We start from the raw sequence: 51,970 nt of genomic DNA on the forward strand, positions 1-51,970 counted from the left end.
GATCACCACGTCCGCGGCGGCCCGGCGGGCCTCATCGGTGGCCTGCCTCGACATGCGGGCGCGGGCATCGTCCTCCGGCATCCCCCGGAACTCCACCAACCGCTGCAACCGGATCTCCGCCGGGGTGTCGACGACGATCACCAGGTGGTAGCCGGGTGTCATCCCGCCCTCCACGAGGAGCGGCATGTCGTGCACGACGATCGCGTCCTCCGGCGCCGAGCCGAACAGCTCGGCGGTCCGCTCCCCGATCAGCGGATGGGTGATGGCGTTGAGGGCCGCGGTCCGCTCCGCGTCGACGAAGGCGCGGGCGGCGAGGGCGGCGCGGTCGAGTGCACCGTCCGGCCCCAGGATGTCCTCGCCGAATTCGGCGACGAGCATCGCCAACCCGGGGGAACCCGGTTCGACGACCTCGCGGGCGATGAGGTCCGCGTCCACGATCACCGCCCCCGCCTCCGCGAGCACCGCCGTCACCGTCGACTTGCCGGCACCGATCCCACCGGTCAGACCCACCATCAGCATGACGTGGAGTCTAGGTGACCGAAAGGCGTGCCGGTCCGAGCGACGTAGGTAAGGTCTCACGTGTGAACCGGATTAACTCTGTGCCACGTCTGCTCTCTGCGTTGCCTCTCGTTGTAGCACTGGCGATCACGGTGGCTCCCGCCCACGCAGCCGCCCAGTCCGCAGACTCCACGGGTTCCACCAGTTCCACCGGTTCCTCCGGGTCGACCGGATCGACCGGGTCCTCGGGCTCGACAGGCTCACTGCTCGGCGAGAGCGGTCCGTGCAACAGCTTCTTCGGGAACATCCCCCCGGGTTCCCTCGGCCCCTTCCCCGTCACCGGATCGCTCGCGAACGCGACCAACTCGGTGCTCGACGCCACCGCATCCTCGGTTCGCCGATTCCCCCGATGGGTCACCGGGGCCGACGGCACCATCCCGGTCCTCAAGGGCGCCACGTCCGTACGCCAGCTGGTTACCGGGCCGACCAGCCCCGCGAAGACCGACGAGCTGTACGACATCCACGGCACAGACCTCGGGATCACCTTCACCCACGATGGCGAGACCATGGCCCTGTTCGGCGACACCTTCGGAGACTGCACTCCCACAGGCAACCAGTGGCGCTCCAACGTCATGCTCGCCACCGCCGGCGGGAGCCCCGAGAACGGGATGGACGTCCTCAGGGCGGTCCCCTCCGATCCACAAGGGAAGGCCACGGCGCTCGTCCAGGGTGCGCACCAGTCCAACGGGACCGGCGAGGTCACCGTCATCCCGACCGCCGCGATCAGCACCGGTGATGACATGTACATGCGGGTCATGTCCGTGCGGGACTGGAACGCGCCTGGCGGCTGGAACACCAACTACTCCGCACTGGTGAAGTCCACGGACGACGGCGAATCGTGGACGGTGCTCACCGAGACGATGCGGCGCGTCACGGATTTCACCGGATGGAACCCGACAGTCCAGTTCGAACCCGCTCCGGACAGCGAGACCCTGCCGCCGGTGGACGGAGACCGCTGGTACGGGGCGCAGATGAGTGCGTTCCTCCTCGACGCTGGTCATCTCTATGAGTACGTGACCCCGTCCGGTCGTCAGGGTCCTGCGATGCTCACTCGGGTTCCGATCGGGCAGATCGAGGACCCCGCCGCGTACGAGTGGTACGCGGGTCCGGGCGCGGGCTGGACCGACGAGCCGACCGGGTACGACGTCATCCCGGCACGCGTCGAGGAACTCTCGGTGCAGTACAACGAGCACCTGGACAAGTACATCGCCATGACGCCCTCGCCGACGGGCGTCGTCTCCATGCGGGTGTCGGAGAGCCCCTGGGGACCGTGGTCCGAGCCACAGACCATCGTCGATCGAAGCATGTTCCCGAACGGCTACGCACCGATGATCCATCCCTTCACCACGGACAACGACAGCCGGTACCTGTACTACACGCTCTCCACCTGGGACGCGTACAACGTCTTCCTACTTCGAACCGACCTCGACGAGTTCGACTTCGCCGCTCCGGACGCGGACCCCCGGACCACCGTGGAGTCCCGTGTCACGGTCAGTACCGCGGCGGAGTCCGGAGCCATCGACGACCGCGGTGTGATCGACGAGGAACGCCTCGAGGAGATCGCGGAGGCCGAGCCCGCCGTCGCCGAGCCGATCGTCGAACCGCCCGGTCGTTGATCGATCGCTGCGCGCCACTCCCGCGCGTCGGGCACACCCCCGCCGACGGCCGTGAGTCCTCGGGGATGCGAGGCAGGGTGGTCACCGCCCCGATCTCACCCGCTCCGACATCCACCGCAATGACCCCGGGAGCGGGACGGTCGGTGCGGGCGGCCTCCTCGCCCCCGGCATGACGCGCCACCAGCCAAACCCGGGAGCTCGCATCGCCAAGGGTGCTCACCCGTCCGGCGCGCAAGGCGGCACTTCCGCACTGCGCACGTCACAGACCGGCCACCGCCACCGGAGCGCACCGGGGATAGACGGAGCGGCCCCGCACCGGATACCGGTGCGGGGCCGCTCTCAGATGCCTACTGTGCGATCACTCGCCTCCGGCGAGCTTCGCGCGCAGGGCGGCCAGCTGCTCGTCCGAGGCCAGCGAACCGCCGGTGGACTCGGCCGGAGCGGCCTCCGCCGCAGCCGGACGCGACGACGGGGTGGACTCCGACGAGTAGTTGGTCGGGGCGGCCTCGGCGGCCTCCGCAGCAGCGGCCCGACCCTTCTCGATCTGGGCCGTGTGCATCTTGTGGCGACGCTCGGCCTCCGCGTAGCGGTTCTCCCACTCCTCGCGCTGCTTCTCGAAGCCCTCGAGCCACTCGTTGGTCTCGGGATCGAAGCCCTCGGGGAAGATGTAGTTTCCGGCCTCGTCGTAGCTGTCGGCCATGCCGTACTTCGACGGGTCGAACTCCTCGGCATAGTCCTCGTCCGCCTGCTTGAGCGAGAGCGAGATACGACGACGGTCGAGGTCGATGTCGATGACCTTGACCATGGCGTCGTCGTTGACCGTGACGACCTGGTCCGGGACCTCGACGTGGCGCTCGGCCAGCTCCGAGATGTGGACCAGGCCCTCGATGCCCTCGTCGACACGCACGAAGGCGCCGAACGGCACGAGCTTGGTGACCTTGCCCGGGACGATCTGACCGATCGCGTGGGTCCGGGCGAAGTGCCGCCACGGATCCTCCTGCGTGGCCTTGAGCGACAGCGAGACGCGCTCGCGGTCCAGGTCGACGTCGAGGACCTCGACGGTGACCTCCTGGCCCACCTCGACGACCTCGGACGGGTGATCGATGTGCTTCCAGGACAGCTCGGAGACGTGGACGAGACCGTCGACCCCGCCGAGGTCCACGAAGGCACCGAAGTTGACGATCGAGGACACGACGCCCTTGCGGACCTGGCCCTTCTGCAGCTGGTGCAGGAACTCGGAGCGCACGGCCGACTGGGTCTGCTCGAGCCATGCACGGCGCGAGAGCACCACGTTGTTGCGGTTCTTGTCCAGCTCGATGATCTTGGCCTCGAGCTCCTGACCCACATAGGGCAGGAGGTCACGGACGCGGCGCATCTCCACCAGCGAGGCGGGGAGGAAGCCACGGAGACCGATGTCGAGGATGAGGCCACCCTTGACGACCTCGATGACGGTGCCCTTGACGGCCTCGTCCTTCTCCTTGAGCTCCTCGATCGTGCCCCAGGCGCGCTCGTACTGTGCGCGCTTCTTGGACAGGATCAGACGGCCGTCCTTGTCCTCCTTGGTCAGGACCAGGGCCTCGACCTCATCGCCCACCTCGACGACCTCACCCGGGTCGACATCGTGCTTGATGGAGAGCTCGCGCGAGGGGATGACGCCCTCGGTCTTGTAGCCGATGTCGAGCAGGACCTCGTCACGATCGACCTTGACGATCGTGCCCTCGACGATGTCACCATCGTTGAAGTACTTGATCGTGGCGTCGATGGCGGCGAGGAAGTCCTCAGCGGAGCCGATGTCGTTGACGGCTACCTGCGGGGACGTGGTGTTGGTGGTCATATGGTGGGGTGCTCCGGAGTGGATAGGAATCGTAGCGGACGGGAAGAAAGCGAGCGCGTACGCACGCGACCGTCAACTGTACGCTTCACACGTGACGTCCACAAACCCCCCAGGACATGGAGAGTCGGTCCGAGCCTCACGCATGTGGTGGGACTCGGAGGCGACGGATTACCACCATCACCACGGCGAGTTCCTCGGCGCCCACTCCGCCGACGGCGAGTTCGTCTGGTGCCCCGAGGGCCTGCACGAAGGTGACTGGCACCTGCTCGGTGACGTGGAGGGCCGCGACGTGCTCGAGATCGGGTCGGGGTCGGCTCCGTGCTCCCGGTGGATCGCCGGCCGGGGCGCCCGTGCCGTGGCCGTGGACCTCTCGGCCGGGATGCTCCGTGTGGGGGCTGAGGCTGCGAGCCGGGCGACGGGCCCGGCGGCGACCGTACCCCTGATCCAGGCCGACGCCGGCCGGCTGCCGTTCGCGGACGGCAGTTTCGATGTCGCGTTCTCGGCGTTCGGAGCCATCCCGTTCGTGGCGGACTCCGCGGGCGTGATGGCGGAGGCGGCGCGCGTCCTGCGACCGGGCGGCCGGTTCGTCTTCTCGGTCAACCACCCCATGCGGTGGATCTTCCGCGACGATCCGGGCCCGGAGGGTCTGTTGGCCGTGTTCCCCTACTTCGACCGCTCGCCGTACACCGAGTACGACGACGGCGAGCTGACCTATGTCGAGCACCACAGGACGGTGGGCGACCGGATCCGCGAACTGGTCGCCGCCGGGTTCGTGGTGCAGGACCTCATCGAGCCGGAGTGGCCGGAGTGGCTGGACCGGGAGTGGGGGCAGTGGAGCCCGCTGCGTGGCGGGATCTTCCCCGGCACGGCGATCTTCGTGGCCACGCTCTCCTGACCCACCCTCGCGCCGGACCCGCCCGGCGTCACAGGATCTTGGACAGGAAGTCCTTGGTCCGTTGGTGGGACGGCGAGGTGAGAACGTCCGCGGGTGTGCCGGACTCCACCACGACACCGTCGTCCATGAACGCCACCGTGTCGGCGACCTCCCGGGCGAACCCCATCTCGTGGGTGACCACGACCATGGTCATCCCCGCGTCCGCGAGATCGCGCATCACGCCGAGGACCTCCCCGACCAGCTCGGGGTCGAGGGCCGAGGTCGGCTCGTCGAACAGCATCAGCTTGGGGTCCATGGCCAGGGCCCGGGCGATCGCCACGCGCTGCTGCTGCCCGCCGGACAGCTGGGCCGGGTAGGCATCGGCCTTGGCGGCGAGACCCACCTTCGCGAGCAGGTCGCGGGCCCGCTCGGTGGCCTCCCCACGCGACTGGCCTTTGACCAACATCGGCGCCTCGATGACGTTCTCGAGGGCGGTGCGGTGGAGGAACAGATTGAAGTGCTGGAACACCATGCCGATGTCCCGTCGCTGGCGGGCTGCCTGCTTCGGGGAGATCTCGAAGAGCTTGTCACCCTTCTCCCGGTAGCCCACCAGCTCGCCGTCGACGTAGAGCCTGCCGGCGTCGACCCGCTCCAGGTGGTTGATACACCGGAGGAAGGTGGACTTGCCCGATCCGGAGGGCCCCACCAGGCACAGCACCTCACCGGCGGCGACCTCGAGGTCGATGCCCTTGAGGACGCGCAGCGACCCGAAGTTCTTGCAGACCTGCTCGGCCCTGACCATCGTCGTCATGCCATCCCTCCCGACTGATCGGTGCCCTTGACGGCGGCGAGGGCGGACGGGGTGAGCCCGTCCGCATCGGCGAGTGCGCGCAGTTGCCGGCCGGTGAGCTTCCGGGTGGCGCCGCGGGAGAAGCGCTTCTCGAGGTAGTGCTGACCCACCATGAGCACGCTGGTGATGACCAGGTACCAGGTGGCGGCGACCAGAAGGAGCGGGATGGGCTGGAAGTTGACGCCCGAGATGTCGCGCGCCTGCCCGTAGAGCTCACCGGAGAACGGGATCGCCACGACGAGTGAGGTGGTCTTGAGCATCGAGATGAACTCGTTGCCCGTCGGCGGGATGATGACCCGCATCGCCTGCGGCAGGATGGTCCGCCGCATCGTCTGGCCCCACGTCATCCCCAGTGCGGTCGAGGCCTCGGCCTGCCCCTCGGGAACCGACGAGATGCCCGCGCGGACGATCTCCGCCATGTACGCGGCCTCGTTCATGGCCAGGCCCACCACGGCCAGCCAGAACGCCGAGTACAGGACCATCGTGTCGTCGAACCGGACGAACTGAAGGTCGGTGAACGGGATCCCGAACTGGACCTGGCGGTACAGGGTGAAGATCAGGCCCCAGAACAGCAGCTGCACGTAGATCGGCGTTCCGCGGAAGATCCACAGGTACACCCAGGCGACTGCTTTGAGCACGGGGTTGCTGCTCATCCGCATCACCGAGAGGATGACGCCGAGGACCACGGCGAGGATCATCGACAGCAGCGTCAGCGCGATCGTGTAGAACACGGCCATGCCGAACCTGGTGTCGAACAGGTAGCGGGCGTAGGTGTCCCACCCGTAGGCCGGGTTGGTCGCCGCGCCCCAGATGAACAGGAACACCAGGACCAGTACGACGGTCGCCGACACCCAACGCCACGGGTGCCGGAGAGGCACCGCCCGGATCGGTTCCGGGGCCTCCGCCGCGGGGGCGTCCGCCCCCTTCTGCGCGGTACTCACCTACCGGTCACTCAGCCCTTCCGGATCTCGGCGTCATCGATGAGCCCGGCCTCGAGGCCCCAGTTCTGGGCGATCGTCTCGAAGTCGCCGGTCTCGATGAGCTTGTCGGCGGCAGCCTCGAGGGCGGCGGCGAGTTCCGAGTCCTTGCGGACGGGCCAGCCGTAGGGGGCGGAGTCGAACACGTCGCCGACGAGCTGCATCTTGCCCTCGGACTGCTTGACCGCGTAGGCGGAGATGGGCGAGTCGGCGGACATCGCGTCGACCTTCCCGAGCGCCACGGCGGTCGAGGCCTCGTCCTGGGAATCGAATTGGACCTTCTCGATCGCGGGCTTCCCGGCCGCGACGCAGGCCTCGCTGCGGGCGGGCACGTCCTCCTGGTCGGAGACCGTGGTCCGCTGGACGGCGACGTTCAGGCCGCAGGCGTCATCGGGGTCGACGTCGTTGCCGGCGGCGGCTGCCCACTGGATGCCGGCTTCGAAGTAGGTGACGAAGTCGACGGTCTGGAGCCGCTCGTCGTTGACCGTGAACGACGAGGCTCCCATGTCCATGGTGCCGCCCTCGATCGCCGGGATGATCTTCTCGAAGTCGGACTCGCGGAACTCCGCGCGAAGCCCCATCAGCTGTGCGGCGGCGGTCATCACGTCGATGTCGAAGCCGACGATCTCGCCGCTCTCGTTCTTGAACTCGTTGGGCGCGTACGGCGGATTGGTGCCGATCACGATGACGCCCTTGTCCCGGATCTCGGCCGGGACGAGCGCGGCGATCTCCTCATCGGTCTCGAGAGACACCTCGTCACGAGGCTCCCCGGAGTCCTGCGGCCCCTCGGTGTTGGTGGTGCAACCGGTCAGCGCGAGGGCCGCGGTGGCGGTCAGGACCATGGCGGCGCGCAGTCCGCGCCGGGAGGTGAGCGTCATGGGGTGCCCTTTCAGGCGTCGTGGAGCCGAATCTGAAATGAACTTAGGGTACAGGTCGGCTGCCGCCCGGGAGGTCAACGGGACGCTCAGTGCGCCGCCGAGTCCCAGTCCGGACCGGTTCCGGTCGAGACGTCCAGCGGGACGTCGAGCTCGATGGCCGAGTACATGCGGTCCACGACCAGGTCCCGGACCTCGTCGAGTTCGCCCTCCGCCACCTCGAGCACGAGTTCGTCGTGGACCTGGAGCAGAAGGCGGCTCTTCAGCCGCCGTTCGGTGAGGTCCGCGTCGACCTTGAGCATGGCCGCCTTGATGATGTCGGCGGCCGTGCCCTGGATGGGTGCGTTGAGCGCGGCACGCTCGGCGTTCTCCCGCTTGAGCCGGTTGTCCGAGTTGAGCTCGGGCAGGTAGCGACGCCGCCCGAACAGTGTCTCCGTGTAGCCGTCACGGCGGGCCTGTTCGACCACTGCGCGCAGGTAGTCGCGCACACCGCCGAAGCGGGAGAAGTAGGCCTCCATCTGATCCTTGGCCTCACCCTGGCTGATCCCGAGCTGGGCGGCGAGGCCGAACGCGCTGAGCCCGTAGGCCAGTCCGTAGCTCATGGCCTTGACCCGGCGACGGAGCTCCGGGGTGACCTCGTCGATCGGCACGCCGAACGCGCGCGAGCCCACGAACGAGTGCAGGTCCTCCCCTGTCCGGAACGCCTCGATGAGCCCGGCGTCGCCGGACAGGTGTGCCATCACCCGCATCTCGATCTGGCTGTAGTCGGCGGTGAGAAGACAGTCGTAACCCTCACCCACGACGAACGACTCGCGGATGCGTCGACCGTCCTCGGTGCGCACGGGGATGTTCTGCAGATTGGGGTCCGTCGAGGAAAGTCGGCCGGTCGCGGCCACGGTCTGGTTGAACGTGGTGTGGATACGCCCGTCGTCACCGATGGTCTTGATGAGCCCCTCGACCGTGGTCCGCATCTTGGTGGTCTCGCGGTGCAGCAGTAGTGCCTCGAGGAACGCCCGTCCCGGGGTGTCGCCCGTCTCCTTGGTGAGCAGTTCTTCCAGCGCCTTGGCGTCTGTGGTGTACCCGGTCTTGGTCTTCTTGGTCTTGGGCATGCCGAGGGTCTCGAACAGCACGACCTGCAACTGCTTGGGCGAGCCGAGGTTGATCTGTTCGCCGCCGATCGCGGCGTAGGCGGCGTCGGCCGCCTGTCGCCCGCGGTCGGCGAAGTCGTCCCTTAACCCGTCCAGGGCGTTGCCGTCCACCGCGATCCCGATCGATTCCATCCGCGCCAGCACCGGCACGAGCGGCAGTTCCATCTCCGCCATCAGGCGCGCCCCGTGCACCTGCTCCAGTTCCACGTCCAGCCGCTCCGCGAGATCGACCACCGCGCGGGCGCGGGTCGCGGCGGCGTCGGCGTTCTTCTGCTCAGTCTCGGCGTCATCGACATCGTCGAGCAGGGACAGTTGCTTGTCCCCCGCCTCAGCCTCGGGCAGTTCGCGCTGTAGGTGACGTTGGAACAGCTCCGCCAGTCCGTAGCTGCGTTGTCCGGGTCGCACCAGGTAGGCGGCCAGGGCCACGTCCATGGTCACCCCGCCCAACCGGAGCCCGCGTCCCGTCAGTGCGTGCGTGGCGGCCTTGGCGTCGTGGACCGCCTTGGATACCGCGTCGTCGGCCAGCCAGGCGCGCAGCGCCTGCTCGTCGTCCGGCCCGATGTTCGCGAGGTCGAGGTGTCCGGAGGCTCCGCCGGCGGCGGCGATGGTGATGGTCTGCGCGTCGCCCGCGCCGGGTCGGGAGGGCCCGACGACGACGAGGCCGTGCCGCTGCCCGGCCGGCGCGTGGGCGGCGAGCCAGTCGGAGACCTCGCCGGCGTGCAGCACCGCGGCCTGCTCGAGCTCCACCTCGGCGGCGGGCTGGGGGGCGCCCTCCGGCAGGAAGGCGGAGAGGAATCGGTCGCGCGCCTGGGGGCCGAATTCCAACCGGTCGAACAGTGCGTTGACGTCGGCACGCTCCGGGGTGGCGCGGACGAGGTCCCTGATCTCGACGCCCAGGTCCAGGTCACGCGTGAGCTCGGTGATCCGCCGGTTGAGCTGCACCTGGGGCAGGTGCTCGCGGAAGCTCTCACCGACCTTGCCCTTGACCTCGTCCGCGTGCGCGATGAGCTCCGAGAGGGTGCCGTACTGGGTGATCCACTTGGCTGCGGTCTTGTCGCCGACCTTGGGCACGCCCGGGAGGTTGTCGGAGGTGTCACCGCGCAGCGCGGCGACGTCCGGGTACTGGGCCGGTGTCACCCCGTACTTCGCCTCGACGGCGCTGGGTGTGAAGCGGGCGAGCTCGGATACCCCCTTGACCGGATAGAGGACGGTGACCTCGTCGGACACCAACTGCAGAGCGTCGCGGTCCCCGGTGCAGATCAGCGTCTCGGCACCGCCCGAGTGGGTGGCGAGGGTGGCGATGATGTCGTCGGCCTCGTGGCCCTCCAGCGACAGCGTCCGCACCCCCAGCGCCACCAGCGCCTCCTGGATGAGTTCGACCTGCCCCTTGAACTCCTCGGGCGCGGCCGACCGGGTGGATTTGTACTCGGGGTACTCCGCCGTGCGGTGCAGCGTCGCACGGGAGACGTCGAACGCCACGGCCAGGTGCGTGGGCTCCTCCTCGGTCACCAGGTTGGCGACCATCGACAGGAATCCGTACACGGCGTTCGTGTGCTGCCCGGACGCCGTGGAGAAGTTCTCGGCCGGCAGCGCGTAGAACGCACGGAACGCGAGTGAGTGCCCGTCCAGGAGCAGCAGGCGGGTGGGCCCCTCCCCCGCTGTGGCGCCGGAGGTGGCGCCCGAACCGGGGGCGGTGTTGGCTTCTGCGGTCTGACTCGTGGTGCTCACACGGCCACTCTAGGGCGGGCGTCGGACAGACGCTCATCGGTCGTCGGTTAGACTTCCGGACCAGCGGTTCACCGCGTTCGCCCCCGTAGCCCAATTGGCAGAGGCAACGGATTCAAAACCCGTCCAGTGTCGGTTCGAGTCCGACCGGGGGCACCACCGCTCGAGCGAGGTCAGACCCGCTCGTATTCCTCTCATCACCTCATCACCTCATCACCGCCTCCGCCCTCTCCACCCGCGCGCCAGCCGGTGGCGCGGTGGTCCGCGACGCGCGTAATGTTTGCTTGTTGCAAGCAATCGGTTCGAGGAGTCAAGATGGCGATAGACGCGGAACGCGGTGGCCGGTTGGTGGTGGACCTCTCGCGGGTGGTCTAACTCCTGCGTGCGGTCAACCTCTCGGTGCCCCGCTACGACGAGGCCGTCGAGCCGTCCGCGCATCCGCTGCTGTTCGCCATCCATGACGGCCCGGCCCGGGTCACCGATCTGGCCGCCCGGGTCCACACCGACGTCTCGGTGGTGAGTCGCCAGGTCCGCCAACTCGAGACCCGCGGGCTCATCGCGAAGGTCCCCGATCCCGATGACGGACGTGCCAGCCTCGTCACACTCACCGCCGAGGGCACCGATCTCGTCAGCCAGGTGTTCGAGCGCAGTGGTGACTGGATGGCCGGCCTCCTCGAGGACTGGACGCCGGACCGGGCGGACGCCTTCATCGCGGACCTCGCCCGATTGGCCGACTCCCTCCACGCCGAACTCTGCTCTCTCACCTCCGCCGAGGAGAACCGATGACCACTCCCAAGACATCCTCGGTCCACGCAAGCGAGGACGGCGAGTTCACGCACCGCCAGATCCTCGTCATCCTGGCCGGCCTCATGTCCGCCATGTTCCTGGCCAGCCTCGACCAGACCATCGTGAGCACGGCGATCCGCACCATCGCCGACGACCTGCAGGGCCTTGACGCCCAGGCGTGGGTCACCACCGCGTATCTCATGACGTCCACCATCTCGACGCCCCTGTACGGCAAGCTCTCCGACATCTACGGGCGCAAGCCGTTCTTCGTGATCGGCATCGTCATCTTCGTGTTCGGCTCATTGCTCTGCACGCTCGCCACCTCGATGTACATGCTCGCCGTCTTCCGCGGCATCCAGGGACTGGGCGCCGGCGCACTGATGTCCCTGGCGCTCGCGATCATCGGCGACATCATCCCGCCGCGTGACCGCGCCAAGTACCAGGGCTACATGCTGGCGGTCTTCGCGTCGTCGTCGGTACTCGGGCCGGTGATCGGCGGGTTCTTCGCCGGCGCCGACACGATCTTCGGCATCGACGGGTGGCGCTGGATCTTCCTCATCAACGTCCCCATCGGCGCGGCGGCCCTGACCCTCGTGATGATCACGCTCAACGTCAAGAACGTCCGGGTCGACCATCGCGTCGACTGGGCGGGCGCCGCCGCGATCGTCGTCGGACTCGTGCCGCTCCTGCTGGTGGCCGAGCAGGGCAACACCTGGGGGTGGGGATCCCCTGCCGCCCTCGGTTGCTACATCGTCGGGCTGGCCGGCATCGGGCTCTTCCTCATCGTGGAGGCCCGCGCGGGCGACCAGGCCCTCATCCCGCTCCGCCTGTTCCGCGACCGCACCTTCGCGATCGTCACGGTCGGAGGCGTGATCGTGGGTATGGCCATGTTCGGCGGCATGATGACGCTGCCGCTGTACATGCAGATCGTGCACGGCGCCGATCCCATGGAGTCGGGACTCATGATGCTCCCGCTGGTCGCGGGGATGATGGGTGCCTCGATCGTGTCGGGCCAGCTCATCTCCAGGACCGGTCGTGTCCGCGAGTTCCCGATCTTCGGCACGGCGGTGGCCGCTGTCGGCCTGTTCCTGCTGTGGACGATCGATGCCGACACGTCGCTGACGCTGGTGATGGTCTACATGCTGGTGTTGGGCATCGGGCTCGGCAACTGCATGCAGCCGCTCACCCTTATCGTCCAGAACGCCGTGAGTCCGCGGGAGATCGGTGTGGCCACCGCGTCGGCCACCTTCTTCCGTCAGCTCGGTGGCACCGCCGGCGTCGCGGTGTTCCTGTCAATTCTCTTCAGCCGCGTCGGTGGCTCCATCTCGGGCGAACTCAAGCAGGCCGCCGCCGACGGTAGACTCGCCCGCGGTGTTCAGGAGGGCCTCGCCGACCCCGCCCTGCGGCAGGATCCCGACGCGTACGGGATCGTCCGGGCCCTCGCCGACCCGACCACCGGCGCGGGGGCACTGGAGACGGTCACCAAGGACTCCTCGGTGATCAACCGGCTTCCCGAGCTGGTCGCCCACCCCTTCGAGCAGGGTTACGCACTGAGCATGTCCGAGATCTATCTGGTGGCCGGCATCCTCGCCGTGGCCGCCTCGGTGATCCTGGCGTTCATGCCGCAGATCGTGCTCCGGACCGGCTCGGCACAGGCCGAGGCCGCGCGTGAGGCGGCCGCGGCGGCCGCGCCCACGGGGACGGATGTCGAGGCGGCCGAGTCCGCCACCACGACTACGACGAGTCCCTCGGCGGACCGCTCCCGCTCGGCGGACCGGCCGGACTGAGCCCGGCCGGACTGAGCCCGGTCGGAGCCCGGTCGGCTACCCCTCGAGGTCGTCCTTGAGATTGGACAGCAGGGCGTGTTGGATGCGCTTGAGCCCGGCCGGCGCGAAGGTCCGCTCGAAGAATCCACCCACTCCCCCGGCGCCGTCCCACGAGGTGGTCATCTCGACGAGCGCGCCCCCCGTCGCCTCGCGCACCGTGTAGGTGGTGGCCATGGACGAGTTCTCGTCCTTCTCCACGAGTGACCAGTGCGCGGCGGCGTCGTCGACAGTGACGTTGGCCTTGACGTCCCGGCTTCGCTTCTTGGTGGCCTGGAGGTTCCACGCCGCGACGGTGCCGTCCCCCTGTCCACCCTCGATCAGGCGGTAGGCGCTGAACTGCTCGGGCTGGATGCGGGGCCGGACCTGCGCGTAGTCGGCGATCGCCGCGCTCACGGCCTCGACGGGCGCCTCGATGACGATGGTGTTGCTGGCGGTGACCCTGGCCATGATGATGACTCCTCCTCGTCGGTCCGACCGTGTCGCGCCCGCTACCTGACGCGGTGGTGGCGGCGCCCTCGGGTGGGCGCGTCAGACCACGTCCATCCTGCCCGACGCACCGGCCCGTCGCGTACGCCATCTCGCGCCGGCCTTGCGCAGCTCCTCCAGCCAGAGGATCGACGACGCCACCGCGGTGGCCAGCAGCCATTCGTCGGCGCGGAGCGAGGTGGTGTCGAAAACGCCCTGCAGGAACGGCACCTGGACCACCGCGATCAGCAGCAGCGGCACCGCGCCCAGCGCGACCCAGATCGGGGCGTTGTGCGCCATGTCGCGGGAGAACACCGAGCCGTGGTCGGATCGGACATTCATCAGGTTGAACACCTGGAAGAAGACGAACGTCGCGTACGCCAACGTGGTGGCGAACAGCGGTTCCCCTGCTCGATCGGGGAACACCGCCTCGGCGGACGCCAGCACGAGCAGGGTACCCCCGGCCATCACCACACCCAGCCAGAGGATCCGCACCAATCGCGCCGGAGTGAGGATCTGTTCGCCGGCCGGCCGCGGAGGCCTGCGCATGGCGTCCTTCTCCACAGGCTCGACGCCCAGGGCCATCGCCGGCGGGCCGTCCATGACGATGTTGACCAACAAAACCTGCAGCGCGGTGAACGGCACCGTCGCCAGCCCCAACAGACCACTCGCCAGGAAGACGATCACGAACGCCCACGCGGTGGTGAGCTGGAACTTCACGAACTTGACGATGTTGTCGTAGATCCCCCGCCCCTGGCGCACCGCGGAGACGATCGTCGAGAAGTTGTCGTCGGTGAGCACCATGTCCGCCGCGCCCTTGGACACGTCGGTACCGGTGATCCCCATGGCGATCCCGATGTCGGCCTGGCGCAGGGCGGGCGCATCGTTCACACCGTCTCCCGTCATCGCCACCACGTCCCCGTCAGCCTGGAGGGCCCGCACCATCCGGATCTTGTGCTCGGGGGTCACGCGGGCCAGCACTCCGAGGCGAGCGGCCCGGGCGGACAGCTCCTCGGCGTCGATGCGGTCCAGATCGACACCGCTCACCGCCTCCCCGCCGATACCGAGGTCGCGGGCGATGGCCGAGGCCGTGACCAGATGGTCACCGGTGATCATGTGCACCGAGATGCCCGCCTGGTGTGCGATGCGTATCGACTCGGCCGCACGTGGCCGCGGTGGGTCGACGATCCCCAGCACCGCGAGCACGGTCAGGTCGCGGACCTCGCCGAGCAGAGAGTCCTCGTCGGGTTGTCCGTCACCGTCGCCGAAAGGCCGGGCGGCCACGAGCAGCGTGCGCAGGCCGGACGCGGCGAGCCCCTCCGTGTCCGCGCGCAACGCTCCACGCCGCTCGTCGTCGAGCTCCACCGCCGTCGCCCCGTCCCAGACGTGCGTGGCGCGAGGCAGAACGGCACCGGTGGCACCCTTGACGTGGAGGACGAGGTCTCCACCCGGTGCGCGGTTGACCGTCGCCATGAACTTGTACGCCGAGTCGAACGGGACCTGGGCCACCCGCGGACGGGCGGCGCGCAGCCCCTCGACGTCGATCCCGCACTTGGTCGCCGCCACCAACAGTGCGCCCTCGGTCGGATCTCCGACCAGTCGCCCGTCGGCGACGATCGCGTCGTTGCACAACGCCATGGCCACCGCGGCCCGTCTCAGGTCCGGTACGACGTCCGGGTCGGACGACAGGACGGTCCCGGCCCCGTCGTATCCGGTCCCGGTCACGGAGTACGACCCGCCGCCCGCGACGATCCGCGTGACGGTCATCTCGTTGAGAGTGAGGGTCCCGGTCTTGTCCGTCGCGATGTGGCTCGTCGAACCGAGTGTCTCGACGGCGGCGAGGTTCTTGATGATCGCGCCCTCGCGGGCCAGGCGCGAGGCACCCATCGCGAGCGTGAACGCCACGACCGCCGTGAGCCCCTCCGGGATCGTGGCCACCGCCAGGGAGACCGCGGACAGGAGCATGTCCTCCCAGGACTGACCGCGCACGAGCCCGATCACGAGGACCAGTCCCACCACGGTCAGCGCGATCCCGGTGAGGACGCGGGCGAGCGTACCGATCCGTTTCTGCAGCGGCGTCGGACCGGCGCCCGCACCGCCCAGCAGGTCCGCGATCGCGCCCATCTCGGTGTGTTCACCGGTACCGGTCACCACGATGCGCGCCCGGCCCCGGGTGACCTCCGTGTTCATGAAGACCATGCCAGCGCGGTCTCCGAGAGGCGCGTCGACGTCCTGTACCGCTCCCGCGGCCTTGTCCACCGGGGCCGACTCCCCGGTCAACGTCGCCTCGGCCACCTGCAACCGGGATCCGGAGAGCACCCGGCCGTCGGCGGGGACCCTGTCTCCGGACTCCACCACCACGATGTCGCCCGGGACGAGCCCACTGCTGTCGATCTCGGCCTCCACGCCGTCCCGCACCACCCGGCTGTGCGGGACCGACATATCGCGTAGGGCTGCGAGACCGGCCTCGGCACGGGTCTCCTGGACGTAGTTGAGGATCGTGTTCAGTGCGACCACCAGCAGGATGACCACGGGGGTCTCCCATTCCCGGGACACCCCCGCGCTCACCGCAGCCGCGACCGCGAGCACGAGGATCATCGGATCCGCCAACAGCCTCGCCACCCGCCGCCACGCGGGCACCCGCTCGGCCTCGGGCAAGGTGTTGGGCCCGTGCCGGACGAGACGGGCGCCCGCCTCGGCGCTGGTGAGCCCGTCCGGGCCCGCACCGAGGCGGGACAACACCTCCGCGGGCGCGAGGGTGTGCCACGGAGTGGGAGGACCGGACTCTGCGGGCGTCCTCGTCGTCGTCATCTCCCCGGCCCCTCCCCCGCGTCAGTCCTCCCCGCGCCCACGGCGGCGGTCTCAGTGCCCTCGGGCGATCCATTCCTCGAGGTGCGGGGATTCGTCCCCGACCTTCGTCCCGTCACCGTGACCGGTGTGCACCAGCGTCTCCGCGGGCAGCGTGAGGATGCGCTCGCGGATGGAGGTGATGATGGTCGGGAAATCCGAGTACGAGCGGCCCGTGGCCCCCGGTCCGCCGGAGAACAGGGTGTCGCCGGAGAACAACACGCCCGCCTCGGGAACGTGGAACACACACGATCCCGGTGAGTGCCCGGGCGTGTTCATCACGTCGATGCGGGTACCCGCGATCTCCAGACGCTGCCCGTCGGAGAGCTCGCCGTGGGAGACGGTGGGATGGGTCTCGTCCCACAGCATCTGGTCACCCGGGTGCACCAGGATCGGCGCATCCAGCTTCTCCGACAGTTCCGGCGCCACGGTGATGTGGTCATTGTGGGCGTGCGAACACAGGATGCCCTTGACCCGGCGGCCCGCCACCGCGTCGATGATCGGCTGGGCAGTGTGCGCGGCGTCGATCACGTACACCTCGGAGTCGTCCCCGAGGATCCAGATGTTGTTGTCGACCTCCCACTCGCCGCCGTCGAGCGCGAAGATGCCGCTCGTGACGACCTTCTCGATACGCAGACCGCCGGCGTGCCCGGCGCTGGTGTGGATCTCGCTCACATCGTCACCACCGATCGGAGGACTGAACCGGACTTCATCGCGTCGAACGCCGCCTCGACGGCCCCGATGCCGATCCGCTCGGAGACGAACTTCTCGAGCGGGAGCCGACCCTGCAGATGCAGATCCACGAGCATCGGGAAATCGCGCTCGGGCAGACAGTCGCCGTACCAGGACGACTTGAGCGAGCCACCACGGCCGAAGAAGTCCAGCAGCGGCAACTCCAACCGCATCTCCGGCGTGGGCACGCCCACCAGGACCACGGTCCCGGCGAGATCACGCGCGTAGAAGGCCTGCTCGTACGTCTCCGGCCGACCGACGGCGTCGATCACGACGTCGGCGCCGAAGCCGTCCGTGAGCTCCTGGATAGCGGCCACCGGATCGGTCGAGGTCGAATTGACCGCGTGGGTCGCACCGAAGTCCTTGGCCCACTCGAGCTTGGTGTCGTCGATATCGACCGCGATGATCGTCGAGGCGCCCGCAAGTCGGGCGCCCACGACCGCGGCGACACCGACTCCACCGCACCCGATGACGGCGACGGACTGGCCACGGCTGACCTGGCCGGTGTTGACGGCCGCGCCGATGCCGGCCATGACACCGCATCCGAGCAGTCCGGCGACCGCCGGGTCCGCCGCCGGGTCGACCTTGGTGCACTGCCCCTCGTGGACGAGGGTCTTGTCGATGAACGCGCCGATGCCGAGCGCGGGGGTGAGCTCGGTGCCGTCGCTCAGCGTCATCTTCTGCGAGGCGTTGTGGGTGGCGAAGCAGTACTGCTGCTGGCCCCTCTTGCAGGCCCGGCACTCACCGCACACCGCGCGCCAGTTGAGGACGACGTAGTCGCCCTCGGCGACATGGGTGACCCGGTCACCGACGGTCTCGACGATGCCCGCGGCCTCGTGGCCCAACAGGAACGGGTACTCGTCGTTGATCCCGCCGTCCCGGTACGCCAGGTCCGTGTGGCAGACGCCGCACGCCTGCACCCGCACGATGACATCGTTCGGTCCGGGATCGGGGACGACGACGTCGACCAACTCGACCTCGGCCCCCTTGCTACGGGCAATGACGCCCTTGACGGTCTGCGACATGGATCGCCTCTCGACTGGTGGTGGACTCTCTCGCCCCACTGTGTCAGAAAGGCCCGACACGTGGCCCGTCAACGCGGTCGCGCCCCGCCTCCTCGAGGGGAGACGGGGCGCGACGGGTGCGTGTCGGGGGCGTCGATCGATCAGACGGCGACGCCGTTGGCGCGGAGCCACGGCACCGGGTCGATCCACTGGCCGGCCGGGTTGCGCACGCCGAAGTGCAGGTGCGGCCCGGTGGAGTAGCCGCGGTTTCCGACCGTTCCGATGACCTGCCCGGCGTTGACCCGCTGGCCGACCGAGACGTGGTTCTGGTCGTTGTGTCCGTACTCGAGCAGGTGGCCGTCGTCGGTCTGGATCCGGATCCACAGTCCGTACCCCGAGGCCGGGCCGGCAGCCACGACGGTGCCGGACTTGGCGGCGAACATCGGGGTCCCGATCGGTGCACCGAAGTCCGTGCCGTTGTGGAACGTTCCCCAACGGGGGCCGAAGCCGGAGGTGATCGGACCGTAGGTCGGGGCGTGGGCGCCACCGACCGAGGGGACACCGAGCGAGCCGAACACAGCCGGGTCGATCGCGTACTCCCGAAGCTGGTCCTCGGTGAGGCCGATGCCCTGGATGACGCCCTGCGCCATCTCGGTCAGCTGGTCGGCGTTGATCTCGGCGGACTGGGCGGAGGCTGCGGGGGCGGCGGCCATGGCCATGCCGCCGGAGAGGGCGGCGCCGGCGACGGTGCCGGCAACGAGGCGGCCCATGTTGGACGAGCGGGCGGCGCGGTGGCGCCCGGCGGTCGCGCCGGTGCCCTCGACGCCGAGTCGATCGGCGAGCTCGGCGTAGGAAATGCGAGTGGCGTCGGACATCAGGGAAGCTCGGAGACTGGAGCGGGTGAAGCAGGGACGTGACCGGCTTCCCGGTCGACTCCAAGAAGGTAACAGAAGTGTCTCGACTCTGTCACGTCAAAGGCACGAACACAGACGAAAGTGCCGGTGAGCGGCTTGCTCACCGGCGCCTGTCGGTTGTTATCCGATGGTGATCAGTGGTCGACCTCGCCCATCCGGTGGACGAGGATGAAGTTGGTTGACCCCTCGACGCCCGGCACGTTCCCCGCGACGAGCACGATCAGGTCGTCCTCGTTGTACCCGTCGAGCGGGAGCAGCATCTCGTCGGTGACCTTGACGATCTCCGCCGTGTCGTTGACGCGGTCGGTGAGGAAGGTCTCGGTCCCCCACGTCAGCGCCAGCTGGCTGCGGATGCGGGGGTCGCTGGTGATGGCGATGAGCGGCAGGTGGCTGTGCAGACGGGCGAGCCGCCGCACCGTATCCCCCGTCGAGGTGACCGCGACGAGCGCCTTCGCCCCCAGCCGCTCACCGATCTCGCGGGCGGAGTAGGAGATGACACCGCGCTTGGTCCGTGGGATGTGCACCAGATCCGGCGCGGCCGTGGAGTCCGACTCCACCGCGAGTGCGATGGACGACATCGTGCGTACGGTCTCGATCGGGTACTTGCCGACGGAGGTCTCCCCCGAGAGCATCACCGCGTCCGCCCCGTCGAGGACGGCGTTCGCCACGTCGGACGCCTCGGCCCGGGTGGGCCGGGAGTTCGTGATCATCGACTCGAGCATCTGGGTGGCCACGATGACGGGCTTGGCGTTCTCGCGCGCGATCTGGATGGCACGCTTCTGGACCAGCGGCACCTCCTGCAGCGGCAACTCCACGCCGAGGTCGCCCCGGGCCACCATGATGGCGTCGAATGCCAGGACGATGGACTCGAGATTCTTGACGGCTTCCGGCTTCTCCAGCTTGGCGATGATGGGAACGTGGATGCCCACCTCGTCCATCACCTCGTGCACGAGGTCGACGTCCGCCGGCGACCGCACGAACGACAGGGCGATGAAGTCCGCCCCCAGGCCGAGGGCGAACCGGAGGTCGGCGATGTCCTTCTCGCTCAACGCGGGGACCGAGACGTTCATGCCCGGCAGGGACACGCCCTTGTTGTTGGAGACGGTACCGCCCTCGGTCACGACGCACTGGACGTCGTCACCGTCGACGTTTTCGACGGTCAGTCCGATGTTGCCGTCGTCGACGAGGAGGCGGTCTCCCGGGCGGGCGTCGTTCGCCAGCCCCTTGTAGGTGGTCGAGACGCGATCCTTGGTGCCCTCCACCTCGGCGACGGTGATGACGACACGGTCGCCCTCCTCCCACTCGTGCCGGCCCTCGAGGAAGCGGCCGAGTCGGATCTTGGGGCCCTGCAGGTCCGCGAGGACACCGACGGCCCGGCCGGACTCGTCGGAGGCCTTGCGGACCCATCGGTAGTTGGCCTCGTGGTCGGAGTGCTCTCCGTGGCTGAAGTTGAGGCGGGCGACATCCATGCCCGCGTCGACCAGCTCTCGGATTCCTTCCTCCGACGCGACGGCGGGACCCAGGGTGCAGACGATCTTGGTACGACGATTCACTCGTACCAATCTAGTCCCCTCGACCGGCCACCCGGTTAACCCGAGGTCAACGACCGGCCAACGGGGGTGCGTCGCCCGCGGGACCACCCTCCGCCGGGTCGTCCCCGACGTCGTCCGGCGCCCGCAGGTCGGAGGCCTCCTCCCGGCCGCGGCGGGCCCGCCAGAGATACACCAGCGCGGCGAGCATCACCACGAGGGAGACGATGGTGTTGATGCGCAGTCCGAACACCTCCGTGGCGGCGTCCGCGCGCAGCAGTTCCACCCAGAAGCGACCGAAGCAGTACAACGCCACATAGAGGGCGAAGAGCCGACCGTGGCCCAGGCGGAACCGCCGGTCGATCAGCACCAGGGCGATCGCCACGAGAACGTTCCACAGCAGTTCGTAGAGGAATGTCGGGTGAACGGTCGCCAGCACCTGTCCGGTCGACCGCCCGATCGTCTCCGAGTACCCGTAGGACTCGTCGTAGCGCTGGTAGATCTCCAGCGCCCAGGGCACATCGGTCTCGCGGCCGTAGAGCTCCTGGTTGAAGTAGTTGCCCAGTCGGCCGATCCCCTGTGCCAACACGATGCCGGGGGCGATCGAATCGCCCAGCGCCCCCAGCGCCCGGATGCCCTGTTGGCGCAGACCGATGTAGGCGCCGAGAGCGCCGAACGCGACCGCCCCCCAGATGCCCAGGCCGCCATCCCAGATCTTCAACGCGTCGACGGGATCGCGGCCCTCTCCGAAGTAGCGGTACCAATCGGTGGCCACGTGGTAGATCCGTCCGCCGATCAGGCCGAAGGGGATCGCCCACAGCGCCGTGTCGATCACGACCCCGGCCCGGCCGCCACGGGCGACCCAGCGCTTCTCGCCCCACCAGATGGCGACGACGATGCCGAGGATGATCCACAGGGCATACGCACGCAGGGGGAACGGACCGATCTCCCAGACGCCCTGGGGAGGGCTGGGGATCACGACGCTGCTCCGGTTCGACGGACGCCCTCGGCCAACTCGGCGGTCAGCCTCCCGAGGGCGTCGAGCCCCTCGGTCGCCGCCGTGATGAGTGCCGACCCGACGATCACGCCGTCGGCGTACGAGGCGATCTCGGCCGCCTGCTCACCGTTGCGCACCCCCAGCCCGACCCCACAGGCGAGGCCGGAGATCTCACGGACCCGCGCGGTGAGGGTCCGGGGCGCGTCCGAGACGACGTCCCGGGCGCCGGTGACACCCATGACGGCCTGGACGTAGACGAAACCGCCCGTGTGGGAGAGCGTCATCGCGAGTCGCTCGGGGGTCGACGACGGCGCGACGAGGAACACCCGGTCGATTCCGTGGGCGTCCGACGCGGCGATCCAGTCGTCGGCCTCGTCGGGGATGAGGTCGGGCGTGATGACGCCGGTACCGCCGGCGGCGGCGAGGTCGGCAGCGAAACGGTCGACACCGTACTGGAGCACCGGGTTCCAATAGGTCATGACCACGGGGACCGCACCGGCCGCGGCGACCGCGCGGACCACCTCGAAGGTGTCCGCCACGCGGAACCCGGCCTCGATCGCGGTGTCGGCGGCGGCCTGGATGGTCGGCCCGTCCATCATGGGATCGGAGTACGGGATGCCGACCTCGACGATGTCGCATCCGCCCTCGACCATCGTGCGCACGGCGTCGATCGACCCCTCGAGAGTCGGGTAACCCGCCGGGTAGTAGCCGATGAGCGCGGCCCGGTCCTCGCTCCGGCACCGCTCGAACACGTCACTGAGAACGCTCATCCCTCGACTCCTCCGTCCGCGAACTCGCCCGCGCCGTCGTCGGCGCCCTGGCTCGAATCCACCCCGGCCTCGGGCGGGGTCCCCCCGTCCAACAGGCCGAACCACCGGGCGGCGGTGTCGACGTCCTTGTCGCCGCGACCGGAGACGTTGACCAGGATGAGGTCCACGCCCTCCGCGGCGAGCTGCGCGGCACCGGCGATCGCGTGCGCCGACTCGATGGCGGGGATGATGCCCTCGGTGCGGCACAACTGAGCGAACGCGTCCATGGCCTGGGTATCCGTGATCGGGCGGTACTCGGCCCGCCCGATCTCCGCCAGGCGCGAATGCTCGGGCCCGACACCCGGGTAGTCCAGGCCCGCCGAGATCGAATGGGACTCGATCGTCTGCCCGTCGGAGTCCTGCATGAGATGGGCGTACGAACCCTGGAAGACCCCGGGCGTCCCCGCGTTGACGGTCGCCGCGGTGCGTCCGGACCCCACGCCGTCACCCCCGGCCTCGCACCCGACCAGACGAACCGATTCGTCGTCGATGAACGAATGGAACAACCCGATCGCGTTGGAACCACCGCCGACGCACGCCACGGCGGCGTCCGGCAGCCGACCGGCCTGATCGAGGATCTGCACCCGGGCCTCGGCGCCGACGACGCGCTGGAAGTCGCGGACCATCGTCGGGAAGGGGTGCGGCCCGGCCGCGGTACCGAACGCGTAATAGGTGTCGTCCGCGTGGGCGACCCAGTCCCGCATCGCCTCGTTGATCGCGTCCTTCAACGTGGCCGAACCGATCTCCACGGCCTCGACCTCGGCACCGAGCAACCGCATCCGCGCCACGTTGAGCGCCTGCCTGCGCACGTCCACCGCGCCCATGTAGACCTTGCACTCGAGGCCGAGGAGGGCACACGCCGTCGCCGTGGCCACCCCGTGCTGACCGGCGCCGGTCTCCGCGATCACCCGCTTCTTGCCCATCCGCTGCGCGAGCAGCGCCTGGCCGAGGACGTTGTTGATCTTGTGGGAGCCCGTGTGGTTGAGGTCCTCGCGCTTGAGGAACACCCGCGCACCGATCTCCGCACCGAACCGCGTCGCTTCGTACAACGGCGACGGCCTACCCGAGTAGTGGAGCTGCAACCGGTCGAGCTCGTCGAGGTACTCGTCGTCCGCCCGGGCCTTGGCGTAGGCGTCGGTCACCTCGTCGACCACCGCCATCAGCGCCTCGGGGACGTAACGGCCGCCGAACGGCCCCCAGTGGCCCCGCTGGTCGGGCTCATGTCCGGTGGTGGACCGGAGCACCTCTCCCATGGTGGGCAGTGACGGAAAATCCTTGGAGTTCACGTCCCCAGTCTGCCTGAAGCCGGCGGCACCGGACTAGCGGGGTCCCTGCGGGCAGGACGGGTGGGCACCGGCCGTGGCCAGGGCGTTGCAGGCCGCCCGCGGGTCGCCCTGCGTCACCAGTCCCTCGCCCACGAGCACGGCGTCCGCCCCGACGCTGGCGTACGCCAGGAGGTCCGAGGCGTCCCGGACCCCGGACTCGGCGATCTTGACGACGTCGGACGGGAGCCCGGGCGCGATCCTGGAGAACACGTCCCTGTCGACCTCGAGTGTCTTGAGGTTGCGGGCGTTGACACCGATGACCGTGGCTCCGGCCTCCAGCGCGCGGTCGGCCTCCTCCTCGGTGTGGACCTCCACCAACGCCGTCATACCCAGCGACTCGGTGCGATCGAGGAGCGACACCAGGGCGTCCTGCTCGAGCGCGGCCACGATGAGCAGGATCAGATCCGCGCCGTGCGCCCGCGCCTCGTGGATCTGGTACGGCCCCACCACGAAGTCCTTCCGCAGAACCGGGATGTCGACCGCGCGGCGGACCGCGTCGAGATCGGCCAGGCTGCCGTTGAAACGGCGCTCCTCGGTGAGGCAGGAGATGACGCGCGCCCCGCCCTCCTCGTACATCCGGGCCAGGACGGCGGGGTCGGGGATCTCGGCCAGGGCGCCCTTGGACGGGCTGGCTCGCTTGACCTCGGCGATGACGCCCACCCCGGGATCGCGCAACGCCTTGAGCGCGTCGAGCGGGTCCGGCGCCGACTGGGCCGCCTTCTTCACGGCCGCCATATCGATGACGGCCTCACGGGCCGCGACGTCCTCACGGACCCCGTCGAGAATCGAGTCGAGCACGGTACCCACCGTGACCTCCCTCTGCAGTCGTAGGGCGGAAAGTGTGATCGAGATCAACAATAGAGGTCCCGGCCGGGGTTCCCGAATCGGGACCACCCTGACCCGGTCAGCCGGTCGGATCCCGTCCGTCGTCCAACTCCTGCCACAGATCCCGCCCGGCGTCGTCCTCCGTGTCCGGTCCGGTCGCCGCACCCTCCCGCCGGGCCGCCGGGGTCACGTACCGGTCGTCACGGCGCACCGGGCGGGCCGGACTGGCCAGGACGACGATCCCCGCCGCCAACAGGGCGACGGCGCCCGCGCCGGTGATCACGGGTCCCGCGGGCCGGGTCGACAACTCGGTGATCTCCGACCACTGCGGGATCGCCTCCGCGCCCTCGGAACCCGGCCCGGCATCGGTCCGGGCCAGGCCCTCGTCACTCGTGATCACCGAGTGGACCCGGTCGGCGTCGACCTCCCCCACCGACATCGCCATGAGGCCCCCGGCGGCCACGCCGAGCAGCGCGATGACGGCGCCCACCGCTCGCGCGGCAGTACCTCGGACCAGGGCCACAGCGGCGATCGCCGCCAGCGCGCCCAGTGCGAGCGGGACGAGGGCGGGTTGCCAGTCCGCTCCGGTCAGGGCCCGTCGGCCCTCTCCCGACTGGTCGTTGAAGGCCACCACGTCGAGCCACACCATCCGCGAGGCGACCCACAGCAGCGCCGCCCCCACCACCAACAGCACGACGGGGACCAGCAGACGGGCGCGGTGGGTCACCGGCCCTCCCCGGCGTCGCGCAGTGTCTCCGCGGCTGCGACGGCCCGCAGGACCGCCATCGCCTTGTTGCGGCACTCCGCATCCTCCGAGGCGGCAACCGAATCGGCGACGATGCCGGCACCCGCCTGGACGTAGGCCGTGCCGTCCTTGATCACGGCCGACCGGATCGCGATGGCCTGATCGGTGTTGCCGGCGAAATCGACGTAGCCGACCACGCCCCCGTACACACCGCGTCGCGTGTCCTCGAGGTCCTCGATGATCTGCAGTGCGCGGGGCTTGGGCGAACCGGACAGCGTGCCGGCCGGGAAACAGGCGGTCACGGCGTCGATGCCCGTCTGCCCGTCGGCCAGGCGCCCGGTCACCGTGGACACGAGGTGCATCACATGGCTGTAGCGCTCGACCTGGCGGAACTCGGTCACCTCCACCGTGCCCGGCACGCAGACCCGGCCGAGGTCGTTGCGACCGAGATCGACCAACATCAGGTGTTCGGCGTTCTCCTTGGCGTCATCCACCAGGTCCTTGGCGAGCAGGACGTCGTGCTCCTCGTCGTCGCCCCTCGGTCTGGTCCCCGCGATCGGATGGGTCGTCGCCGCCCCGTCCTGGACGGTCACCAACGCCTCCGGGCTCGATCCCACGATGGTGAAGGCGGTATCGCCGAACCCGTCCTCCCCGCTACCGTCCGGGATCGTCATGAGGAACATGTAGGGGCTCGGGTTGGTGGTGCGCAGAATCCGGTAGACGTCGCGCGGCGAGGCGGCGGTGTCGACCTCGAACCGCTGACTGAGCACCACCTGGAAGGCCTCGCCCGAGTAGATCTGCTCGATGATGTCGGCGACCCGCGCGTGGTACGTCGACTCGTCGGTGCAGCGACGCACATCGGGGGCGGGAGTGTCGAACACGCTCACGCCGCCCGTCCCCGGGTCGGCGAGCCGCGCCGTCATCGAGTCGACCCGGGCCACCGCGTCCGCGTAGGCCTGCTCGACCCGCTCGTCGCTGCCGTCCCAGTTGACCGCGTTGGCGATGAGATGGATGCGGCCCTCATGATGATCGAACGCCGCCAGATCCGTGGCCAGCAACTGGACCATCTCCGGCACCTGCAGGTCGTCGACGGTGTCGGGCCGGATCCGCTCGAGCCGGCGCACGATGTCGTACCCGAGGTAACCGACCATCCCCGACGTCAACGGGGGAAGTCCCGGGATCTGATCGGTGCGCAACAGGTCGAGTGTCCTCCGGAGCGCGTCCAGCGGGTCACCGCCGGTGGGCGCGCCCGCGGGCACGTTGCCCCACCACGTCGCCTCGCCCGAGCCGTCGACGGTCAACGCGGCGGCCGCCCCACAGCCGATGAACGACCACCGCGACCACGAGCGCCCGTGCTCCGCCGACTCCAGCAGGAACGTCCCCGGTCGGTCGCCGGCGAGCTTGACGTACGCGGACAACGGGGTCTCGGAATCCGCCAACACCGTGCGCACCACCGGCACGACCCGGTGGCCCGCGGCGAGCGCGCGGAACTGTTCGAACGTGGTCGTCTCGGTGCTCATCCGAAGGCCTTGCCGGCGATCCCGAAGGAATCGTGCGGCATGTCGTGGACGTGGACCCACACCTTCGCCGGGTCCTTGCCCGAGGCCTCGGCGTACGCGGCCGTGACCGCCTCGATGACGCGGGCCTTGTCCGCCGCGGCCATCCCGTCGAGTTGGTTGATCTGGATGAAGGGCACGCCGTTCAGTCCTCTCCGAGCAGGGTTGCGGTGTCGAAACAGCTGGTGGTGCCCCGGTGGCAGGCCGCGCCGGTCTGGTCGACATGGAGCAGGACGGTGTCTCCGTCGCAGTCGATCTCCACGCGACGCACGTGTTGCACGTGGCCGGAGGTATCCCCCTTGACCCACCGTTGCCCACGCGAGCGGGAGTAGTACACACCCCGCCGGGTCGCCAGCGTCTCCGCCAGCGCGGCGTCATCCATCCACGCCATCATGAGCACCCTGCCCGACGTCGCGTCCTGCACGACCGCGGCGACGAGGCCGTCGGCGTTGCGCGACAGCCTCTCGGCGATCGACCGATCCAGGACGTGGGCGCTCATCGGACCGTGATCCCCTCTGCCGCGAGCGCGTCCTTCACGTCGCCGATGGTCATCGCCCCGAAGTGGAAGACACTGGCCGCGAGGACGGCGTCGGCCCCGGCGTGGACCGCCGGAGCGAAGTGCTCGACCGCACCGGCACCGCCCGAGGCGATGACGGGTATCGACACCGCCTCGCGGACCGCCTTCACCATCGCCAGGTCGAAACCCGCCTTGGTGCCGTCGGCGTCCATCGAGTTGAGCAGGATCTCGCCCACGCCGAGCTCCTGCCCGCGCCGCGCCCACTCGACGGCGTCGATGCCGGTACCGCGGCGACCACCGTGCGTGGTGACCTCCCATCCCGACGGGGTCTGCTCGGACCCCTCGGGTACGGTCCGCGCGTCCACGGACAGGACGATGCACTGCGAGCCGAATCGTCGACTGAGCTCGCCGAGCAGCTCGGGGCGGGCGATGGCGGCGGTGTTGACGCTCACCTTGTCCGCGCCGGCCCGCAGCAACTGGTTGACGTCCTCCTCGGTACGCACGCCTCCTCCCACGGTGAGGGGGATGAAGATCTGCTCGGCGGTGCGCTTGACCACGTCGATCATGGTCCCGCGACCCGACGACGACGCGGTCACGTCGAGGAAGGTCAGCTCGTCGGCGCCCTGCTCGTCATAGGCGGCGGCCAACTCCACGGGATCACCCGCGTCGCGGAGGTCGAGGAAGTTGACGCCCTTGACCACGCGCCCGGCGTCCACGTCGAGGCACGGGATGACCCTGGTGGCGAGTGTCATGATCCGGTCACCGCCCGCTCTGTAGCCACGGACGGGGGCTCTCGGGTTCCGGAGTGGCGCGCCGTCGCCCGGCCTCGAAGAAGTTGCTCGGCTCGCCGAGTTGACGGATCGTGTCGAGGACCTCCGCGTGGGCTCGCGGGCCCGCGGCGAGGATGGACTGGGAGTCGGTGGACCAGGGCTCCCCCGTGAGGTCGGTGACCACACCACCCGCTGCGCGGACATGGGAGGCGCCGGCCGCGTTGTCCCACGCGAAGTTGCCGAAGCTGACCGCCGCCGACAGTCGCCCCGACGCGACGAAAGACAGGTCCACCCCGGTGGAGCCGAACTTGCGGGTCCGGGCCGCGTCGAGCGTGAGCTGCTCGAAGACCTCGCGGCGATACGCCGGAGGGTAGGTCGTGCGGGCACCGGTGTTGAGGGAACCCAGCCCCAGTGCGACGTCGCGGATGGAGACGTCGGAGATCTGCGAGACCTCCGCGCCGTTCTCCTTGAGCGGTCCCCCCGCGATCGAGGTGAACGTTATCCCTAGCAGGGGCAACCAGGTCAGCCCCAGCACCGGCTGACGCTCGTGGACCAACGAGACCAGGATGCCGGCGGTCGGGATGCCCAACGAGTAGTTGGCCGTGCCGTCGACGGGGTCCACCACCCAGAGGGTGCCCTCGTTGACGGGCGGACCGCCGTACTCCTCACCGTGCACCTCGAGCCCTGTCCCCTCCCTCAGGGCCTCCGAGATACGGCGTTCCAACTCGAGGTCCAGTTCGGTCGCGAAGTCGTTGCGCGATCCCTTGTTCTGGATGCCCTTCGCGCCGACCCCCTCGACGAAGCGAGGAGTCACCTCGTCGAGCACGCGCGTCGCCAGTGCGAGCGCCTCGGCCGGGTCGACGGGGAGGTCCGTCGGCAGGGCATTTCCGGTCTGATCGTCCATCTCGGGCCTCCTGCTCGAGGTCATGCGGGGTCGGGAAGCTACCTGGCGGTCACGAGGCCGCGTGGTCAGCGTCGGCTGACGGCGGCGAGCGCCTCGGGAAGGGTGAACCGGCCCGCGTAGAGCGCCTTGCCGACGATCGCGCCCTCCACACCCTGCGGCACCAGCGTGGCGATGGCCTCGAGGTCCGCGACCGAGGAGACACCGCCCGACGCCACGACAGGGGCATCGGTGGCCGCGCACACCTGCGAGAGCATCTCGAGGTTGGGCCCGTTCAGCATGCCGTCCTTGGACACGTCGGTGACGATGTACCGGGCGCAGCCGTCCGTGTCCAGACGCTCGAGAACCTCCCAGAGGTTGCCGCCGTCGGAGACCCATCCGCGACCACGCAGCCTGGGCTCGCCGTCGACCACTCGCACGTCGAGTCCCACCGCGATCCGATCGCCGTGCCGGGCGATGGCCGAGGCACACCACTCCGGGTTCTCCAACGCGGCCGTACCGAGGTTCACGCGCGCACAGCCGGTGGCCAGGGCGGCCTCGAGCGAATCGTCATCGCGGATGCCACCGGACATCTCGACCTTGACGTCGAGCGCCCCCACGACCTCGGCGAGGAGATCGCGATTCGAGCCCCGGCCGAACGCGGCATCGAGGTCCACGAGGTGAACCCATTCCGCACCGTCACGCTGCCACTGCAGCGCCGCGTCGAGCGGCGCCCCGTACGAGGTCTCGGTCCCGGCCTCCCCCTGTACGAGACGGACGGCCTGACCGTCTGCGACGTCGACGGCGGGCAGGAGTTCGAGATAATTGGCGTTGGTCACGGCCATCAGCCTAGTCCGTCGTCACCGGGGCGCTCCGCCTGCCCGCCGGGCTCCTCGCCGTACTCGGCGCGGATCGCGCGATCGGTGATGCGGTTGGACACCAGACCCATCGCCGCGACCGCGAGGATCAGCCCGACCAGTGCGACGACGGCCTTGCCGACCGGCGGCACGGGGAGCACGGCCACCGCGATCGCGGTCAGCGCGAGGCCGAGGACTCCCGCCCCGGCCACGCCCAGCGCGAGCACGGCGAAGGACACCGGGGCCCGGTCCCCTTCACCCCTATCGGACAGAACGGATCCAGTTCTCGAGGAGCTGCAGTCCCGCGTCGCCCGATTTCTCGGGGTGGAACTGAGTGGCCGACAGCGGCCCGTTCTCCACAGCCGCGATGAACCTGGTGCCGTGCTCGGCCCAGGTGACGTCCGGGGCGCGCAGATGATCCGACGGCTCCATCTCCCAGTGCTGGACGCCGTAGGAGTGGACGAAGTAGAACCGCTCGTCGGCGGGCATGCCGGCGAACAGGACGCTGTTCGAGGGCACCTCGACGGTGTTCCAACCCATGTGCGGCAGCACAGGCGCGTGCAGCTTCTCCACCACACCGGGCCACTCACCACACCCGGGGACGCCCGGCGAGTCCTCGTGCTCCCCGTCCGAGAACTCGGTGCCTCGCTCGAACATGACCTGCATGCCGACGCAGATTCCCAGGACGGGCCGGCTGCCGGCGAGACGCTCACCGATGATCCGGGGGCCCTTGACCGCTTCGAGGCCCTTCATGCAGGCGGCGAACGCGCCGACCCCCGGCACGACCAGCGCCTCCGCCTCGGTGGCGACGCGGGGATCCGAGGTGAGCTCGACCTCGGCGCCGACCCGCTCGAGCGCACGGTGCGCGGACCGCAGGTTTCCCGAGCCGTAGTCCAGGAGTGCTACCCGTGTGGCGGAAGTCGTCATTGGTTCACCTTATCGCTGGTGTCGGTCAGGGTCAGATCGCGCGTGGGCCTGGTGCGTCGGGCGCCCACCGCCGCCGGGCCGCCCACCGCGAGGACGACTCCGGCCGCCACGGTGAACAGCACGACGTAGCCGAAGCCGGCGAACCCGCCCATGACGACGGATCCGAGACCGGTACCGGCGTCGAAGGAGATGTTCCACGACGCGGACGCCGTCCCCAGGCGCGAGCGCGGCATCCGTTCGAACGACGCGACCAGGGCTTCGTTCTGGACGGCTCCGAACCCGAGACCGAAGATGACGGTCGGGACGAGGAACCACCAGGGGTTCACCTCAATCGTCAACAACCCGGCGATGCCGAGCATTCCGAGTGCCGCCACCCCGAGACCCGGCCAGACCAGTGCGCCCGGTCCGCGCCGGTCCGAGATGAGCCCGGCGACGGTGCGGCCGACGATGACACCGGCGCCCAATAGTCCGAGTCCCACGCCGGCGACGACCGCGCCGCTTCCGGAGACGATGGAATCCAACGCGGGTGACAGGAACGATGCCGCTGCTCCGTAGGGCAGGGTCACCGCCACCATGACCAGGAACGGCCCGGCCAGGAGGAGAACGACCTGCCTCGGGCCGAGCGCCGACTGGTCCGACTCCCCCGGGGGGCTCGGGAACACGTGAGGCAGTCGAGCGGCGGCGACCAGTCCCACGACGCCGAACCCGGTGGCCGCCCAGGCCACCGTGGGCAGGCCGAAGAGGTCGAGCAGCCACAGGCCGACCGGCAGGAAGATGGCTTCGGAGATGCCGACGGCGAGTCCGATCAGCGACGTCGCCCGACCGAGCATGCCGGGGGGCGCGAGTTCTGCCACCAGAGCCGAGCCGGCGACGGTCATCATGCCGAATCCTGCGCCTCGCACTCCACTGATCGCCAATACCGCGAACGGGCCGTCGAACAGTGCGAGCAGACCCGAGGGGAGACCGAGCAGCGCGCTGCCGATACCCAGTACCCAGCGATAACCGATCGCGGCCGTGACTCTCGGGGTGGCGAGCTGGAACAGGACGGTCACGGTCATGAACACACCGGTGGTGGCGCCCGCGACGAACTCACTCCCGCCTCCACGGACCACGGCGAGCGGCACCACGGGCAGCAGCAGGGAGAACCCGCCGAAGGCGAGCAGGACCAGGACGAACGCGGCCGGGACCCCGGGGGTACGGGCCAGCTTCGAGAACGCCCCCGGGGTGTGGACGCGCGGGGTCACGCCGGCATCACAGCGCGCCCTTGGTCGAGGGGATGCCGGTGATCCGCGGGTCCGGCTCGACGGCTGCGCGCAGAGCGCGCGCGACCGCTTTGTACTCGGCTTCGGTGATGTGGTGCGGATCGCGGCCGTAGTGCACGCGGACGTGCAACGCGATCCGGGCGTTGTAGGCGAGGGTCTCGAACACGTGCCGGTTGAGCACCGTGCCGTAGGGCGCGCTGTCGTGACCGATCACGACGTAGCCGACCATCATCTCGGGCTCACCGGTGTGGACGAAGTAGGGCCGTCCGGAGACGTCGACGATCGCCTCGGCGAGCGTCTCGTCCATGGGCAGGGAACACTGACCGAAGCGGCGGATGCCGCGCTTGTCGCCGAGGGCCTGCGCGAGTGCCTGTCCCAGGACGATCGCGGTGTCCTCCACCGTGTGGTGCGCTTCGATCTCGCTGTCGCCCGTCGCGCGCACGGTGAGGTCGAAGGCGCCGTGCTGCCCGAAGGCCGTCAGCATGTGGTCGAAGAACGGCACCCCGGTCGAGATGTCGGACCGGCCCGTCCCGTCGAGGTCGATCTCCACGACGATCGACGACTCCCTGGTCGTCCTCTCGACGCGACCCCGCCGCGCGGTCTGTTCACTCATCGCTTCTCCTCGGTTCGGGTCTCGATCTCCTCGGCCGCCAGTTCGGCGCTCACCCGCAGCAGCCGATCATTCTCGTGCTCGAGCCCGATGGTCGCACGAAGTCGACCCGGGATGCCCACGTCGCGGATCAGCACGCCGGCGTCCAGATAACGCCGCCACGCGCGCGTCGCGTCCACGAACGGCCCGTAGAGCACGAAGTTGGCCTCGCTGGGAAGCACCTCGAAGCCCTGCTCCTCCAGCCCGGCGGTGACGCGCTTGCGTTCCCCGGCGAGCAGCGCGACGGAGGCCAACGTCTCGTCGGCGTGACGAAGCGCCGCACGGGCAGCGGCCTGCGCGATCATCGACAGGTGGTAGGGCAACCGTACGAGCAGTACGGCCTCGACGAAGGACGGGTCGGCCGCGAAGTAGCCGAGCCTGCCACCCGCGAAGGCGAACGCCTTGCTCATGGTCCGCGACACGACGAGCTTGGTCGGATAGTCGGCGAGCAGGGTGCAGGCGCTCGGGGACGGCGAGAACTCCGCGTACGCCTCGTCCACCACCACGATGCCGGGGGCCATGTCGAGCAGGCGTCGCAGGTCGTCGAGGTCGACCACGTGCCCCGTGGGGTTGTTGGGCGTGGTGACGAACACCACGTCCGGCCGGTGCTCCTCGATCGCCGCCACCGCAGCGGCGATATCGATGGACAGGTCGGACCCGCGATCCACCGGGATCCACTCGGTATCGGTTCCGGCCGCGAGGATCGGGTGCATCGAGTAACTGGGGACGAAGCCCATGGCGCTGCGCCCGGGCCCGCCGAACGCCTGCAGCAGCTGCTGCAGGATCTCGTTGGAACCGTTGGCGGCCCAGACCATTTCCACGTCCAGATCGACGCCGGTCTGGCGGGTCAGGTACGAGGCCAGGTCGGTGCGCAGTGCGACGGCGTCGCGGTCGGGATAGCGGTTGAGGTCTTCGGCGGCTGCGGCGACGGCGCCGGCGATGTCGGCGACCAGTTTCGCGCTGGGCGGGTGTGGGTTCTCGTTGGTGTTGAGCTGTACGGGGACCTCGAGCTGCGGGGCCCCGTAGGCGCTCTGTCCGCGGAGATTCTCCCGCAGCGGGAGGGCGCCGAGCCCGACTCCGGGACGTGGGGAATCGGTCATCGTCCGTCCTCTCCCGCGCCGAGGTCCTCAAATCGGGCCCGTACGGCCTCACCGTGCGCGGGCAGCCGCTCGGCGTCCGCGAGTGCGACCACGGTCGGCGCGATCTCCTTGAGGGCGGCCTGGTCGTAGTCGACGACATGGATCCCCCGGAGGAAGGTCTGCACGCTCAACCCCGACGAGTGTCGCGCCGTACCGGACGTGGGCAGGACGTGGTTGGACCCCGCCGCGTAGTCCCCGAGCGGGACGGGCGAGTAGGCGCCCACGAAGATCGCGCCGGCATTGCGCACGCGGGCGGCGTCGGCTGCGGAATTGCGGGTCTGGACCTCGAGGTGCTCGGCTGCGTAGGCGTCGACCACCCGCAGACCGGCCTCGATATCGTCCACCAGGACGATGCCCGACTGCGGACCCTCGAGCGCCTCGCGCACCCGGTCCGAGTTGAGGGTCACCTCGTAGCGCGACTCGATCTCGCGGTCCACGGCGTCCGCCAACGTCTCGGAGTGGGTGACCAGGACGCTCGCGGCGTTCGGGTCGTGCTCCGCCTGGCTGATGAGGTCGTACGCGACGTGGACCGGGTCGGCGGTGTCATCCGCGAGGATGGCGATCTCGGTGGGGCCCGCCTCGGAGTCGATGCCCACGACGCTGCGGCAGAGGCGCTTGGCGGCGGTGACGTACACGTTGCCGGGCCCGGTGACCATGTCGACGGGCTCGAGAACGGAGTCATCCGTGTCCTGACCGCCGTACGCGAGCAACGCCACGGCCTGGGCGCCGCCCACCGCCCAGACCTCCTCGACCCCGAGCAGTGAGCACGCGGCGAGAATGGTCGGGTGCGGCCAGCCACCGGAATCCGCCTGGGGCGGAGAGGCCACTGCCAGCGACCCGACCCCGGCGACCTGCGCCGGTACGACGTTCATGATGACGCTGGAGGGGTAAACGGCTTTGCCGCCGGGAACGTAGAGGCCCACGCGTTCGACCGGTACCCACCGCTCGGTGACGAACCCCCCGGGGGCGACCTCGGTGACGGTGTCACTGCGGCGCTGCGCTGAGTGGACGATGCGGGCACGACGGATCGCCTCGGACAGCGCGGCTCGGACGTCAGGGTCCAACTCGTCGACCGCCCGGGCGATGACCTCGGCCGGGACCCGCACCGACGCCGGACGGACCGAATCGAACTTCTCGCAGTAATCGAGTGCGGCCGGGGCCCCGTGCTCGCGGATCGCCTCGACCACCGGGCGGACGGTGTCGACGACAGAATCGACGTCGGCGGCGCCGCGCGGGAGTGTGCGTCGCAACTCGGCCGTGCCGAGTGAGCGACCGCGCAGGTCGATGCGGGAGAGCATGGTGTGGCCTTTCAGTGGGGTGTCGGGACGGCACGAACGGGCCCGCGAGCACCGCGTTCCGGAGAACGCGGTACTGCGGACGCCGCACGCGACGACCTTTCACGAGTCTAGTAGCGGCCGCGAGCACCGCGATCCGGGCCACCTGCGCGGGTGGATCCCGGGGATCCGGCGCGCGCACCCGCGCCCCGGGGCAGGTCCGGCGTGGAGTCGCCGATCCCGGGCTTCGTCAGCGTCGAAACCCGCCGGGACGAGCGCTTTCCCCGGGAACCTCGTCCGGGAGTAAGGGAGAGCCACGGCGAAGAACGACCAGCAGTGCGACAACGTTTCACGACTCCCCGGGGTGGGGACTGTCCCGCCGGTCCCGGCGGACGCGGTGCCCGCGCCACTCGCGAACAGTGAAATACAGAACGTAGGCGGTGAACGCCCCCGGCAGGATCGCACCCAGCGCCCACTCGGACGCCGCGATGAGGGCGAGCGTCGTGGTGGACGCCGCGCCGTACACGATGATCAGTCCCGCCACCGCGGCACGAGTCCTCATGATGGTTCGTTCACCCCACTTCAGATGCCAGAGAAGAATCGCCCCCGTCAGATCGGCCGCGACGAAGAACATCACGCTGAAGGTCAGGAGGACGAACACCTCAGGGGAATCGGACCCCCGCATCGTCTGACCTTCGAACGCGAGGGCTCTCCACCAGGCCATAGCCGAGGCACCCGCCCCGATGTCCGCACACTGTGGACGCCCGTTCTCGGTGGGCGCCCGAGCCTCTCCTACTCGGTGTGACGGCGCGAGGTACCCCTCCGGTTCCACCGAACCCGGCCTTCCCGTGAACCACGTCGGCCTCCGGGCTGAGCGGAGCGGACTCAACCGAAACATGTCGACCTGAGTCGGGAATACTCAACTCCGCTCGAGGGTTGAACCGTGTGCGACCCCGGAGATACCGGGCGCACACCGATCAGCCCAGAAGGAGACCATCATGGCCACCAGCACCCGTTTCGATCCGTTCCGTGAGCTCGATCGCCTCCTGGGCGAGGGGCTCCGCAGCGCCACCGCCTCGACTTCCCTGCCGATGGACCTCTACAAGGAGGGCGATCGCTTCGTCGGGCTCATCGATATGCCGGGGGTCGACCCCTCCACCATCGACATCGACGTGGAGGACCGCACCCTCACTGTCCGCGCCGAGCGGCGGGCGCCTGCCGAGGGTGACGCGCAGTGGCTCATGCACGAGCGGCAGTCGGGGACCTTCGCCCGGCAGCTCGCCATGGGCAAGGGCCTGGCGACCGACAAGATCGAGGCCGACTACACCGACGGCGTCCTGCGCCTGGTGATCCCGGTGGCCGAAGAGGCCCAGCCGCGCAAGATCGCCGTCTCGCACGGCAACCAGAGGGCCGAGCAGGCCGAGCTCGTCGAGGGCGAGACCGACCTCGGGAGCTGATCCACCACTCCGTCGCGCCCCGGCCGCCCCGGCCTCCCCTCGAGGCCGGGGCGGCCGGTGTCGTCCGCGAGAGCTCAGGTGTCGATCTCTCCCACCACCACGAGTACGTCCGTCGCCCGTGACAGTCCCACGTAGATGCGCTCGCGGAGGCGGTCGATGCCCTCGTAGCTGTTGCACACCAGGACCACGGCACGTCGTTCGAGACCCTTGAAGCCGAGGACGTGACCGTAGAAGATGTCCTCGCCGTCCCAGAACGTCTCCCAGTAGGCGTCGTTGCCGTCCTCCTGGAGCTCGACCTGCATGGGGTGACGCGAGCCGATGGTCAGCAACGCCACGTCGCGGGGCTCCCACCCCTCGTCGAGCAGTCGCATCGCCTCGTCGTCTCCCATCGCGACGGGATCGGCGCCCTCCGGCACCTCCACGTACCGGACGGCGGGGCCGGTGCCGCCGCGCAACTCCATGCGCTGACCCACCAGCGGCATGAACGCGCTGGCGATCTGCCGCGTGTTGCGCAGGTTGTGGTCCAGCACGAGCGGCACGAGGTCCACGGGCGGACGGCCGGCACGCTCGAACACACTCTGGCCCGCGTCGCCGACGATCATGAGCCGACCGTTCTCCCTGTCACGCAGCGCTCCGACGACCGGCTGCCACCAACTGTCGGCGAAGTCCTGGGCCTCGTCGACGATCACGGCGTCGAATCGCTTGCCGTCGGGCAGTTGGTCCGCGAGGTCGGACATCAACCCGGGCAGATCCTCCTCCCACCACCGCACCGTCTCCGTGGACCGAATCCGCTCGTCCGGGCCCACCGGCGCGCCCCACTCGACGCCCAGGGCGTGGAACTCGCCGACGTACGCGGGTCGCTCCCGCCGCTTCCATCCGCCGGTGACTCGTTTGAGGTAGCTGGCCAGCCCGTGCGAGTAGCAGATCAGGGCGACGCGCTGCCCATCCCTCGACAACCGTCGGGCCTGCTCCAGCGCCAGATAGGTCTTGCCGCTGCCCGCGCCGCCCCGGATCTCCACCCGTGGCAGGGCGTCGACCGCCCGCAGGAGCACCGACTGTTCACGGGTGAGCGCGTCGGCGATGTCGGCGTTCTCGGCCGCGCGGGCCACCACGTCGCGCTGGGGCAGCCCCCGACCTCCGAGGATCTCGGACAGCCGGTCGACGGTGTCCGCGGACAGGAACGGGCGGTCCGCCGGGCCCGAGTCCCGGGCCAACCGGAAGGCGATCATCGCGAGGTCGTCGAGCTGATCGCGGTCCACGATCCGGTCTCGCGGGATCTCCGGCATCGCGAAGTCCGCGGGGATCGAGGCGTTCGGGAACACCAGCATGTGGGTCCACCGCTGCAGCTGAACCGGCCACCGCGGATCCTCACTGACGTACCCGCGCAACGCGTAGAGGGCGTCGCGGCACTGGGTGACCGGGTCGATGGTGACCTTCTTGGTGCCGCTGCCCTGAACCCACAGGCCGTCCTCGATCGCGATCTGCCCGGCCTTGACCTCGATGGCCACCATCCCCGCGCCGGGCATCGCCACGAGGATGTCGACCTCGTGTTCCTTCTCGTATGTGGACACCCGCTGACCCACGACGATCAGGCTGTCGTCGGAGAGCTGGTCGAGAAGGAGGTCGACCACCTTCTCCTCGGTGGGATGTCCGTAGACGGGGTGAGCGGGGATGACACGGGCCATGCATAAGAACTACCTTCGCCACCGTCGCGGGGGTCGGCCACACGCCGCGGCCCACCGCCTCAGTGCCTCCTGGTGGCTGTGACGACGACGTCGTGGACCGTCACGGGCGCGCCGCCGTGGCCCGGCATCTCGCGCGAGGTCTCCTCGGCGGTGACGATCTCCCACCGGTCGGCCTCGAGCCGCGCGGTGATGCCTTGCGCGGTGGCGCTGGCCTCGACCGGTGGCTGGGGGCTTCGGTCGTGCCCTGCGTGCTGCCCGTGCACTTCGTGCTGCCCGTGCGCGTGCCCGTGCCCGACGTGCTGCAGGTGCCCGACGATGAGCAGCGTGCCGCGAGGGGCGACCCAGCCGGCGAGCCGCTCGTAGAAGTCCAGCTGCGGAATCGCCGGGTGGGCGTAATGGGTGGTGACCAGGTCGTACCGCGCCGGAGGCTCCCAGACGGCGAGGTCTGCCTCGACCCACGACACCCGGCCGGACAGTCCGAGCTCCGCCGAGCGCCGGGCGGCGATCGTCAACGCCTCCGCGGCGATGTCCGCCCCGGTGACCTGCCAGCCCTGCGAGGCCAGCCAGAGCGCTTCGGTCCCGGCGCCGCAGCCCGCCTCGAGCGCGGTCCCGGGGACAAGACGGGAGGCCTCCCGGATCAGGTATGGGTTCGGGGGGTTCGCGGCCATCGCGGCCGGGCGGTCACTGTCGTCGTCTCCGACGCTGCCGCCGGCACCCGCCCAGATGTCGTCCCAGTAGGCGCGGTCAAACTCGTGTGCCATCGCGCACCTCGATCGCCTTGTCGAGGTCGGCCATGATCAGCGCGGCGTTGATCTGCTGTGCGGCGCGGGCCCCCTGGGCGGCCGCCGCCCCGACCTGCGCCATGAGGTCCGCGCAGTTGCCCGCGGCCCACACCCCCGGCACCGGGGTGGCGCCCATCTCGTCGGTCGGGATGACCGTGCCGACCGGGTGATCGGCGGCCTCCAGGCCGATGGCCGCGTACGGCTCGACCCCGACCGTCATCCGGGTGGCCACCACCACGGCGTCCAGATCGATCACCTCGTCGTCGTCGACCTCCACGCCGACCACCCGCCCACCGTCGGCCGCCACTCCCGAGATCCGCCGCTCCTCGATCGGGATGCCCAGGGCGGCCAGGGAGACCCGGTCCTGCTCGTCGATCGGGCGACCGCCGCTGAAGAACCTGATGTCCCGGCTCCACTGGTGGAACAGCATGGCCTGGTGCGCGGACATCGGATGGGTCCCCAGGATGCCGATCCGCTGGTCGCGCACCTCCCAACCGTGGCAGTACGGGCAGTGCAGGACGCCGCGCCCCCACTGCTCGCGGACCCCGGGGATGTCGGGGAGTTCATCGCTCACCCCGGTCGCTATGAGCAGTGTGCGGGTGGGCAGCACCGAACCGTCGCGCAGGATGACGTCGAAGCCGTGCCCGGCCGTGCGTGTGTCCACGACCTCGCCGTCGATGACCTCGCCGTCGTACCCCCTGACCTCCGCGCGGCCTCGCGCGAGCAGTTCCGACGGGCTCACCCCGTCCAGGGCGAGCAACCCGTGGACACCCTCGGCGGGAGCGTTGCGCGGCTCGCTGGCGTCCACCACCGTCACCCGACGGCGGGCGCGGGCCGACGTCAGCGCGGCGCTCAGGCCGGCCGCCCCGCCACCGACCACCACCACATCCCGCAGTTCCTGGTTGTGCGTGTCCATCTGTCGACCTCCGCTCTCCGGGCCACCGGTTCCGGGCCCCGACCCCTCGACGATGATCCCTTCACCCGGATGTCGCAACTAACCTTGCCAGTCTGGCAAACTCGGGTCATGACCGATCCGACCGCCCGCACCCTCGACGCCGTGGGTTCGCGGCTGAGGGCCCTCCGGCAACGCCGCGACCTCACACTGACCGCGCTGGCGGAGTCCACCGGGATCTCCACCAGCACGCTGTCCCGACTCGAGTCCGGGCAGCGCCGACCCACCCTCGAACTACTGCTGCCGCTGGCGCGGGCACACGGCGTCACCCTGGACCAACTCGTCGACGCCCCGCCGACCGGTGACCCGCGGGTGACGCTGCAGCCGATCGCCACCGACCACGGCGCGACCGTGATCCCGTTGTCGCGCCGACCGGGCGGGATCCAGGCGTACAAGTTCGTGCTCCCCACCGGGAGTGACGACGACGAGCCCCACCTCCACGTCCACGAGGGCTACGACTGGGTGTTCGTCCTGGACGGCAGGCTCCGACTGGTCCTCGGCGAGCACGATCTCGTCCTCACGCCGGGCGAGGCGGCCGAGTTCGACACCCGCACCCCGCACTGGTTCGGCGCCACGAGCGCCGGCCCGGTGGAGTTCCTCAGCCTGGTGGGCCGGCAGGGCGAGCGGGCGCACATCCGGGCGGCACCGGCCCGGTGATCTTCGCGACACGATGTCAGCATCGTGTCGGGCACGAGGGCGAGGGGCGGTTCCGAGCAGGCGAGTCGGTCGCCCTGCCGGGAGTTGTGATCGTCCTCCCCTACCGCCCCGGGACGACCGCCCACCCCGTGGTCATCTGACCGGCGAACTCCGGCAGACGCACCAGGATCCGGTTCTGCTCGGCACGGGGACGGAAACCCACGTCGAGATACCGCGGCGCCTCGTCGGGGCGGTCGCGGACGAGCGAGCGGTACGCCGGCACCAGGTCCTGTTCGATGTACTCCCACCGGGGTACGCGGTCGGCCCAGTTGAAGGCCGGGAGCGGCGTGTGGGCGACCACCGGCTGACCGCCCGCCTCCGCGCGGACCGAGAGTGGTCGGAACTGCCCCAGCGTGCGGGCGCCCGGGATGTCGGGCGCCCCGCCGACGGTGGTGATGTAGGTGAGAACCCGGCCGACGTCGCCGCGACCGGAGGCGGTGGCATCCCACTGGTCGGCGATGATCTGGTTCTGCTCCCGGGACGCCATCCGCAGCAGCGCCTCGGACAGGCCGTCGGGGGATCCCTCGTCGAGCATCCGCCAGGATTCCAGCGCGTAGTCGTCGTACGCACCTCCCGCGGCGAGTTCCTCGACCGCGGGCAGGCCCCCCGCGGCGTAGGCCTCGTGCACCGGGATCATGTCCGTGAATATGTGCCGCTGCATGACGAGGAGTCGGTGCAGGTACCAGTCCACGTCGGGTTGCCGCAGTGTGGGGCCGACCGTGGCCAGCAGCCGGACGTCGCGCGGCATCTCGCCCTCGTGCACCCCGGGAACGGTGAGCACACCGCCGACGTCGTCGAGGTCCCAGAACCCGGCGGCGAACGACATCCCCGCGAGCCCGGCCATCCCGGCCCACCAGTACCCGTCGTGGGAGTTGTACAGGCGCAGGTAGTTGACGTACACCTTGTCGACCGTGTCGAGGTTAGCCGCCAACCCCCGGGCGGGTTCCCACTGCTCCAGGTCGATGTCGGCGTTCTCCGCCCCCACCGCCAACCAGTACTGGCGCGCCAGGGTCGAGTACCTCTCCGGAGCGACACGGGCCGCCCTCACGACGTCGAGCGCGGCCCGGAGCTCCGTCACGTCGGTGGTCATCCCGGTGGAGACGCCGCCCGCCAGTTCACCGTCGGCGTTGTCGGCCGGGACATCGAGGTAGACCGAATACGACGCGGCACCCGCGGTCGGCGGCGAGTGGACGACGGACACCACCGCGAGCACCAGAGCGGCGAGCAATGTGACGATGAGTGTTCCGCGTCCGTCTCGTGCTCGACCCATGACGCGCCACCCCTGCTCGCCCGACTGTGATCTGGATCACCCTAAGTGGAATCCATCCGGGCGGCGACCGCACGCGCTGGAGCCCGATGAGGCCATCCGACGTGACACGCGCGACAATGGACCGGATCAGGCTGTCGAGCAGCACCCGCGGAGCCAAGGAGTCCAGTGAGCACCACCGTCGACCGGGCCCCGGCCCGTAGCGCCACCCGAGACCTCGCCCAGATCGCGGTGTTCGCCGCTCTCATCGTGGTGCTGGGCCTGCCCGGCCAGATCAGCATCGGTTCGGCGGGTGTGCCCATCACCCTGCAGACGCTCGGCGTGATGCTCACCGGCTCACTGCTCGGCTGGCGCAAGGGCGCCCTGTCGGTGCTCGCGGTCATGGTCATCGGTCTCGCGCTGCCCGTCCTCGCGGGCGGCCGCACGACCCTGACCTCGCTGGCCGGCCCCACCGCGGGCTTCCTCATCGGCTGGATCCCGGCGGTGATCGTGATCGGCCTGCTCACCGCGTGGATCATGCCGCGCTACCGGCTCGTCCCGGGACTGCTCATCAACGTCCTCGGCGGCATCGTCGTCATCTACGCCGTCGGCGTGACCGGGATGCTCATCCGCACCGAACTGACGCTCGGCGGTGCGATCGCCGCCAACACGGTGTTCCTCCCGGGCGATCTGGTCAAGGCGGTCGTCACGGCGATCGTCGCGACCCAGGTCCACAAGGCACGCCCCGGCCTGATCGCCCCGCTGCGCCGGAAGTGACCAGAACGGAGATCCGGTTCGACGGTGTCGGTCACGCCTACGGTGACCGGACCGTCCTCGCCGACGTCGACCTGACGCTCACCGAGCGACGCATCGGGGTCGTCGGGGTCAACGGCAGCGGCAAGTCCACGCTGGCGCGGATGATCAACGGGCTCGTCGTCCCCACCTCCGGCACGGTGACCGTCGACGGCCTCGACACCCGCCGCAAGGGCGCGGCGATCCGCCGCCGGGTGGGGTTCTGCTTCACCGACCCGGACACCCAGATCGTCATGCCGACCGTGGAGGAGGACGTGGACTTCTCCCTGCGCCGTTCGGGTCTGAACCGGGAGGAGCGACGACGACGAGTCGCGGAGGTGCTCGAGACCTACGGCCTGGCCGGCCATGCCGAACATCCGTGCCACCTCCTCTCCGGGGGGCAGAAGCAGTTGCTGGCCCTGGCGGCGGTGTTGGTGATCGAACCCGCCGTGGTGGTCGCCGACGAGCCCACGACCCTGCTCGATCTGCGTAACCGCGCGCTGGTCGCCGAGACGTTCGCCGGGTTGCAGCAGCAGCTCGTGGTGGTGACGCACGATCTGGACCTCGTGGCCGACTTCGACCGCGTCCTGGTGGTGGACGGCGGCCGGGTCGTGATCGACGACGCCCCCGGCCCAGCGCTGGCGGGCTATCGGCGGATCGCCCTGGGTTCGGGGCCGGGGGCCTAGGTGTTCGCCACCTATCAACCGGGGAACTCGCTCCTGCACCGACTGCCGGCGGGGCTCAAGATCCTGCTGGTGTGCGTGCTCATCCTCGTCGCCACCCTGGCGATACGCGAGCCCTGGCACGTGCTGCCCGCCCTGGGGGTGACCGCGGTCCTCTACGCGATCGGACGGATCCGTCCGCGGGCGGCGTGGGACCAGGTCCGCCCGGTGCTGCCGATGCTCATCGCGATCCTGGTACTCCAGTGGATCGTCGCCGACCTCGACACCGCCCTCCGGGTCTGCGGGGCCCTGCTGGTCGCGATCACGGTGGCGGGCCTCGTCGCCCTGACCACCCGCGTCTCGGACATGCTCGACGCCGTCACGCGGGCCGCCCAGCCGCTGCGGCACGTCGGTGTCTCACCGGACCGGATCGCACTGGTGTTGGTATTGACCATCCGCGCCATCCCCCTGCTCGCGCGTCGGCTTCGCCAGGTCACCGAGGCCCGCAAGGCCCGCGGCCTGGGCATGTCGATCCGCGCGCTCGTGGTGCCGACCGTGCTCGGCGCCCTCACCACCGCCGACCAGTTGGGCGACGCGTTGGCCGCCCGGGGCGTGGACGACTGATCACCTCCGGCGCCACCTCAGGACGAGTGATGTCGGTGTCGCGTGCCACCATGAACACGTGTCCGCACTCGCGCGCTACCTCGCGTTCTCCCGCCTCAGCGCCGAGTCGGCTGTTCTGGCGCTGCTGCGGAGTCAGCTGTGGCCGTTGATCGTCGCGGTACTGAGCGAGGTGTTCGAGGGATCTTCCAGGCGTGTCCCCTCGTCCGAGTTCTACGAGTTCCTGGACCGGACACTGACCGCCGTACGCGATGCCGGCACGGAGGCCCCCGGCACTGCACAGTCCTATGTGCGTACCTGGGTGGACGCCGGATGGATGCTCCGCCGGCCGGGGACTGCCGCGACGGGTGAGACGCTCGAGCCCACCCAGGCCGCGCTGGTCGTGATGGACTTCCTGGACGGCCTGCAGACTCCACGGCGCGGGCTGACCGTGTCCCGGGTGGAGACACTCACCCGGCAGTTGGAGGATCTCGCCCGCGAGACCGATCCTTCGGTCCAGGGCAGATTGGCCGCCCTCCACCGCGAACGGGACCGTATCGATGCCGCCATCGCCCGTGTGGAGGAGGGTGAGGTGGATCTCGCGGGCCCGGAACGGGTCGCGGAGAAGGTGTCGGAGATCCTTCGGGGGGCGGACGACATCCCCGCGGACTTCGCCCGCGTCCGCGCTGAATTCGACTCACTCAACCAGGATCTTCGACGTCGTCTCCTCGACCAGGACGGTGCCCGCGGCGACGTCCTCGACGCAGTCTTCGGTGGGGTCGATCTCATCGGCGACTCCGAGGCCGGCCGTAGCTTCTCGTCCTTCTACTCGGTACTGCTCGATCCCGAGCGCTCCGCCTCCGTCGACACCTGGATCGACGACATCCTGGGCCGGCAGCAGGTCACGGACCTTCCAGCGCCCGCCCGGCGCGGACTCCGCGGACTGTTCGATGAGATGGAGACCGCCGGCGCCGAAGTCAACGGGGTGCTCACCTCTCTGTCACGCAGCCTGCGACACTTCGTCACCACCGACGCCTACGTGGAGCACCGGCGGATGCTGGCCCTCATCCGGTCCGCTCGCGCCTCCGCGGCCGAGGCCAGCACCGAAAGGGCCGTACGGCCGAACACCAGGATGTCCGTGCCGCTGCGCCGGATCGGCATGTCGGTCCGCTCGGTCGGGGCGCTTCGCCTGCGGAACCCGGGCGAGGAACTCGTGGCCGCGGAGGTCACGCACCACGAGGAGGGTCACGCGGACCTCGAGGCCCTGACAGCGCTGGTCCGCGCCTCGGAGATCGACGAGACCGAACTCCGCTCTCATGTCCGTGACGTCGTGTCGAGGTTCGGGCCGTCGTCGATCGGGGCGGTCCTTCGCGAACACCCGGCCACCCAGGGGGTCGCCAGTATCGTCGGACTGCTGAACCTGGCCATCGCCACGCAGGCGGAAGCCCCGTCCGAGGACCCGCGTCCGGTTGAGACGGTCACGTGGTCGAGCGGCTTCGACTCCACACTGAGCGCCCGGATCCCCACACTGGTCTTCAGCGCCGAGCGATTTTTGGAGGATGATCTGTGACGACCCCTGCAGCGGCCGACGCTGACGGACCCGACGAGGCCGCCGATCAGGGCCTGTGGCCCGGCGACACCGGGACACTGTCCTTCGCCTCCCGGCGCGCCCTGGCCCGGTTGCTCACTGGCCCACTGGTGCAGGCGCACCGCCACCCGGAGATCTGGGCGGCCGTGGTCTCCGACGAGCCCGCCATTCGATCGAGACTGGCGGATGTGTTCCTCGATCTGGTGCTGGACCATGATGCCGGCATCGCCTTCACCAGGCAGGTCGACACGGGTGGTCAGGTTGACGTCCCGGCAGTGCTACGCACCGAGACGCTGTCGCACATGGACACCGTCCTGCTCCTGCACCTGCGGTCCGAGTTGTCCGTGGCCCAGCCTGGCGAGCGCGTGATCGTGGATCGTGAGGACGTGGCCGAGCGGATCGACGTCTACCGTTCGGTCGTCGACTCGGACCGCAGCCGGTACGCGCGCAAGTTCGATGCCTCGTGGAATCGTCTCAAGTCCTACTCACTGCTCTCGGACACGGAGACCGGGGGCCGCGCCGAGGTCTCTCCAGTGCTTCGCCACCTGTTCGACGCGGACGTCGTCGCGGGAATCCGCGACGAGTACCGCGCACTGATCGAGTCGCGTGGGGGGCCCGACGGTGAAAGCGCGGCCGGGCGGGACGCTGCCCTGTTCGAGGGCGACGTGTTCGACGACGAGGTGGGCGACGATGAGGTGGTCGACGATGACTGAAGCACTGCAGCTTCCCGGGGCTCCGGAACACCCTGGTCAACTTCGGTTGTCGCGGATCCAGGTCTGCAACTGGGGAACGCTCGACGGTTATCACGACGTGGAGGTTCCGCGGAAGGGCTTCCTCATCACCGGCGGTTCCGGGTCCGGTAAGTCCACCCTCATCGACGCCGTCTCGGCGGTGCTCGTGCCCCCCGCTCACCTGCGGTTCAACGCTGCAGCCCAAGAGGAGGCGGGCCGAGGGTCAGGACGCACGCTCGTGTCCTACATCCGCGGTGCCTGGCGGCGCGGCGCCGACGCCGAATCCGGTGACCTGTCCTCCGTCTACCTGCGGCCCAGGGCCACCTACTCCGCGATCGCGCTGACGTACTCGTGTGGCCGCGGCACCTGCGTAACCCTCCTGCTGTTGATGTACCTGCGTTCGGGTGACAACTCCGCAGCGGGCGTCAAGCGTCTCCACGGCATCCGTGAGCACGCGTCCACCGAGCCCCTGGACCTGCCGGACCTGTTCGGCTATCTCCGCAGCGGTATCGACAAGCGGGCGCTCAAGCGGGAGATCCCGCAGGTGCGGTTCCACGACAGCTACTCGGCGTTCGCCGCCGCGTTCCGGCGGCGGCTCGGCATCGCCTCCGAGTCCGCTCAGCTCCTGCTGCACCGGACCCTGTCGGCCAAATCACTGTCGAGTCTCGACCAACTCTTCCGCGATTTCATGCTGGAGGAGCCGAGCACCTTCGCTGTGGCCGACCGCGCCGTGGCGCAGTTCGCAGAACTCCGCGAAGCCCACCGGTCCGTGGTCGACGTGCGCGAGCAGATCGCCCATCTGACCCCTCTCGCGGACCTCCGGGCCTCCCGGGACCGCGTACTGGACCGAGCCGAGGAACTCGACGCCGAGAATGTGGCCTTTCCCGCGGTGCAGGCCGCCGTGACCACCGAGCTCGTCGAAGAGGAGCTGCGGACGGCCCGCGGGGCGCTGGTCGCCGCGGAGTCGAGCGTCGCGTCAACTCGAGAGCGACTCGACGCCCGACGCACGGCGACCGACGACATCCGTGCCCGCCTCCGGGGTAGCGCCGGCGCCGGGCGCGACGAACTCGCACGGGAGCTCGACCGAGCCCTCGAACACGCCACCGCCGTCTCCACCCGGCGTGCGCGCGCACAGACCGAGGTCGAGCGCCTGGGTGGCACCCTTCCGACGTCCGCCGAGGACTTCGCCGTCCTGCTCGCCACGCTCGAGCGCGAGGACGCGGAACAGGAGGCCGAGCGGGCGCGGGATCGCGAGACACTGCGCGACGTGGCCGGCTCCCTGAACGAAGAGAAGCGCTCGCTCGAGGAGGTGACCGCGCAGTTACAGGCTCTGCTGCGCCACCGCTCGAACATCGACTCGCGTTTGTTGGCCGCGCGGGACCTCGTGTGCGATTCGGCGGGGCTGGGTGCGCGCGAACTGCCGTTTGCCGGAGAACTCCTCGACGTCCCCGCCGAGCACGCCCGCTGGCGTCCCGCGATCGAGCGGGTCCTGTCCGGCTTCGCCCGCACGATGCTCGTCCCCGACCACCTCCGGGCACGAGTTGCCGCCGCCGTCGACTCGACCCACCTGGGCGTGCGTCTGGTCTACGAGGTGGTCGACCACGGCGATGACTCCGCGACCCGCCGCACCGGCCCCTATAGCCTCGTTCGCAAGGTCCGACCCGCCGACGGGCCGTTCCGCCAGTGGCTCAACCGCAGGCTCGCCGGCGAGTTCGACGTGACCTGCGTCGAGACCCCCGCCGAACTGGATCAGCACGACAAAGCCGTCACCCTGCACGGATTGATCAGACGGGGTGCGCGCTTCGAGAAGGACGACCGTCGACGGATCGATGACCCCGCCGCGTTCCAGCTGGGCGGTATGGACGACTCCAAGGTGGACGCGCTCACCTCCCTCCGGAACGAGATCCGGGCGCGTATGGACACGCACGAGCGGCAGTGGGCCGGACTGGACGACCTCGACGCGCAGCGCCGCGCCCGCCAACGCGCGGCCATCACCCTCATGGGCCTGCGGTGGGAGGAGGTGGACTCGCACACCGCCGACGAACGTGCTCGTGCCGCCCGTGACCGGCTGGAACAGTGGCGCGAGGAGCACCCGGAAGTCGCCGAGATGGAGCGGGACCTACGCGCCGCGGAGGAGGCCCAATCGCGGGCCCAGGCGGATTACGACTCCGCGAACAGGGCCGGAGCGGTCGCCGCCAGCGTCGTGGAGAGCCTGGACAGGCGGCTCGCCGGCCTCACCGGCCACGAGGAACGCGGCATCGACGAGGCCGCCGCAGCCCGCATCCGGAGGCGACTCTCGGCGGCGACGCGCCGCTTGACCGCCGACAACGTGCAGGAGGTCTGCCAGCGCGCGGAGCGCGCCATCGCCGCCGAGCAGGTGGCCACCGCGACCGAACGCGACAGGATCCACCGTCGGATCACCTCGGTCCTCACCTCGTACCTGGAACGGTGGCCCGCCAGGAAGGCCGACCTCAAGTCCGATCCGGAGTTCGTCGGTGAGGCCGTCGAGTGGCTCGTCCAGCTCCGCCGCGACCGCCTCGCGGAGTTCGAGGACCGTTTTCTCGGGCTGATCGGGGACATGCAGACCCGGAACCTGGGCGAACTCGCCCGTCACATCCGCCGCGCCCGCTCCGAGATAGAGACCGGGATCAGACCGGTCAACGATTCGCTTCGCCGATCAGAGTTCCAGTCCGGGCGATGGCTGCAGATCGACGTGCGTGACCGACGCACCGAGACCGTCACCGACTTCCTGGGCGACCTGGAGAAGGCGGTCTCCGGAGCGCTCGACAAACGCACCGTCGACACCGCAGAGGCCGGTTTCGCGGTGATGTCGCGCCTACTGGACCGGCTGGGATCCGCGGACGCCGGCGACCGACGGTGGCGCCAGACCGTGCTGGACACCAGGCGGCACGTCGGTTTCGTCGGGGTCGAGATCGACGAGGCCGGAACGCCGACCAACTACCACGATTCGTCCTCGGGCCTGTCGGGCGGCCAGGCGCAGAAGTTGGTGTTCTTCTGTCTCGCCGCGGCGCTGCGGTTCCAGCTCGCGGACGTTGACGCGGACGTGCCCCGCTACGGAACGGTGGTCCTCGACGAGGCGTTCGACCGGGCCGACCCCGACTACACCCGCCGCGCGATGGACGTGTTCACCGACTTCGGGTTCCACATGGTTCTGGCGACCCCGCTCAAGTTGCTGCAGACCCTCGAGCCGTACATCGGTGGCCTCGTGGTGGTCGGAAACGAAGACGGTAGCCGCTCCCGCATCGAGCGGGTCACCTGGGAAGCCGCGACCTGACATGGCCGGGCCGAACCCGCCGCGTACTCCCGCGGACCTCGCCGAGGCCTGCGCCACCCGGTTCGCTCGAAGGTACCGCGAATGGCTCGCCGACCCGGCCTCCGGAGCCACCGACGTCCTGCGATTCTCCACTGCATGCCCGACTGCAGCACGCGCATCCGGCGATCCGACCGGAACCGCGGACTGGATCCGCCGGTGGCGGGAGTTCGAATCCTCCGTCGACGCGCGCGCTACCCACGGCGCCCACGAGGTGGAGGTCGCCTGGGCGGACCGTCGACTGCCCGGCTTCGGTGTGGTCGCCCTTCCTCAGCGCGTGGAGATCCGAGGCGACCGGGCCATCGCGCGGATCGGGGGACGAGCCGCGCGATGGGAGACTGTGCGCGCCAGGGCGGATGATCTGCTCCGATTGGGCCCCGACCACTCCGAACTCAGTCTGGCCGCTGCGGCCACCGCCCCCCTCTGGGAGAAGCTTCCCGACCGGGACATGGAGCGATTGCTCGCAGTGTGCCGATGGGTGCTCGAGCATCCCACCGAGGGGCTGCGAGCTCGCGAGGTCGCGGTTCCCGGCGTCGACACCAAGTGGATCGAAACCCGCATCCGTCTGGTCGAGCAGCTCGTCGACGCTGCCCGGTCGGGTCGCGACAGCGCAGCACACGACGAACCGCCGATCGTCTCCGGGCTGGGACTCAAACGCTCCGACCTCCGCGTCCGGATGCGGATCCTCGACCCCGCGATCCCCTTCCCGCTGCGCGATGTGGAGAGCCCGGTCGATCAGCTGGCCGAGCTCTGGGACGACGGAACGGGACCGCAACACCTCGTCGTCGTCGAGAATCTCACCACGTTCCTGGCCCTCCCGCCTCTACCCGGCGCCGTCGCACTGTTCGGGCGGGGATTCGCCGTCGATGCCGTCGCCGCACTGCCGTGGGCCCTCGCCGCCCTCATTGTCTACTGGGGAGACCTCGACTCCCACGGCTTCGCGATCCTCGACAGGCTCCGCCACCACGCGCCACACGCGGTCAGCGTTCTCATGGACGTCGAGACCCTCGATACCTGGCGTGACCTCACCGTCACGGACCCCAGACCCACCCGGAGAGAACCCACGCGACTGACCGCGGACGAGGTCGCCACGCTGGAGTTGCTGACCGCGCGGGGCGACCTGCGTCTGGAGCAGGAGCGGATCGCGTGGGACTGGGTGCTGCCCCGCCTACGATCGGCACTGGGTTGACGCGGGTCGGTATCGTGACTCCATGTCCCGACGCACCCGGAATGCCGGCCGCGACGACGCCGCAGCGAGCTCTCCAGCCGAGCCTTCTTCCCCCCGGTCCTCCGCTCTCGTGCCCACCACGACGGAGTCGAAGGAGGTCGCGCTGCGTTCGGCGCCCCTGTCCAGTCTGGCCGGGTCCGCGTTCGGCGCCGTGGCCGCGGTGGCGCGACTCGCGCGCCCGAAGGCGCTGCACCCCAAGGGTGTGATCGCCGAGGCCACGCTGAGCGTGACCGGGGTCGGTCGCACGGGGTCGTCCCTGCTGGACGTGACGGGCCGCTGGCCGGCGACGATCCGGTTCTCCCGCGCGGTGGGGCTGCCGGACGCGGTGCCCGATATCGGCGGGATGGCCGTCCGCATCCACGCCGAGAGGCCGGTGGACATCCTGCTGGCCAGCACCGGCACGGGCCCGCTGAGCCGGTACGTCCTCACCACGGGCTGGCGCACGATGGGCCGCACCATGACGTCCATGTTCCCGGTGCTCATCGCCGGTCGCCCGCTCCTCCTGGCCGCGATCCCCACCGGCGACGGCGGCACGTGGACCCTGCAGCACGCCACACCGCTCGGCAAGTGGAAGACGCTGGGCCGGATCACGGTGGACTCGTGGGAGGACGACGACGAGAACCTCCACTTCGATCCGATCGGGAACCGTCTGCCCGGGTCGCGCTACCCGAATGTCCTCAGGGCGCTGCGGGACCCGTCGTACCCGCCCGCCGACCGCGGCGCCTAGGACCGTTCAGCACTCCGCGGCGCCGCGCCGCCAGTACCCCATGAACGCCACGGCCTCCTTGGGCACCCCGGCGGCGTCCACGGCGAGGCGGCGCATGGCACGGACGAGCCCCGCCTCTCCCGCGAGGAACACGTACGGCTGGCCGGAGGAGACGGCGGTCGCCGGCTGCCACTCGCGCTCAGCGGGTCGGCGCCCGCCCAGGACGGTCCGCACGCACTCGTCGCCGAGGTCCAGCACGCCCGCCAGGCGACGGGCCACCGCGGTGCCGGGCTCCCCCTCCCGCGGCAGCAGGGTGACGAAGTCGGGGGCGTCCTCTGCCAGTGCCACGGCATCGCGGTGGGTGGGCACCTCCACGATGATCTGTACCTGACGCCGCGTCACCGCCCCGCCCGACACAGACC

49 protein-coding genes and 1 tRNA gene (1 of these 50 only partly in view) are annotated in these 51,970 nt (G+C 69.8%); 15 read left to right on the forward strand and 35 right to left on the reverse strand.

Going from position 1 to position 51,970, the window contains the following annotated elements; genetic code table 11:
- A protein-coding gene (coaE, locus tag J1M64_RS10320) for a dephospho-CoA kinase (protein WP_206474139.1) crosses the window boundary here: on the reverse strand, positions 1 to 519 show its beginning. 570 nt of this gene lie to the left of the window's left edge; 519 of the gene's 1,089 nt are visible here — the first part of the coding sequence; its start codon is at positions 517 to 519; its stop codon lies off the left edge, out of view.
- A 101-nt stretch (positions 520 to 620) separates the two neighbouring features.
- Here coaE and J1M64_RS10325 point away from each other — a divergent pair, with 101 nt between their 5' ends.
- The gene (locus tag J1M64_RS10325; RefSeq protein WP_206474140.1) at positions 621 to 2,174 is read left to right on the forward strand and encodes a DUF4185 domain-containing protein; all 1,554 of its coding nucleotides are present in this window, start codon (positions 621 to 623) and stop codon (positions 2,172 to 2,174) included.
- A gap of 358 nt (positions 2,175 to 2,532) precedes the next feature.
- On the opposite strand, the gene rpsA is transcribed toward J1M64_RS10325, so the two are convergent.
- The gene (gene rpsA / locus J1M64_RS10330) at positions 2,533 to 4,008 is read right to left on the reverse strand and encodes a 30S ribosomal protein S1 (RefSeq protein ID WP_067714021.1); all 1,476 of its coding nucleotides are present in this window, start codon (positions 4,006 to 4,008) and stop codon (positions 2,533 to 2,535) included.
- Between the two features lie 142 nt (positions 4,009 to 4,150).
- Here rpsA and J1M64_RS10335 point away from each other — a divergent pair, with 142 nt between their 5' ends.
- Positions 4,151 to 4,903: a class I SAM-dependent methyltransferase gene (locus J1M64_RS10335; RefSeq protein WP_241261417.1), complete on the forward strand. Its 753-nt coding sequence runs from the start codon at positions 4,151 to 4,153 to the stop codon at positions 4,901 to 4,903.
- Between the two features lie 28 nt (positions 4,904 to 4,931).
- Here the strand turns inward: J1M64_RS10335 and J1M64_RS10340 are convergent, their stop codons facing one another.
- The 4 genes from J1M64_RS10340 to polA all read right to left on the reverse strand — a co-directional run bounded on the left by J1M64_RS10340 (position 4,932) and on the right by polA (position 10,460).
- Complete coding sequence (locus J1M64_RS10340) at positions 4,932 to 5,693, reverse strand: amino acid ABC transporter ATP-binding protein (RefSeq protein WP_067714019.1); 762 nt, start codon at positions 5,691 to 5,693, stop codon at positions 4,932 to 4,934.
- Positions 5,690 to 6,673 (reverse strand): amino acid ABC transporter permease, encoded by a 984-nt coding sequence (locus tag J1M64_RS10345; protein WP_067714016.1) that lies wholly within the window; start codon positions 6,671 to 6,673, stop codon positions 5,690 to 5,692. Before J1M64_RS10345 ends, J1M64_RS10340 begins: the two co-directional genes overlap by 4 nt.
- An 11-nt stretch (positions 6,674 to 6,684) precedes the next feature.
- Entirely contained in the window at positions 6,685 to 7,587 is a 903-nt protein-coding gene (locus tag J1M64_RS10350) for an ABC transporter substrate-binding protein (protein WP_182635353.1), read from the reverse strand.
- A gap of 86 nt (positions 7,588 to 7,673) precedes the next feature.
- Positions 7,674 to 10,460 (reverse strand): DNA polymerase I, encoded by a 2,787-nt coding sequence (gene polA, locus J1M64_RS10355; RefSeq protein WP_206474141.1) that lies wholly within the window; start codon positions 10,458 to 10,460, stop codon positions 7,674 to 7,676.
- Positions 10,461 to 10,539: 79 nt separating this feature from the next.
- Here polA and J1M64_RS10360 point away from each other — a divergent pair.
- From J1M64_RS10360 to J1M64_RS10370, 3 genes are all read left to right on the forward strand, one after another.
- A tRNA-Leu gene (locus J1M64_RS10360) sits at positions 10,540 to 10,616 on the forward strand.
- A 240-nt stretch (positions 10,617 to 10,856) separates the two neighbouring features.
- Positions 10,857 to 11,243 (forward strand): MarR family winged helix-turn-helix transcriptional regulator, encoded by a 387-nt coding sequence (locus J1M64_RS10365; RefSeq protein WP_206474142.1) that lies wholly within the window; start codon positions 10,857 to 10,859, stop codon positions 11,241 to 11,243.
- Positions 11,240 to 13,030 carry an MDR family MFS transporter gene (locus J1M64_RS10370; protein ID WP_206474143.1) on the forward strand — a complete coding sequence of 597 codons (1,791 nt, stop codon included), beginning with the start codon at positions 11,240 to 11,242 and terminating at the stop codon, positions 13,028 to 13,030. Before J1M64_RS10365 ends, J1M64_RS10370 begins: the two co-directional genes overlap by 4 nt.
- Before the next feature lie 36 nt (positions 13,031 to 13,066).
- On the opposite strand, the gene J1M64_RS10375 is transcribed toward J1M64_RS10370, so the two are convergent.
- The 24 genes from J1M64_RS10375 to J1M64_RS10490 all read right to left on the reverse strand — a co-directional run bounded on the left by J1M64_RS10375 (position 13,067) and on the right by J1M64_RS10490 (position 35,777).
- Complete coding sequence (locus J1M64_RS10375) at positions 13,067 to 13,516, reverse strand: SRPBCC family protein (protein ID WP_067714004.1); 450 nt, start codon at positions 13,514 to 13,516, stop codon at positions 13,067 to 13,069.
- An 81-nt stretch (positions 13,517 to 13,597) separates the two neighbouring features.
- The gene (locus J1M64_RS10380; RefSeq protein WP_206474144.1) at positions 13,598 to 16,345 is read right to left on the reverse strand and encodes a cation-translocating P-type ATPase; all 2,748 of its coding nucleotides are present in this window, start codon (positions 16,343 to 16,345) and stop codon (positions 13,598 to 13,600) included.
- 51 nt (positions 16,346 to 16,396) lie between these two features.
- A complete protein-coding gene (locus J1M64_RS10385; RefSeq protein ID WP_172812117.1) occupies positions 16,397 to 17,056 on the reverse strand; it encodes an MBL fold metallo-hydrolase in 660 nt (219 codons plus the stop codon).
- A complete protein-coding gene (locus J1M64_RS10390; RefSeq protein ID WP_067713998.1) occupies positions 17,053 to 18,138 on the reverse strand; it encodes an S-(hydroxymethyl)mycothiol dehydrogenase in 1,086 nt (361 codons plus the stop codon). Before J1M64_RS10390 ends, J1M64_RS10385 begins: the two co-directional genes overlap by 4 nt.
- A 140-nt stretch (positions 18,139 to 18,278) precedes the next feature.
- Positions 18,279 to 18,992, reverse strand: a complete 714-nt coding sequence (locus J1M64_RS10395; RefSeq protein ID WP_082923784.1) for a M23 family metallopeptidase — start codon at positions 18,990 to 18,992, stop codon at positions 18,279 to 18,281.
- A gap of 173 nt (positions 18,993 to 19,165) precedes the next feature.
- Positions 19,166 to 20,584 carry a pyruvate kinase gene (pyk, locus tag J1M64_RS10400; RefSeq protein ID WP_067713995.1) on the reverse strand — a complete coding sequence of 473 codons (1,419 nt, stop codon included), beginning with the start codon at positions 20,582 to 20,584 and terminating at the stop codon, positions 19,166 to 19,168.
- Positions 20,585 to 20,630: 46 nt separating this feature from the next.
- Positions 20,631 to 21,539, reverse strand: a complete 909-nt coding sequence (lgt, locus tag J1M64_RS10405) for a prolipoprotein diacylglyceryl transferase (protein WP_067713993.1) — start codon at positions 21,537 to 21,539, stop codon at positions 20,631 to 20,633.
- Positions 21,536 to 22,327: a tryptophan synthase subunit alpha gene (gene trpA / locus J1M64_RS10410; RefSeq protein WP_067713990.1), complete on the reverse strand. Its 792-nt coding sequence runs from the start codon at positions 22,325 to 22,327 to the stop codon at positions 21,536 to 21,538. Before trpA ends, lgt begins: the two co-directional genes overlap by 4 nt.
- Entirely contained in the window at positions 22,324 to 23,619 is a 1,296-nt protein-coding gene (gene trpB, locus J1M64_RS10415; RefSeq protein ID WP_069390397.1) for a tryptophan synthase subunit beta, read from the reverse strand. Before trpB ends, trpA begins: the two co-directional genes overlap by 4 nt.
- 66 nt (positions 23,620 to 23,685) lie before the next feature.
- Entirely contained in the window at positions 23,686 to 24,498 is an 813-nt protein-coding gene (gene trpC / locus J1M64_RS10420) for an indole-3-glycerol phosphate synthase TrpC (protein ID WP_067714103.1), read from the reverse strand.
- 97 nt (positions 24,499 to 24,595) lie between these two features.
- Entirely contained in the window at positions 24,596 to 25,243 is a 648-nt protein-coding gene (locus J1M64_RS10425) for a TIGR02234 family membrane protein (protein ID WP_067713985.1), read from the reverse strand.
- Positions 25,240 to 26,781, reverse strand: coding sequence for an anthranilate synthase component I (locus tag J1M64_RS10430; RefSeq protein ID WP_067713982.1), 1,542 nt, complete (start codon positions 26,779 to 26,781; stop codon positions 25,240 to 25,242). Before J1M64_RS10430 ends, J1M64_RS10425 begins: the two co-directional genes overlap by 4 nt.
- On the reverse strand, positions 26,778 to 26,957 hold the full coding sequence (locus tag J1M64_RS10435; protein WP_067713978.1) for a tautomerase family protein: 180 nt from the start codon (positions 26,955 to 26,957) through the stop codon (positions 26,778 to 26,780). Before J1M64_RS10435 ends, J1M64_RS10430 begins: the two co-directional genes overlap by 4 nt.
- A gap of 5 nt (positions 26,958 to 26,962) precedes the next feature.
- Complete coding sequence (hisI, locus tag J1M64_RS10440; protein WP_067713976.1) at positions 26,963 to 27,316, reverse strand: phosphoribosyl-AMP cyclohydrolase; 354 nt, start codon at positions 27,314 to 27,316, stop codon at positions 26,963 to 26,965.
- Positions 27,313 to 28,086 (reverse strand): imidazole glycerol phosphate synthase subunit HisF, encoded by a 774-nt coding sequence (gene hisF / locus J1M64_RS10445; RefSeq protein ID WP_067713974.1) that lies wholly within the window; start codon positions 28,084 to 28,086, stop codon positions 27,313 to 27,315. The genes hisI and hisF overlap by 4 nt, the downstream gene beginning before the upstream one ends.
- A 7-nt stretch (positions 28,087 to 28,093) precedes the next feature.
- Positions 28,094 to 29,008, reverse strand: coding sequence for an inositol monophosphatase family protein (locus tag J1M64_RS10450; protein ID WP_096905588.1), 915 nt, complete (start codon positions 29,006 to 29,008; stop codon positions 28,094 to 28,096).
- Positions 29,009 to 29,073: 65 nt separating this feature from the next.
- Positions 29,074 to 29,829, reverse strand: a complete 756-nt coding sequence (gene priA, locus J1M64_RS10455; protein ID WP_067713969.1) for a bifunctional 1-(5-phosphoribosyl)-5-((5-phosphoribosylamino)methylideneamino)imidazole-4-carboxamide isomerase/phosphoribosylanthranilate isomerase PriA — start codon at positions 29,827 to 29,829, stop codon at positions 29,074 to 29,076.
- A complete protein-coding gene (locus tag J1M64_RS10460; RefSeq protein WP_067713966.1) occupies positions 29,829 to 30,080 on the reverse strand; it encodes a hypothetical protein in 252 nt (83 codons plus the stop codon). The genes priA and J1M64_RS10460 overlap by 1 nt, the downstream gene beginning before the upstream one ends.
- A 22-nt stretch (positions 30,081 to 30,102) precedes the next feature.
- Positions 30,103 to 30,768, reverse strand: a complete 666-nt coding sequence (gene hisH, locus J1M64_RS10465) for an imidazole glycerol phosphate synthase subunit HisH (RefSeq protein ID WP_067713964.1) — start codon at positions 30,766 to 30,768, stop codon at positions 30,103 to 30,105.
- A complete protein-coding gene (locus tag J1M64_RS10470; protein ID WP_206474145.1) occupies positions 30,765 to 32,012 on the reverse strand; it encodes an MFS transporter in 1,248 nt (415 codons plus the stop codon). Before J1M64_RS10470 ends, hisH begins: the two co-directional genes overlap by 4 nt.
- A gap of 7 nt (positions 32,013 to 32,019) precedes the next feature.
- Positions 32,020 to 32,643 carry an imidazoleglycerol-phosphate dehydratase HisB gene (gene hisB / locus J1M64_RS10475; RefSeq protein ID WP_067713951.1) on the reverse strand — a complete coding sequence of 208 codons (624 nt, stop codon included), beginning with the start codon at positions 32,641 to 32,643 and terminating at the stop codon, positions 32,020 to 32,022.
- Positions 32,640 to 33,779 (reverse strand): histidinol-phosphate transaminase, encoded by a 1,140-nt coding sequence (locus tag J1M64_RS10480; RefSeq protein ID WP_206474146.1) that lies wholly within the window; start codon positions 33,777 to 33,779, stop codon positions 32,640 to 32,642. Before J1M64_RS10480 ends, hisB begins: the two co-directional genes overlap by 4 nt.
- Complete coding sequence (gene hisD / locus J1M64_RS10485) at positions 33,776 to 35,116, reverse strand: histidinol dehydrogenase (RefSeq protein ID WP_206474147.1); 1,341 nt, start codon at positions 35,114 to 35,116, stop codon at positions 33,776 to 33,778. Before hisD ends, J1M64_RS10480 begins: the two co-directional genes overlap by 4 nt.
- Positions 35,117 to 35,441: 325 nt before the next feature.
- The gene (locus J1M64_RS10490; protein WP_154830844.1) at positions 35,442 to 35,777 is read right to left on the reverse strand and encodes a hypothetical protein; all 336 of its coding nucleotides are present in this window, start codon (positions 35,775 to 35,777) and stop codon (positions 35,442 to 35,444) included.
- 313 nt (positions 35,778 to 36,090) lie between these two features.
- Here J1M64_RS10490 and J1M64_RS10495 point away from each other — a divergent pair, with 313 nt between their 5' ends.
- Positions 36,091 to 36,549, forward strand: a complete 459-nt coding sequence (locus J1M64_RS10495; RefSeq protein ID WP_067713942.1) for an Hsp20/alpha crystallin family protein — start codon at positions 36,091 to 36,093, stop codon at positions 36,547 to 36,549.
- Positions 36,550 to 36,623: 74 nt separating this feature from the next.
- Here J1M64_RS10495 and J1M64_RS10500 read toward each other — a convergent pair whose 3' ends face one another.
- Genes J1M64_RS10500 through J1M64_RS10510 form a run of 3 tightly spaced genes read right to left on the reverse strand, consistent with a single transcriptional unit; the run spans position 36,624 to position 39,932 of the window.
- Positions 36,624 to 38,234, reverse strand: coding sequence for an AAA family ATPase (locus J1M64_RS10500; RefSeq protein ID WP_206474148.1), 1,611 nt, complete (start codon positions 38,232 to 38,234; stop codon positions 36,624 to 36,626).
- A gap of 59 nt (positions 38,235 to 38,293) precedes the next feature.
- The gene (locus J1M64_RS10505; RefSeq protein ID WP_206474149.1) at positions 38,294 to 38,995 is read right to left on the reverse strand and encodes a bifunctional 2-polyprenyl-6-hydroxyphenol methylase/3-demethylubiquinol 3-O-methyltransferase UbiG; all 702 of its coding nucleotides are present in this window, start codon (positions 38,993 to 38,995) and stop codon (positions 38,294 to 38,296) included.
- Positions 38,979 to 39,932 (reverse strand): NAD(P)/FAD-dependent oxidoreductase, encoded by a 954-nt coding sequence (locus tag J1M64_RS10510; protein ID WP_206474150.1) that lies wholly within the window; start codon positions 39,930 to 39,932, stop codon positions 38,979 to 38,981. Before J1M64_RS10510 ends, J1M64_RS10505 begins: the two co-directional genes overlap by 17 nt.
- 108 nt (positions 39,933 to 40,040) lie before the next feature.
- On the opposite strand from J1M64_RS10510, the gene J1M64_RS10515 reads away from it, so the two are divergent.
- Positions 40,041 to 40,625 (forward strand): helix-turn-helix domain-containing protein, encoded by a 585-nt coding sequence (locus J1M64_RS10515; protein ID WP_120285857.1) that lies wholly within the window; start codon positions 40,041 to 40,043, stop codon positions 40,623 to 40,625.
- A 100-nt stretch (positions 40,626 to 40,725) separates the two neighbouring features.
- Here J1M64_RS10515 and J1M64_RS10520 read toward each other — a convergent pair whose 3' ends face one another.
- Complete coding sequence (locus tag J1M64_RS10520; RefSeq protein WP_206474151.1) at positions 40,726 to 41,934, reverse strand: hypothetical protein; 1,209 nt, start codon at positions 41,932 to 41,934, stop codon at positions 40,726 to 40,728.
- A gap of 165 nt (positions 41,935 to 42,099) precedes the next feature.
- Here J1M64_RS10520 and J1M64_RS10525 point away from each other — a divergent pair, with 165 nt between their 5' ends.
- From J1M64_RS10525 to J1M64_RS10560, 8 genes are read left to right on the forward strand one after another with little or no spacing between them, the layout of a single operon-like run.
- Complete coding sequence (locus J1M64_RS10525) at positions 42,100 to 42,687, forward strand: biotin transporter BioY (RefSeq protein ID WP_206474152.1); 588 nt, start codon at positions 42,100 to 42,102, stop codon at positions 42,685 to 42,687.
- Positions 42,684 to 43,388 (forward strand): energy-coupling factor ABC transporter ATP-binding protein, encoded by a 705-nt coding sequence (locus tag J1M64_RS10530; RefSeq protein WP_206474153.1) that lies wholly within the window; start codon positions 42,684 to 42,686, stop codon positions 43,386 to 43,388. Before J1M64_RS10525 ends, J1M64_RS10530 begins: the two co-directional genes overlap by 4 nt.
- Complete coding sequence (locus J1M64_RS10535) at positions 43,389 to 43,988, forward strand: energy-coupling factor transporter transmembrane protein EcfT (protein ID WP_206474154.1); 600 nt, start codon at positions 43,389 to 43,391, stop codon at positions 43,986 to 43,988. It abuts the gene before it with no gap.
- A 58-nt stretch (positions 43,989 to 44,046) separates the two neighbouring features.
- On the forward strand, positions 44,047 to 45,534 hold the full coding sequence (locus J1M64_RS10540; RefSeq protein ID WP_206474155.1) for a DUF3375 domain-containing protein: 1,488 nt from the start codon (positions 44,047 to 44,049) through the stop codon (positions 45,532 to 45,534).
- Complete coding sequence (locus tag J1M64_RS10545; protein WP_069390395.1) at positions 45,531 to 46,265, forward strand: DUF4194 domain-containing protein; 735 nt, start codon at positions 45,531 to 45,533, stop codon at positions 46,263 to 46,265. Before J1M64_RS10540 ends, J1M64_RS10545 begins: the two co-directional genes overlap by 4 nt.
- Positions 46,258 to 49,578, forward strand: coding sequence for an ATP-binding protein (locus tag J1M64_RS10550; RefSeq protein WP_206474156.1), 3,321 nt, complete (start codon positions 46,258 to 46,260; stop codon positions 49,576 to 49,578). Before J1M64_RS10545 ends, J1M64_RS10550 begins: the two co-directional genes overlap by 8 nt.
- A gap of 1 nt (position 49,579) precedes the next feature.
- Positions 49,580 to 50,803: a Wadjet anti-phage system protein JetD domain-containing protein gene (locus J1M64_RS10555; RefSeq protein WP_206474157.1), complete on the forward strand. Its 1,224-nt coding sequence runs from the start codon at positions 49,580 to 49,582 to the stop codon at positions 50,801 to 50,803.
- A 22-nt stretch (positions 50,804 to 50,825) separates the two neighbouring features.
- Positions 50,826 to 51,569 carry a phosphodiesterase gene (locus J1M64_RS10560; protein WP_067713922.1) on the forward strand — a complete coding sequence of 248 codons (744 nt, stop codon included), beginning with the start codon at positions 50,826 to 50,828 and terminating at the stop codon, positions 51,567 to 51,569.
- A gap of 6 nt (positions 51,570 to 51,575) precedes the next feature.
- On the opposite strand, the gene J1M64_RS10565 is transcribed toward J1M64_RS10560, so the two are convergent.
- The coding region (locus J1M64_RS10565; RefSeq protein ID WP_206474158.1) for an SIP domain-containing protein at positions 51,576 to 51,970 on the reverse strand (395 nt) is incomplete at its 5' end.

Origin of the sequence: Dietzia sp. KRD202 (assembly GCF_017168155.1) — a bacterium.
GTDB classification, from domain to species: Bacteria; Actinomycetota; Actinomycetes; order Mycobacteriales; family Mycobacteriaceae; genus Dietzia; species Dietzia kunjamensis.

Coding starts and splice junctions, on each gene's coding strand:
- J1M64_RS10550 (WP_206474156.1), top strand. CDS start 46,258: ATGACTGAAGCACTGCAGCTTCCCGGGGCTCCGGAACACCCTGGTCAA.
- J1M64_RS10510 (WP_206474150.1), bottom strand. CDS start 39,932: ATGGACACGCACAACCAGGAACTGCGGGATGTGGTGGTGGTCGGTGGC.
- hisD (WP_206474147.1), bottom strand. CDS start 35,116: ATGCTCTCCCGCATCGACCTGCGCGGTCGCTCACTCGGCACGGCCGAG.
- J1M64_RS10375 (WP_067714004.1), bottom strand. CDS start 13,516: ATGGCCAGGGTCACCGCCAGCAACACCATCGTCATCGAGGCGCCCGTC.
- J1M64_RS10495 (WP_067713942.1), top strand. CDS start 36,091: ATGGCCACCAGCACCCGTTTCGATCCGTTCCGTGAGCTCGATCGCCTC.
- J1M64_RS10520 (WP_206474151.1), bottom strand. CDS start 41,934: ATGGGTCGAGCACGAGACGGACGCGGAACACTCATCGTCACATTGCTC.
- J1M64_RS10555 (WP_206474157.1), top strand. CDS start 49,580: ATGGCCGGGCCGAACCCGCCGCGTACTCCCGCGGACCTCGCCGAGGCC.
- J1M64_RS10380 (WP_206474144.1), bottom strand. CDS start 16,345: ATGACGACGACGAGGACGCCCGCAGAGTCCGGTCCTCCCACTCCGTGG.
- J1M64_RS10450 (WP_096905588.1), bottom strand. CDS start 29,008: ATGGACGATCAGACCGGAAATGCCCTGCCGACGGACCTCCCCGTCGAC.
- hisH (WP_067713964.1), bottom strand. CDS start 30,768: ATGACGACTTCCGCCACACGGGTAGCACTCCTGGACTACGGCTCGGGA.
- J1M64_RS10370 (WP_206474143.1), top strand. CDS start 11,240: ATGACCACTCCCAAGACATCCTCGGTCCACGCAAGCGAGGACGGCGAG.
- rpsA (WP_067714021.1), bottom strand. CDS start 4,008: ATGACCACCAACACCACGTCCCCGCAGGTAGCCGTCAACGACATCGGC.
- priA (WP_067713969.1), bottom strand. CDS start 29,829: ATGGCCGTGACCAACGCCAATTATCTCGAACTCCTGCCCGCCGTCGAC.
- J1M64_RS10390 (WP_067713998.1), bottom strand. CDS start 18,138: ATGTCGCAGACCGTCAAGGGCGTCATTGCCCGTAGCAAGGGGGCCGAG.
- J1M64_RS10515 (WP_120285857.1), top strand. CDS start 40,041: ATGACCGATCCGACCGCCCGCACCCTCGACGCCGTGGGTTCGCGGCTG.
- J1M64_RS10500 (WP_206474148.1), bottom strand. CDS start 38,234: ATGGCCCGTGTCATCCCCGCTCACCCCGTCTACGGACATCCCACCGAG.
- J1M64_RS10480 (WP_206474146.1), bottom strand. CDS start 33,779: ATGACCGATTCCCCACGTCCCGGAGTCGGGCTCGGCGCCCTCCCGCTG.
- hisB (WP_067713951.1), bottom strand. CDS start 32,643: ATGAGTGAACAGACCGCGCGGCGGGGTCGCGTCGAGAGGACGACCAGG.
- J1M64_RS10505 (WP_206474149.1), bottom strand. CDS start 38,995: ATGGCACACGAGTTTGACCGCGCCTACTGGGACGACATCTGGGCGGGT.
- trpA (WP_067713990.1), bottom strand. CDS start 22,327: ATGAGCGTTCTCAGTGACGTGTTCGAGCGGTGCCGGAGCGAGGACCGG.
- J1M64_RS10395 (WP_082923784.1), bottom strand. CDS start 18,992: ATGTCCGACGCCACTCGCATTTCCTACGCCGAGCTCGCCGATCGACTC.
- J1M64_RS10335 (WP_241261417.1), top strand. CDS start 4,151: ATGTGGTGGGACTCGGAGGCGACGGATTACCACCATCACCACGGCGAG.
- J1M64_RS10350 (WP_182635353.1), bottom strand. CDS start 7,587: ATGACGCTCACCTCCCGGCGCGGACTGCGCGCCGCCATGGTCCTGACC.
- hisI (WP_067713976.1), bottom strand. CDS start 27,316: ATGAGCGCCCACGTCCTGGATCGGTCGATCGCCGAGAGGCTGTCGCGC.
- J1M64_RS10340 (WP_067714019.1), bottom strand. CDS start 5,693: ATGACGACGATGGTCAGGGCCGAGCAGGTCTGCAAGAACTTCGGGTCG.
- J1M64_RS10430 (WP_067713982.1), bottom strand. CDS start 26,781: ATGAGCACCGAGACGACCACGTTCGAACAGTTCCGCGCGCTCGCCGCG.
- hisF (WP_067713974.1), bottom strand. CDS start 28,086: ATGACACTCGCCACCAGGGTCATCCCGTGCCTCGACGTGGACGCCGGG.
- J1M64_RS10560 (WP_067713922.1), top strand. CDS start 50,826: ATGTCCCGACGCACCCGGAATGCCGGCCGCGACGACGCCGCAGCGAGC.
- trpB (WP_069390397.1), bottom strand. CDS start 23,619: ATGGGAGAGGTGCTCCGGTCCACCACCGGACATGAGCCCGACCAGCGG.
- J1M64_RS10490 (WP_154830844.1), bottom strand. CDS start 35,777: ATGCGGGGGTCCGATTCCCCTGAGGTGTTCGTCCTCCTGACCTTCAGC.